Origin of the sequence: Bifidobacterium minimum (assembly GCF_000741645.1) — a bacterium.
GTDB classification, from domain to species: domain Bacteria; phylum Actinomycetota; class Actinomycetes; order Actinomycetales; family Bifidobacteriaceae; genus Bifidobacterium; species Bifidobacterium minimum.
Genome location: NZ_JGZD01000009.1, coordinates 632,321 through 689,991 on the forward strand (window position 1 = coordinate 632,321; position 57,671 = coordinate 689,991).

General features: G+C 64.4%; 43 protein-coding genes and 3 pseudogenes (2 of these 46 running past the window's edge). 10 read left to right on the forward strand and 36 right to left on the reverse strand.

Annotated features, from left to right (window positions below):
- A protein-coding gene (locus tag BMIN_RS06460) for a PAC2 family protein (RefSeq protein ID WP_022860667.1) crosses the window boundary here: on the forward strand, positions 1 to 670 show its 3' portion. It extends 164 nt beyond the left edge of the window; the window shows 670 of its 834 coding nt (coding positions 165–834); its start codon lies off the left edge, out of view; the stop codon is at positions 668 to 670.
- Between the two features lie 134 nt (positions 671 to 804).
- On the opposite strand, the gene uppP is transcribed toward BMIN_RS06460, so the two are convergent.
- Positions 805 to 1,668 (reverse strand): undecaprenyl-diphosphatase UppP, encoded by an 864-nt coding sequence (gene uppP, locus BMIN_RS06465; protein ID WP_022860668.1) that lies wholly within the window; start codon positions 1,666 to 1,668, stop codon positions 805 to 807.
- A gap of 295 nt (positions 1,669 to 1,963) precedes the next feature.
- On the opposite strand from uppP, the gene BMIN_RS06470 reads away from it, so the two are divergent.
- Entirely contained in the window at positions 1,964 to 2,758 is a 795-nt protein-coding gene (locus BMIN_RS06470; RefSeq protein WP_026647336.1) for a fructosamine kinase family protein, read from the forward strand.
- Positions 2,759 to 2,945: 187 nt separating this feature from the next.
- Here BMIN_RS06470 and dnaJ read toward each other — a convergent pair whose 3' ends face one another.
- Together dnaJ and hrcA are read right to left on the reverse strand one after the other, a co-directional pair.
- On the reverse strand, positions 2,946 to 4,094 hold the full coding sequence (dnaJ, locus tag BMIN_RS06475; RefSeq protein ID WP_022860670.1) for a molecular chaperone DnaJ: 1,149 nt from the start codon (positions 4,092 to 4,094) through the stop codon (positions 2,946 to 2,948).
- Positions 4,095 to 4,200: 106 nt separating this feature from the next.
- The gene (gene hrcA / locus BMIN_RS06480; RefSeq protein ID WP_022860671.1) at positions 4,201 to 5,262 is read right to left on the reverse strand and encodes a heat-inducible transcriptional repressor HrcA; all 1,062 of its coding nucleotides are present in this window, start codon (positions 5,260 to 5,262) and stop codon (positions 4,201 to 4,203) included.
- A 353-nt stretch (positions 5,263 to 5,615) separates the two neighbouring features.
- Between hrcA and tkt the strand changes: the two genes are divergently transcribed.
- Positions 5,616 to 7,718, forward strand: coding sequence for a transketolase (gene tkt / locus BMIN_RS06485; RefSeq protein WP_022860672.1), 2,103 nt, complete (start codon positions 5,616 to 5,618; stop codon positions 7,716 to 7,718).
- Between the two features lie 114 nt (positions 7,719 to 7,832).
- A complete protein-coding gene (gene tal / locus BMIN_RS06490) occupies positions 7,833 to 8,936 on the forward strand; it encodes a transaldolase (protein WP_022860673.1) in 1,104 nt (367 codons plus the stop codon).
- A gap of 363 nt (positions 8,937 to 9,299) precedes the next feature.
- On the opposite strand, the gene BMIN_RS06495 is transcribed toward tal, so the two are convergent.
- The 9 genes and pseudogenes from BMIN_RS06495 to uvrA all read right to left on the reverse strand — a co-directional run.
- Complete coding sequence (locus BMIN_RS06495) at positions 9,300 to 10,112, reverse strand: HAD family hydrolase (RefSeq protein ID WP_022860674.1); 813 nt, start codon at positions 10,110 to 10,112, stop codon at positions 9,300 to 9,302.
- 89 nt (positions 10,113 to 10,201) lie between these two features.
- Positions 10,202 to 10,450 carry a preprotein translocase subunit SecG gene (gene secG, locus BMIN_RS06500; protein WP_026647338.1) on the reverse strand — a complete coding sequence of 83 codons (249 nt, stop codon included), beginning with the start codon at positions 10,448 to 10,450 and terminating at the stop codon, positions 10,202 to 10,204.
- Positions 10,451 to 10,517: 67 nt separating this feature from the next.
- On the reverse strand, positions 10,518 to 11,327 hold the full coding sequence (gene tpiA / locus BMIN_RS06505) for a triose-phosphate isomerase (RefSeq protein WP_026647339.1): 810 nt from the start codon (positions 11,325 to 11,327) through the stop codon (positions 10,518 to 10,520).
- A 159-nt stretch (positions 11,328 to 11,486) separates the two neighbouring features.
- Positions 11,487 to 12,692 (reverse strand): phosphoglycerate kinase, encoded by a 1,206-nt coding sequence (locus tag BMIN_RS06510; RefSeq protein WP_022860677.1) that lies wholly within the window; start codon positions 12,690 to 12,692, stop codon positions 11,487 to 11,489.
- A gap of 137 nt (positions 12,693 to 12,829) precedes the next feature.
- Positions 12,830 to 13,777 (reverse strand): DNA-binding protein WhiA, encoded by a 948-nt coding sequence (whiA, locus tag BMIN_RS06515; RefSeq protein WP_026647340.1) that lies wholly within the window; start codon positions 13,775 to 13,777, stop codon positions 12,830 to 12,832.
- 144 nt (positions 13,778 to 13,921) lie between these two features.
- On the reverse strand, positions 13,922 to 14,845 hold the full coding sequence (gene rapZ, locus BMIN_RS06520; RefSeq protein ID WP_051126251.1) for an RNase adapter RapZ: 924 nt from the start codon (positions 14,843 to 14,845) through the stop codon (positions 13,922 to 13,924).
- Between the two features lie 134 nt (positions 14,846 to 14,979).
- On the reverse strand, positions 14,980 to 16,020 hold the full coding sequence (locus BMIN_RS06525; protein ID WP_022860680.1) for a shikimate dehydrogenase family protein: 1,041 nt from the start codon (positions 16,018 to 16,020) through the stop codon (positions 14,980 to 14,982).
- A gap of 158 nt (positions 16,021 to 16,178) precedes the next feature.
- A pseudogene (uvrC, locus tag BMIN_RS06530) lies at positions 16,179 to 18,314 on the reverse strand (excinuclease ABC subunit UvrC); the annotation flags it as partial.
- Between the two features lie 95 nt (positions 18,315 to 18,409).
- Positions 18,410 to 21,310 (reverse strand): annotated as a pseudogene (uvrA, locus tag BMIN_RS06535) (excinuclease ABC subunit UvrA); the annotation flags it as partial.
- 374 nt (positions 21,311 to 21,684) lie between these two features.
- Between uvrA and BMIN_RS06540 the strand changes: the two are divergent.
- The 4 genes from BMIN_RS06540 (at position 21,685) to BMIN_RS06555 (ending at position 27,482) form a co-directional block, all read left to right on the forward strand.
- A complete protein-coding gene (locus tag BMIN_RS06540) occupies positions 21,685 to 23,286 on the forward strand; it encodes an ABC-F family ATP-binding cassette domain-containing protein (RefSeq protein WP_022860683.1) in 1,602 nt (533 codons plus the stop codon).
- Between the two features lie 291 nt (positions 23,287 to 23,577).
- Complete coding sequence (locus tag BMIN_RS06545) at positions 23,578 to 25,569, forward strand: bifunctional ADP-dependent NAD(P)H-hydrate dehydratase/NAD(P)H-hydrate epimerase (protein WP_022860684.1); 1,992 nt, start codon at positions 23,578 to 23,580, stop codon at positions 25,567 to 25,569.
- 224 nt (positions 25,570 to 25,793) lie between these two features.
- On the forward strand, positions 25,794 to 26,447 hold the full coding sequence (locus BMIN_RS06550) for an HAD family hydrolase (RefSeq protein WP_033395342.1): 654 nt from the start codon (positions 25,794 to 25,796) through the stop codon (positions 26,445 to 26,447).
- 111 nt (positions 26,448 to 26,558) lie between these two features.
- A complete protein-coding gene (locus BMIN_RS06555) occupies positions 26,559 to 27,482 on the forward strand; it encodes a LysR family transcriptional regulator (protein WP_022860686.1) in 924 nt (307 codons plus the stop codon).
- A 27-nt stretch (positions 27,483 to 27,509) separates the two neighbouring features.
- On the opposite strand, the gene pyrE is transcribed toward BMIN_RS06555, so the two are convergent.
- From pyrE to BMIN_RS06630, 15 genes and pseudogenes are all read right to left on the reverse strand, one after another.
- Positions 27,510 to 28,253 (reverse strand): orotate phosphoribosyltransferase, encoded by a 744-nt coding sequence (gene pyrE / locus BMIN_RS06560; RefSeq protein ID WP_022860687.1) that lies wholly within the window; start codon positions 28,251 to 28,253, stop codon positions 27,510 to 27,512.
- Entirely contained in the window at positions 28,250 to 29,212 is a 963-nt protein-coding gene (locus tag BMIN_RS06565) for a dihydroorotate dehydrogenase (protein ID WP_051126256.1), read from the reverse strand. The genes pyrE and BMIN_RS06565 overlap by 4 nt, the downstream gene beginning before the upstream one ends.
- A gap of 139 nt (positions 29,213 to 29,351) precedes the next feature.
- On the reverse strand, positions 29,352 to 30,179 hold the full coding sequence (locus tag BMIN_RS06570) for a dihydroorotate dehydrogenase electron transfer subunit (RefSeq protein WP_022860689.1): 828 nt from the start codon (positions 30,177 to 30,179) through the stop codon (positions 29,352 to 29,354).
- Between the two features lie 70 nt (positions 30,180 to 30,249).
- The gene (gene pyrF / locus BMIN_RS06575) at positions 30,250 to 31,215 is read right to left on the reverse strand and encodes an orotidine-5'-phosphate decarboxylase (protein ID WP_022860690.1); all 966 of its coding nucleotides are present in this window, start codon (positions 31,213 to 31,215) and stop codon (positions 30,250 to 30,252) included.
- Positions 31,216 to 31,301: 86 nt separating this feature from the next.
- Complete coding sequence (locus BMIN_RS06580) at positions 31,302 to 32,744, reverse strand: dihydroorotase (protein ID WP_022860691.1); 1,443 nt, start codon at positions 32,742 to 32,744, stop codon at positions 31,302 to 31,304.
- A gap of 2 nt (positions 32,745 to 32,746) precedes the next feature.
- On the reverse strand, positions 32,747 to 33,166 hold the full coding sequence (locus BMIN_RS06585) for an aspartate carbamoyltransferase regulatory subunit (protein WP_022860692.1): 420 nt from the start codon (positions 33,164 to 33,166) through the stop codon (positions 32,747 to 32,749).
- Entirely contained in the window at positions 33,166 to 34,134 is a 969-nt protein-coding gene (pyrB, locus tag BMIN_RS06590) for an aspartate carbamoyltransferase (protein WP_026647345.1), read from the reverse strand. Before pyrB ends, BMIN_RS06585 begins: the two co-directional genes overlap by 1 nt.
- Positions 34,135 to 34,265: 131 nt before the next feature.
- The gene (locus BMIN_RS08100; protein ID WP_022860694.1) at positions 34,266 to 34,682 is read right to left on the reverse strand and encodes a hypothetical protein; all 417 of its coding nucleotides are present in this window, start codon (positions 34,680 to 34,682) and stop codon (positions 34,266 to 34,268) included.
- Positions 34,679 to 36,715: a ferrous iron transport protein B gene (gene feoB / locus BMIN_RS06600; RefSeq protein WP_022860695.1), complete on the reverse strand. Its 2,037-nt coding sequence runs from the start codon at positions 36,713 to 36,715 to the stop codon at positions 34,679 to 34,681. Before feoB ends, BMIN_RS08100 begins: the two co-directional genes overlap by 4 nt.
- Before the next feature lie 5 nt (positions 36,716 to 36,720).
- Positions 36,721 to 36,987, reverse strand: a complete 267-nt coding sequence (locus BMIN_RS06605; RefSeq protein WP_238565636.1) for a FeoA family protein — start codon at positions 36,985 to 36,987, stop codon at positions 36,721 to 36,723.
- 249 nt (positions 36,988 to 37,236) lie between these two features.
- Positions 37,237 to 40,377 carry a bifunctional [glutamine synthetase] adenylyltransferase/[glutamine synthetase]-adenylyl-L-tyrosine phosphorylase gene (locus tag BMIN_RS06610; protein ID WP_033395273.1) on the reverse strand — a complete coding sequence of 1,047 codons (3,141 nt, stop codon included), beginning with the start codon at positions 40,375 to 40,377 and terminating at the stop codon, positions 37,237 to 37,239.
- A 112-nt stretch (positions 40,378 to 40,489) separates the two neighbouring features.
- Positions 40,490 to 40,786 carry a hypothetical protein gene (locus tag BMIN_RS09000; RefSeq protein WP_022860697.1) on the reverse strand — a complete coding sequence of 99 codons (297 nt, stop codon included), beginning with the start codon at positions 40,784 to 40,786 and terminating at the stop codon, positions 40,490 to 40,492.
- A gap of 168 nt (positions 40,787 to 40,954) precedes the next feature.
- A complete protein-coding gene (locus BMIN_RS06620; RefSeq protein WP_026647348.1) occupies positions 40,955 to 41,824 on the reverse strand; it encodes an ABC transporter permease subunit in 870 nt (289 codons plus the stop codon).
- The gene (locus BMIN_RS06625) at positions 41,821 to 43,377 is read right to left on the reverse strand and encodes a sugar ABC transporter ATP-binding protein (RefSeq protein ID WP_022860699.1); all 1,557 of its coding nucleotides are present in this window, start codon (positions 43,375 to 43,377) and stop codon (positions 41,821 to 41,823) included. Before BMIN_RS06625 ends, BMIN_RS06620 begins: the two co-directional genes overlap by 4 nt.
- A gap of 70 nt (positions 43,378 to 43,447) precedes the next feature.
- Positions 43,448 to 43,813, reverse strand: a pseudogene (locus BMIN_RS06630) (substrate-binding domain-containing protein); the annotation flags it as partial.
- Between the two features lie 43 nt (positions 43,814 to 43,856).
- Between BMIN_RS06630 and BMIN_RS08630 the strand changes: the two are divergent.
- Positions 43,857 to 44,012 (forward strand): hypothetical protein, encoded by a 156-nt coding sequence (locus tag BMIN_RS08630; RefSeq protein ID WP_156097306.1) that lies wholly within the window; start codon positions 43,857 to 43,859, stop codon positions 44,010 to 44,012.
- Complete coding sequence (locus BMIN_RS08110) at positions 44,012 to 44,200, forward strand: hypothetical protein (protein ID WP_156097307.1); 189 nt, start codon at positions 44,012 to 44,014, stop codon at positions 44,198 to 44,200. Before BMIN_RS08630 ends, BMIN_RS08110 begins: the two co-directional genes overlap by 1 nt.
- Before the next feature lie 198 nt (positions 44,201 to 44,398).
- Here the strand turns inward: BMIN_RS08110 and metF are convergent, their stop codons facing one another.
- The 9 genes from metF to hemW form a co-directional block, all read right to left on the reverse strand.
- A complete protein-coding gene (gene metF / locus BMIN_RS06640) occupies positions 44,399 to 45,247 on the reverse strand; it encodes a methylenetetrahydrofolate reductase [NAD(P)H] (RefSeq protein ID WP_033507872.1) in 849 nt (282 codons plus the stop codon).
- Positions 45,247 to 47,553 carry a 5-methyltetrahydropteroyltriglutamate--homocysteine S-methyltransferase gene (gene metE, locus BMIN_RS06645; RefSeq protein WP_022860702.1) on the reverse strand — a complete coding sequence of 769 codons (2,307 nt, stop codon included), beginning with the start codon at positions 47,551 to 47,553 and terminating at the stop codon, positions 45,247 to 45,249. Before metE ends, metF begins: the two co-directional genes overlap by 1 nt.
- 117 nt (positions 47,554 to 47,670) lie before the next feature.
- Positions 47,671 to 48,228, reverse strand: a complete 558-nt coding sequence (locus tag BMIN_RS06650) for a SixA phosphatase family protein (RefSeq protein WP_022860703.1) — start codon at positions 48,226 to 48,228, stop codon at positions 47,671 to 47,673.
- Complete coding sequence (locus BMIN_RS06655; protein ID WP_026647349.1) at positions 48,218 to 49,387, reverse strand: tRNA (adenine-N1)-methyltransferase; 1,170 nt, start codon at positions 49,385 to 49,387, stop codon at positions 48,218 to 48,220. Before BMIN_RS06655 ends, BMIN_RS06650 begins: the two co-directional genes overlap by 11 nt.
- 43 nt (positions 49,388 to 49,430) lie before the next feature.
- On the reverse strand, positions 49,431 to 50,321 hold the full coding sequence (locus BMIN_RS06660) for an ABC transporter ATP-binding protein (RefSeq protein ID WP_022860705.1): 891 nt from the start codon (positions 50,319 to 50,321) through the stop codon (positions 49,431 to 49,433).
- 1 nt (position 50,322) lies between these two features.
- Positions 50,323 to 50,754 carry a membrane protein gene (locus BMIN_RS06665; protein WP_022860706.1) on the reverse strand — a complete coding sequence of 144 codons (432 nt, stop codon included), beginning with the start codon at positions 50,752 to 50,754 and terminating at the stop codon, positions 50,323 to 50,325.
- 71 nt (positions 50,755 to 50,825) lie between these two features.
- The gene (locus BMIN_RS06670; RefSeq protein WP_022860707.1) at positions 50,826 to 52,358 is read right to left on the reverse strand and encodes a glutamate synthase subunit beta; all 1,533 of its coding nucleotides are present in this window, start codon (positions 52,356 to 52,358) and stop codon (positions 50,826 to 50,828) included.
- 1 nt (position 52,359) lies between these two features.
- Positions 52,360 to 56,931: a glutamate synthase large subunit gene (gene gltB / locus BMIN_RS06675; protein ID WP_026647350.1), complete on the reverse strand. Its 4,572-nt coding sequence runs from the start codon at positions 56,929 to 56,931 to the stop codon at positions 52,360 to 52,362.
- A 184-nt stretch (positions 56,932 to 57,115) separates the two neighbouring features.
- Positions 57,116 to 57,671: the 3' portion of a radical SAM family heme chaperone HemW gene (hemW, locus tag BMIN_RS06680; RefSeq protein WP_022860709.1), read on the reverse strand. The gene runs 617 nt beyond the window's last position; only the last 556 of its 1,173 coding nucleotides appear in the window; the start codon falls outside the window, past its right edge — the gene reads right to left on this strand; the stop codon is at positions 57,116 to 57,118.

The following is a 57,671-nucleotide window of genomic DNA, read 5'->3' on the forward strand; positions in this document are numbered from 1 at the left end:
CGCACGCCCCATGATGTGCCATGTCACGGGTCGGGCCCGCATCGTATGGCCCCAGACGACCTTCTTCGAGGTGGCGTTGGATGACGGATACCGCCTCTACGCGCAGATCGCACCCGAGCCCAACTACCGCTGGATGGAGTACTGCCGGCAGAGCCTGAGGGTCGCGCAGGAGCTTGACGTCGACCACGTCGTCACACTGGGCGCCATGTTCGCCGAATGCCCCCATACTCGCCCTCTTCCCGTGGACGTGTCGGACTCCACCTGCCAGTGCGACATGGACCGTGAATACAACGGCCCGGTGGGGATCACGACGGTGCTTGACGAGATGGCCCGTGGAGAGGGCTTCGACACGTCGAGCATGTGGGTTTCGATTCCGCAATACGTGGGATCCGACGAATGCGCCCAGGGCACGCTGCAGCTGACGCAGGAGCTGTCCTGCGTCGTGGGGCGGGAGCTTGACACGACCGATCTGGACCGGCTGGCCCATCAGTGGCGGATGCGCGGCGACGTGCTGTCCTCGTCCGATGACGAGCTGGCGGCCTATGTGCGGCGTCTGGAGAACGAGTACGACAGAACCGCCCGCGCCGCCACACTGGCCGCCCGGAACTCGCCCCAGGCCGAGGAGATGGTCAGGGACGCGGAGAACTATCTCAAAGGTCTGGACCACTGAGATACTGAAGTCCTGGACCACTGAAATCCGGATCGCTGATCTGTTTGCGCCCGCGGAGTGGATCTGCTCGTAGGAGAATGGCCATCCTGAACCGGTGAGGGGCTTCTGGTCGGAAGTCGGAAGGGAACGTCCGGTCAGTCGATGGCGGGAAGGACGCCGGAGATCAGCAGCAGCGCCACCACAATGGCGAGGATGATCCGGTAGATCGCGAAGGCCTTGTACGAGAAGGTCGAGACGAATTTGAGGAATCCGATGATGACGACGTATCCCACGATGAAGCTCACCACGGTGGCGGCGATGGTCGCGGTCCACCCGGGGAACAGCGGATCCGATTTGTAATCGCGAAGGGCCTTTGCCCCCTCCAGGATTCCCGCGCCGAAGACGGCGGGTATGGCCATGAGGAAGCTCACCCTCACGGCGGCCTCACGCGTGTATCCCATGGCGCGCCCGAAGGTGATGGTTCCTCCCGAACGCGAGATGCCGGGGATCAGGGCCAGCATCTGGCCGATGCCGAAAAGGAGCGCCTCCTTCCACGTCATCGAGTTCATGGTTTTGATCTGGCGTGACCGGGCGTCGACGATCCACAGAAGGATGCCGAAAAGAAGCAGAACGGTGGCGGTGATCCAGAGATTGCGCAGAGTGGTCTCGATCGCCTTCTGGAACATCAGGCCCGCGATGACGATCGGCATGGTTCCGATGATGATGAACCATCCGGTTGACGCGTCCCTGTCACCCGCGCCGAATCGGTGGGCCGTGTCGGCGCCGTTGTCCCCGCGAAGGCACAGAAACCAGTGCGTCAGTATGCGGGCGATGTCATGGCGGAAATAGAGAATCACCGCGAGCTCGGTTCCCAGTTGGATGATCGCCGTGAAGGCGGCTCCGGGATCCGAGCCCAGCATCAGATCGCCGATGATGCGGATGTGGGCGCTGGACGAGACCGGAATGTATTCCGTCAACGCCTGCACCAGCCCTAGTATTATCGCCTGAAAGAAATTCATGGTCCCTCTTTTGCCTCGCTTGGATCATCACATCGCGCGGATGTCCGTCGTGCCCTGTGGGCGGGGGCCCGCACGGCCCGAACAACCATACGCCGTGCACCGGTCATGGTCGAGACGGAGGCGGGAGCATCCATGTCGTCGGGATGCGGAGATGGTCTGATGACATGGTTCTTGTCGCGCGTCGACCCGACAATGCAACCAGGGATTCAAGTCGCGCGTCCGAAGGCGTCTTCCCGGTGCCGCGGGCGTCGATGCGAGGATTCGGTCGATGCGAGGATTCAAAGGAGACATGGTCATGGCCACATATCGTAAGGAGCGGGCCTTCGCCCCGCATGGTTTCTTCGAGTGCGAGGGGCGTGGCCTCAGATGGCTCGCCCAGGCGATGCCGCTCGGAGGGCCCAGGGTCGTCGAGGTCTACGGATGGGGCCGGGATCATCTGGACATCGAGCGCGTCGACGCCTGCTCCCCCACGCCCAAGGCGGCCTATGATTTCGGCGCTTCGCTGGCTCGGATGCATGACATGGGCGCCGATGCCTTCGGTGCTGGTCCGGATGGGTACGACGGAACGTGCTATTTCGGTCCCCTCCAGGACCCCGTCCCCATGGACACGGGGGCCTGGAAGGACTGCGCCGCCTATCTGGCCGAGGGACGTCTCGAGCCCATGGTGTCCATGGGAGTGGAACGCGGGTCTCTGAATCAGTCCGATGTGGCTCTGACCCGTCAGGTCATAGCACGGCTGCCGGAGCTGCTGGGGGAAGCCGCCGATGACGTCCCATGCCGTGTCCACGGGGATCTGTGGAGCGGCAACGTTATGTGGACGCATGACGACGAGGGGCGGACGGAAGCCGTCCTCATCGATCCGGCGGCACACGGCGGCCACCGTGAGGAGGATCTCGCGATGCTGCATCTTTTCGGGATGACGTCGCTGGATTCGATTATGCGGGGATACCAGTCCGTCCATCCGCTGGCGTCCGGATGGGAACGGCGCAGAACGCTCTGGCAGCTGTATCCGATCGCCGGGCACTGCGTGTTCTTCGGCGGCGGCTACGTCAGCGAATACCGATCCATGTGCCGGTCCCTGCTGGATTAGTCGGACTAGCCGGATTAGCAGGACTAGTCGGGTTGGCCGCCTGACCGCAGGGGGTCGCGAACGGGCATGCGACGTGCGGCACGCCAACGAATGGGTGCCCGCGCTCGCGATGGGTGCCCGCGAATGCCCGCCGGGCGAGATGGATGCTCGACGCGGGATTCTCCGGGATCCTCTCTATGGGATTCTCTCAGCTCAGGGCGTCCCTGAGCTTGCTGAAGAACCCCTTGCGGTTCGGCGAGGCCGGCTGCGGTGTCTGGGGGGTTCCCGTGTCGTCCGTGTCGTGGCTTGCGGCGAAGTCCTCGATGAGCCGTCTTTCATGATCGTCGAGTCTGGTGGGTATCTCCACCGAGACATGGGCGATGAGATCGCCCCGGTCCGATTGCTGGCGGATCTTCGTGACACCCAGTCCCTTGAGGGTGACGGTGTCGTCGGGCTGGCATCCCGCAGGGACGTCGATTGTGCGGGGGCCGTCGAAGGTGTCGATGTCCACGCCGTGTCCGAGGACCGCCCAGCTCATGGGAATCCGCACCCAGCAGTGGAGGTCGTCCCCGTCGCGGGTGAAGCGCCTGTCCTTGGCGATGGTGATGTCGACGTAGAGGTCTCCCGCCGTGCCTCCTCCTTCTCCCACCTCGCCCTGACCGGCAAGACGCAGACGCGTCTGATCGGAGATCCCGGCGGGGATGGTGATTCCCACGTCGCGGTTCGTCCTGACGCGGCCATGCCCCTGGCATGCCGGGCATGGGTGCTCGATGATCGTCCCGTAGCCTTCGCACCGGTCGCAGGGCGCGGTCGTCATCATCTGCCCCAGAAGAGTCCGCACCACCTTTTGCCGGTATCCCGAGCCGTGGCAGTCCGGACACGTCGTGGGCCGCTCGCCGTTGGTCGTGCCCATGCCCGCGCAGTCGCCGCACAGCCCGTAGGTCGTTATGGTGACATGGGCCGTTCCTCCGAAAACCGCCGTCTTGAGATCGATGGACGCGTGGGCCAGCGCGTCCCGGCCGGACTGCCGACGCGGCCGGGGTCCCGAGGATCCACCGGCGAAGGGTCCGGATCCGGAGAAGAACTGGCTGAAGATGTCGCCCATATCCCCCATGCCGAATCCCGAGGCGCCCGCGGACGCGGAGGGGTCGTTGGGATCCACGCCGGCATCGTACATCCGCCGCCGCTCCGGGTTGGACAGGACCTCGTAGGCGTTGTTTACTTCTTTGAACTTGTCCTCGAACTCGGGTCCCGCGATATCCGGATGGTATCGCCTGCTCATCTTGCGATAGGCCTTTTTGATGTCGGCGTCGCTGGCCGATCGGTCTATCCCCAGAACCTCGTAATAATCTGTCACAGCCTGTCCTTCGTTCGTGTCATCCGGGTTTCGACCGGTCCCGTCCTATGTGGTGTCCGTATGGGATGTCGTGGCGGTCATATTGTGCCATGCATACCGGTCAGAGCTATTGCGGATGCTCCTGCGGAGTGATCAGCGCGGTGAGATACCTGGCCACGGCCCGCACCGCCGAGATCGTGGTCATGTAATTCATGTGGGTGGGGCCGATCGATCCGACGAAGGCCAGCGACTGATGATGCGCGCTCGTTTCTCCGTCCTCCCCGTCGTCGGCGGTGCGGCCGTATCCGCTTGTGACCACCGAGGCGTGGATGAGTCCCGGCGTCCCGGTCTCCGAGCCGATGGCGACCCCTACCCCGGTGTCGGTGTCCTCCTCGCTGAGCGTGTTCATAAGACGCATCAGGACGACCTGTTCCTCCAGTGCGTCGAGCAGCGGCGCCAGATCCGAGGCGTTGGGCTGGTGGGCGAGCCGCGAGGTGCCCGCCATATAGAGCTCGCCGGCACGCTCGTCGGTGGCGAGATCCTCCAGGGTGCGGCATAATCCATCAGTCAGAGACCCGCTGACGGAGGTCGCCCGCGACCGTATCCTTTCCGCGGCGTGGGAGAGCGTCAGCCCTGAGGCGACGGCGTTGGACAGCGCGCAGAAGCGGGTCAGCTCGTCATCGCCGGGCATGTCGTCGACGGTCATGATGTGCTGGGCCACTCGTCCGCTGTCCGTGATGATCACGGCGAGAAGAGCGTGTGAGGACACCGGGACGATCTCCACGTGACGGAGAGTGGATTTCGACAATGCGGGCGACGCGACGACCGCCACCTGGCCGGTGATGTTCGCCAGCAGGCGCGCTGATCGGCGAAGCGTGTCCTGCAGGCTGACGGAGCCGCGGAGGAAGCTGCTGATGCCGCGGCGCTGCGCCGCCGACAGGGGCATGATCGTGGCCAGCCTGTCCACGAAGTATCGGTACCCCTTCTCCGTGGGCACCCGTCCCGCCGATGTGTGCGGCTGGACGAGGTAGCCCTCGTCCTCAAGCGCGGCCATGTCATTGCGTATGGTCGCCGAGCTCACTCCCAGATCATGGTGCTTCGCCAGCGACGATGAGCCGACGGGCTCCTGCGAGTCGATGTAGTCCTCGACGACGGCACGTAGAACCGTCATCCGGCGTGAATGCGTCATACGTGCCTCCTCTCCGTCGGAGGGGAGCCGCCCTCGGCCGGTGGTTCCACAGGACCCGCGGCTCCCTTCGAATACTCCCATAGTATTAGCACTCGATTGCATGGAGTGCTAAGGGTTTCGTTCTGGGATGAGTCCATGCCCATCCGACGGAGGCGCATTCGCTCCGGGAAAGGGGCCGTGAGGGGTCGTCCGGGAGCCCTCGCACCGCATGGAACGCCTACCGCGAACACGCCTGACGGCCGCGGCTAAGTCTTCGACGGCGGCTAGCATGAATACGCAATGTGTGGGAGGTCATGGCACGGCAAAAGCCGAACGCGTGGCGCCCGAGGTATTGGAAGGAAAGTAGATCACCTATGACCGATTTCACCTGGTCTGAATTGGACGAGCGCGCCGTCAAAATGGCGAAGGTGCTCTCAGCCGACGCCGTTGAGAGGGCCGGTCACGGCCATCCCGGTTCCCCGGTATCGTTGGCTCCCATCGCCTACACCCTGTACCAGCGCTACATCAAGCATGACCCCAATGACCCGCATTGGGACGGGCGCGACCGTTTCATCCTTTCGGGTGGGCATGCGTCGCTCACGCAGTACGTTCAGCTGTACTTCTCCGGTTATGGGCTGACGCTCGACGACCTGAAATACTTCCGTGGCGGCGCCGACACCCGCACTCCGGGACATCCCGAGTACGGCCTCACGCCGGGAATCGAGATGACGACGGGGCCTCTGGGGCAGGGTCTGGCCTCCGCCGTCGGCTTCGCCTATGGCCAGCGCTTCGAGCGCGGACTTCTCGATCCCGACGCCCCCGAGGGAGCGTCCCCCTTCGACCACAAGGTGTGGGTCATCTGCGGCGAGGGCGACGTCGAGGAGGGCGTTTCCTCAGAGGCAAGCTCCCTGGCGGGGAACCAGAAGCTCGGCAACCTCACGGTCATCTTCGACGCCAACCACATCCAGATCGAGGGCGACACCAAGCTCACCTTCTCCGAGGACATCCTCAAGCGCTATGAGGCCTATGGATGGTACACCGACGAGGTCAGCTTCATACAGCCTGACGGCTCCTACAAGGAGGACGTCCAGGCCCTTGCAGCTGCGCTCGACAAGGCCGAGAAGGTCACCGACCGTCCGAAGTTCATCAAGGTCGACACCCTCATCGCATGGCCGACCCCCGGCAAGACCAACAACGAGGCGTCCCATGGCTCCAAGCTTGGCGCCGAGGCCGTCGCGGGGCTGAAGAAGATCCTCGGATTCGATCCCGAGGTCGACTTCCCCATCGACGAGGAGGCCCTTGCACATGCGCGCAAGGTCGCCGAACGCGGCCTCGAGGCCCACAAGGAATGGGACGAGAAGTTCGCCCAGTGGAGGAAGGCCAATCCCGACAAGGCCGCCCTGTACGACCGGCTGAAGGCCGGGGATCTTCCCGAGGGCTTCGACAAGGCCATCGACGACGTGGAATCCGGATTCGAGTCCGGCTCGAAGGTCGCCACGCGAAAGGCGTCCGGCGTGGTGCTCAACGCCATCGCCGCGGTGATGCCGGAGCTGTGGGGTGGATCCGCGGATCTTGGCGGCTCCAACAACACCAACATCAAGGGCGCGAAGTCATTCGGCCCCTCCGCGGACGCGACCCGCACGTGGCCCGAGACCTCGGAGTATGGTCGTCAGCTGCATTTCGGCGTGCGTGAGTTCGCCATGGGCGCGATCACCAACGGCATCATCCTCGGCTCCGACACGCGTCCGTTCAATGGAACCTTCTTCCAGTTCTCGGACTACGAGCGTCCCGCGGTGCGTCTTGCCGCATTGATGCAGATCCCCAACCTCTATGTGTGGACCCATGACTCGGTGGCCCTCGGGGAGGACGGTCCGACCCACCAGCCGATCGAGCACCTGACGGCGTTCCGCGCGGTGCCGCAGCTCGAGGTCGTTCGTCCCGCGGACGAATACGAGACCGCCGAGGCGTATCGTGCGTTCTTCGAGAAGAAGAACACCCTGCCCACGGCGATGATACTGACCCGTCAGGGCGTCCCCGCTCTCGCCGAAACCGCCGAGAAGGCGCGTGAAGGCGTGCGCAAGGGTGCCTATGTGCTCGTCGACGCCGAGGGAACCCCCGATGTCATCATCATCGCGACCGGTTCCGAGGTCCAGTGGGCCGTCGAGGCGGCCAGGACGCTGTCGGCCGACGGCGTGAAGGCCCGCGTGGTGTCCATGCCGTCGATGGAGTGGTTCGAGGAGCAGGACGCGGAGTACAAGGAGGAGGTCCTCCCCCGTTCCGTGAAGGCCCGCGTCTCCGTCGAGGCCGGTCTGGCGATGCCGTGGTACAAGTACATCGGTGACTACGGCAAGGCCGTGTCGATCGAGCAGTACGGGCTCCAGGGCGATGGCGCGCAGAACATGATCGATCTGGGAATCACGGCCGAGCATGTCGTCGAGGCTGCCAAGGCCTCCATCGAGGATGCGAAGGCGGCCTGAGCCACCCACCATGCCGGAGCAGTCCCGTCCCATGCGCCGCGACGTATCGGGACGGGACGTCCCGCATAGCAAGATTGTTCCATATCCATGGAAATATAAGGAGAAACAGCAACAATGACAGAAGCAACGCAGCGCACCAGTGATTCAGGCGTCTCCATCTGGCTGGACGACCTGTCCCGCACCCGCATTGAATCCGGCTCGCTTCAGGACCTCATTGCCAACAAGAACGTCGTTGGCGTCACCACCAATCCCTCCATCTTCCAGAAGGCCCTGAGCCAGGTCGGACCTTATGACGCCCAGCTCAAGGAGCTCGGCAAGGTCGACGTCGAGACCGCGGTCCGTGAGCTCACCACCACCGATGTGCGCAACGCCACCGATATCTTCCGTGAAGTCGCCGAGAAAACCGATTTCGTGGATGGCCGCGTCTCCATCGAGGTCGATCCCCGTCTTGCCCACAACACCGAAGAAACCAAGAAGCAGGCCGTGGAGCTGTGGGAGAAGGTCAACCGCCCCAACGCCATGATCAAGATTCCCGCGACTCTTGAGGGACTTCCCGCCATCACCGCGACGCTCTCCAAGGGCATCTCCGTGAACGTCACGCTGATCTTCTCGCTGGAGCGCTACGAGCAGGTTATCGATGCCTTCATCGAGGGAATCGCCCAGGCTTCCGCCAACGGCCATGACCTCAGCCACATCGGATCGGTCGCCTCCTTCTTCGTGTCTCGCGTGGACACCGCGGTCGACAAGCTGCTTGAAGCCAATGGCTCCGATGAGGCCAAGGCGCTTGAGGGCAAGGCCGCGGTGGCCAACGCCCGTCTGGCCTATGAGCTTTTCGAGAAGAAGTTCGCTTCGGATCCCCGCTGGGCCGCGCTTGAGGCCAAGGGCGCCAAGAAGCAGCGTCCCCTGTGGGCCTCCACCGGCACCAAGAACGCCGCGTACTCGGATTGCAAGTACGTCGACGAGCTTGTCGCTCCTTTCGTCGTGAACACCATGCCCGAGAAGACCCTCAACGCCCTCGCCGATCACGGCAATGGCGCGCCGTCAATCAAGGGAACCTACGCGGAGAGCAAGGCCGTCATGGACAAGCTCGCCGAACTCGGCATCAACATCAAGGATGTCACCGACAAGCTTGAGGCCGATGGCGTCGCCGCGTTCATCAAGTCTTGGGATTCGGTGCTTTCCGACACTCAGGCCGGAATCGATCGCGTCAACGGCTGATAGGTCAATGGCCATGGAGGCACTCCGACGTGCGAACCGCCGCATGTGACGTCTTACACGAATAACGTCATATGGTGATAACGGAATAGCGTCGAATAACGGAATAACGTTATGGAGCCTCCCGTTTGGGGTCCCCACCGCGTGTAGCACGGTGGGACCCCAAACCATATGGTTCCACGGGCAGTAAGGGCTCACTGGTAGTAAAGGCTCGGGGACGGCACGTGTCAGTGGATCGTACGAGGGCGTCCGCCGGATTGATGGCCGGTGGCGGACGTCAACGGCTGCGGGAACGCATCAGCCGAGTTCTTCAGTCAGATCCCGTCAACCCGAGCCGCGTCGGTCAACCGGGTCGGTCGAACCTGATCAGTCAAACCGGGGGGTGATCCACCAGGCGACGCCGTCGTCGTTGTTGGAAGGACAGACGTCGTCGGCCGCCGTGAGAACGGAGGGAGCGGCGTTGGCCACGGCCACGCCGCATCCGGCGGCCCGAAGCATCGCGATATCGATGAGATCGTCTCCGAAGGCCGCCGTATCGTTCTGCTCGACGGAGAAATGACGGCAGAGCGTACGGAACGAATCGGCCTTGTTCGCCCGTGGGTTCATCAGCATCCACATCGTGCCTTCGGAGATCCCGACGGAAAAATCAGGCGGAATCAACGAGCGTAGGCGGGTGATGTGCCGCTGTTCGGGGAAGATGATGATCTTGTCGGCTGATCCTTCGGGAACGTCCGTGAAGTCCGTGTATCGGAAGATCTGAGTCTTCCAGTACACGGACATATCGAAATTCGTGTACCGTACGTCGTTCATCACCAGACCGATCCGCAGGTCGGGAATCTCGTCGAGGAGCATCCTGCAGACCTCGCATCCCCGCGTCGAGGGAAAGCCCACGCTGATGACGTGTCCGTCGGCGGGCGTCGCCCCCGAGATCAGCAGTTCGCTTGTCGAATCCCGTGGGCTGAGATCGATCAGCGCCCCGTTGAGATATACGCAGGCGTCGGGCCGGAGCAGCTCGACCAAGGAATATCCCGTGCTGACGGGACGCGCGGTGGATACGGCGAAGAGAACCCCATGATCCTTCAGCCGACGAACCGCCTCGACGGAATCGCGGGTGATGAATCGTTCCTCGAAGGTGGGAGCGTCATGCAGAAGGGTGCCGTCCAAATCGGCGACCACCATCCGCGGCGGATTTGCCCCCGCTCGAGAATCCACCGCGGATCGAGGAGCGCATGATGGCTTCCTGGAACGAACCATGGCGTTCGGAATGGTCACACCAGATTGAATTTGGTCATCAGCCCGAGGGCGATGATGATGGCGACCCAGATAAGGGCGATGATTACCGTCCAACGATTCAGATTCTTTTCCGCGACGCCTGAGGTGCCGGCGTTCTGCGTCAGACCACCGCCGAACATATCGGAGAGACCGCCACCCTTGCCTTTGTGCATGAGGATGAGAAGGGTGAGCAGGACGCTGGCGAGCACCAGAACGATCTGCAGAACAAGTTTGACTACTGCGATAGCGGACACGAAGGAACCTCCAACTCGATGGTACCTGTTAACAATAGCGCAGGATATGGTCCGACTCTTACCTGTGGCCCGTACGATGGGTGTATTTCTCGGTGAGGCGGGCTATCGACGTGAACTCGTCGACGTCCAGAGACGCCCCACCGACGAGAAAGCCGTCGATATCGGGCTGTTCGATGAGCTGGGCGACATCGCGCGACGTGACCGACCCGCCGTAGAGAACCCGAACCGAGGACGCCACGGTCTCGTCGAAGGTCGACCGGACGTGGTCGCGTATGGCCCGCGCGGCATCCTGGGCGGATTGCGGCGTCGCAACCATTCCCGTGCCTATGGCCCAAACCGGCTCGTACGCGATGAGCATGTGGGATGTCTGCTCGTCCGAAAGGTCGCGCGTGACGTCGCTGACCTGTCCGACGGCGAAGTCGAGGGCGATTCCCTGACGACGCTCCTCGAAGCTTTCGCCGACGCAGAGGATCGGATGCATCCCGGCTGCCAGAACCGCGCGGACCTGATCGACGATGTTCGCGTCATCCTCCGGATGATATTTGCGTCGTTCCGAATGCCCGACCAGAACGTAGGTGCATCCCAGTCGCGCGAGCATATCCGCCGAGATGTCCCCCGTGAAGGCTCCCTGGGTGGTCACGGACACGGATTGTGCCCCGTACGTGAGGGGCAGCCGATCCGCTTCGACGAGGACCTGGACGCTTCGAAGGGACGTGAAGGACGGAAGAAGGGCGATCTCGCAGCGACGGTTGTCGAAATGCACGTCGCGAAGAGTCCACGCGAGTTTCTGTATGAAGTATGTGGCCTCGAGATGATCGAAGTTCATCTTCCAGTTCCCCACGACTACGGGCATGCGTGTCGGTGGCATCACTCCCCCATCGTCATGGCGCATCATTCCACCATCCTATCCGGCGTCACGGATGCCCGATCGACTTCGTGACGGCACCGACCCACCCTACGTCGGAAAGGACACGGTACCCGACGCCGCCGTCGATGGAGCCGTGCCCTTTCCGCGGGAAGTCGTCGCTCAGTTCAGAACCTCGAGACCCGGAAGGGTCTTGCCCTCGAGGAACTCAAGGGAGGCGCCGCCACCGGTGGAGATATGTGAGAAGCCGTCCTCGGGGAAGCCCAGATTACGGACCGCCGATGCGGAGTCGCCGCCGCCGACGATCGTGAAGGCACCCTTCGCCGTGGCATCGACAAGGGCCTGGGCGACGGCCCGGGTTCCCTCGGCGAACTGTGGGACCTCGAACACGCCCATGGGGCCGTTCCACACCACGGTTTTGGAATCCACGATCGCATCATGGAAAAGCCTGGCGGACTCCGGACCGATGTCCAGCCCCATCCTGTCCTCGGGAATCGCGTCCGCGGGAACCACCTGCGGATCGATGGGGGTGTCGCCCGCGGGGAATCCCGCGTTCACGACGATGTCGGTGGGAAGGATCAACTCGACTCCGCGCTGCTTCGCGGTGTCGATATAGCCCTTGACCTTCTCCAGCTGGTCCTCCTCCAGAAGGGAGGATCCCACCGCGTATCCCTTGGCCTTGAGGAAGGTGAAGACCATGCCGCCGCCGATGACCAGACGGTTCGCCTTGTCCAGCAGATTCTCGATGACGCCCAGCTTGTCCGACACCTTCGAGCCGCCCAAGACGACGGTCAGAGGACGCTCGGGATTCACCGTCGCGTGCGACAGCGCCTTGACCTCCTTCTCGACCAGAAGGCCCGCGGCCGAGGGGAGGTCGGCGGCGACGTCGTAGTTCGATCCCTGGGCGCGGTGCACGACGCCGAATCCATCGGACACGAAGACGTCGCCAAGGGCGGCGATCCTCTTCGCGTACGCTGCGCGCTCCTGCGCGTCCTTGCTGGTCTCCTCGGGGTTGAAGCGAACGTTCTGCAGAAGGACCACATCGCCATCCGACATGGCCGACACCTTCGCCTTGGCGTCATCGCCATAGGTGTCCGCGGCGAGCGGAACGGCCACGCCAAGCAGCTCCCCCAGACGGGCGGCCACCGGTGCGAGCGAGAGCTCGGGAACGACCTTGCCCTTCGGACGACCGAGATGGGCCATAAGAATCACCTTGGCCCCCTCATCGCGCAGCGCGTTGATGGTGGGCAGAGCGGCCTTGATGCGTCCGTCGTCCGTGATGGTCGCACCATCGAGAGGGACGTTGAAATCGGCGCGAACCAGAACGCGCTTCCCCTTGAGATCTCCAAGATCCTTGAGTGTCTTCATGACTATGACTATCCTTTCCTACACCGTGTCGGACACATCGTGGCCAGCCACGGGAAGAGCATGGCGCACGATCACACGCCACTAGCGATGATACAGGCATCGACGAACAACAAGGGCCCTCGCGAAGACCGAACGGGTCAATCCCTGCTCTGGCTTTTCGACACCTTGTCGGCGAGCTGGAGAAGCCTTCTGATGCGGCCGGCTATGGCGTCCTTGGTGATGGGCGGAGTGGCTTTTCGGCCCAGCTCCTCAAGGCTCGCCTCGGGATGATCGAGTCGGAGCTGGCCCGCCGCCCGAAGGTTGTCGGGAACGTCGTCGCCGAGGACCTCGAACGCATGGTTGACCTTGGAGATGGCCTCGGCCGCGGCCTTGGCGCTTCGCCTCATATTGGCGTCATCGAAATTCGCCAGTCGGTTCGTCTTGGTCCGCGGTTCGGCGTCGGATCTCTTTCCCGTCCATTCGCGCGCGGACCGAGGTGCTCCCATAAGGTTGAGCATGCGCTCGATGGCATCGGGATCCCGCATGGTGACGCGCTCCGAGCTGCGGACCTGACGAATCTTGGCCGAGGTGATCCCCAGACGCCGCGCGGCATCCTCCAGGGCGAGTGCGGCCTCCCGCGAGGGACAGACGACCTCAAGGAACCCGGCCTCCCCAGGTTCGGATATGAATCCCCGGGCAAGGAAGGCGCCTCTCCATGCGGCCTTCACCTGCGCGATGTTCCCGGTGATGATCTCCGAGGGAAGACCCTTGACCAGATGCATGCGCCGGTCGAGCAGGCCGGCCTGCAGCGCCAGGGCGGTCGCGCCGCGCTCCACCAGAACGTCATATCGGCGGACCTGACCCATGGGCGTGGAGCGCATGACCTGCGTGACGATGGCCTGACGGTGGAAATGCGTGGATATGGTCCGCTGCAGCCACCGTGAGGCGTCGATGGAATCCAGCTGAGCGCGCACCACCGCCTGGTTGTTCACGGGCCTGAGCCCCCCGCCAAAGCGCATCATCGCGGCCGCCTGCGCCATAACAGCCACGGGGAGGTCGTTGTCTATCGCGGCGAGTTCGCTTTTGACATCATCAAGTAGTGCCAAGAGCACCCTCCTGTTTCCATGCTTCCCTGAATCGGATGACCGGGTGTTCCCGTTCATGCCACGGCATTCTGTGATACCGAAGGTTGTGGACAACTCCATCGTCGTCGTCCATCCTCACGGCCGTCTTCGTTGGTCGTCATCATCTTAACCGTGGTCGCGTCGACGCAGCTCCCGAGCCGATACGGTGACGGACAATCCCTGAGACCGCAGTCGTGACGCCAGCGCCTCGCCGATGGCCACCGACCGGTGCTGGCCCCCGGTGCAGCCCACGGCTATCGTGACGAAGTGCTTGTCCTCGCGCGAATATCCGTCGATGGCCACCAGAATCGTCCGCTCGTACGCGTCCAGAAACTCCGTGGCGCCCTGGCTCGACAGAACATAATCCCTCACCGGGCCGTCCCTGCCGGTCAGATCCCGCAGCGCGGGAACCCAGAAGGGGTTGGGGAGGAAGCGCACATCGGCCACGAAATCGGCGTCGAGCGGGATTCCGTATTTGAATCCGAAGCTGAAGATGTGGACCGCGACCGTGGACGGGCCCGATCCCAGCATGGCCTCGTAGAGTTTGGTCGAGAGCTGGTGGATGCTCAGGGCGGACGTATCGATGACGGTGTCGGCATGCTTCTTGAGACTCGTCAGCAGCTCGCGCTCCTCACGGATGCCGTCGATCAGCCGGTTGCCGTGCTGGAGCGGATGCGGTCGCCGGACGGATTCGTAACGCTTGATGAGGACGGCGTCCGAGGCGTCGAGGAAAAGGATTCTGGTCTTGACATCCAGATCGTCCAGATGGCTGAGCACGGCTGACAGATCGTTGAAGTAGCTGCGCGACCGAACGTCGATTACGGCGGCGAGGCGATGGACCTTGGATCCGGAGGATGTCATCATGTCGACGAGCGGGATCAGGAGCTTCGGAGGAAGATTGTCCACCACATACCAGCCCATATCCTCGACGCAATTCGCGGCGCGCGAGCGCCCCGCCCCGCTCATGCCCGTGATGAGGAGGACCTCGAATCCCTTGTCATCGGCGTTGCGGTCGGCATCGGCAGCGTGATCGTGGTCGGCATCGTGCAGGAGCCCATTCGATTGGTGCGCTCCGGCGGACGGGGAAACCGGCGATGCGGGGACGCTGCCGGAGGGGACGCTGCCGGCGGAAAGGGCCGCGGGCAGCGCGGGTCCTCCGGATGGTGACATAGTGTTCCGATCCTTCATGAGCTTCTTCCCCTGTCGTCGGATCTGTCGTCGGATACGGTCGTCCGACCGTCCATCGCCGATTCCCGTCCGTTCAGCACCGCGTTCCTCAGCGCCCTGTCCATCACCTCGCCGATTCGATCCATTCCGAACGAGTCGATTCTGGCCAGACCGTCCGCCGTCGATCCCACCATAAGACGCACCTGCGCCACAGCCTGATGCACGAGCATATGCTCGCCGCCGATGGGTGTGCCGCCGTGCCTGTCCCATTCCCGCAGGAGCAGACTCGGCATGGGGTCGTATGCCACGTCGAGAAGCGTGCCGTCAAGACGGGGAGCCCTGTCCCGCAGGCTCAGGGCCAGGGAATCGGCCGCGTGCGCGGGGAGGGTGCTGATCACGATCTCGGAGTCCACGAGGCGGTCAAGGACTGCGGGGACGTCATCCAGGGATATGGCGTCAAACGCGTGGATGGAGGGAAGCGCGTCGCAGAGGTCCAGGATGGCGGTGTTCCGTCCCGGATGGCGGGCGATGACGACGATCCGGCCATGGTCCGTGAGCTCGGAGCAGGCCGCCACGGCCGACAGCGCGGTGTTCCCGTTGCCGATGATGGCGATTCGCGTCGGATCCGCGTCGGATGGCAGGCGGAGCCGTCCGGAGGTCTCCCGGCCTCCGGACGAGGAAGCGTCCCGGCCGCCGCATGGAGCGTTGAGAATCGCCTGACGGATGCCTTCGACGTCCGTGTTGTACAGCCGGGGGCGGTTCCGTCCCGAGGAGTCGAGGATGGCGGTGTTCGCGACGGCCAGCCGCGTCGACCATTCATCCATGCACTCACCCAATGGGATCACCGTCCGCTTCAGCGGCATCGTCAGACTCAGTCCCGTCCACGTGGAATCCAGCGACCGAAGGAACCCGGCGAGATCGTCCTCGCCGACCTCCGCCCAGGTGTAGAGCCAATCGTCAAGTCCAAGGGCGTGATAGGCGGCGTTGTGAAGCACTGGTGACAGCGAATGGGAAATCGGTCGCCCCAAAACCGCGCATCGATGATCGACTCCCGTCATGTCGCCTCCCTCGTTTCCTCCATCGTAGAGCCTTCCCTGGTCGATGGTGCCTTTCCGGCGGATACCGCTCCTCCGATCGTCTTCTCTCCGATCGTCTTCTCCGCGATCGTCTTCTTCCTGACCGACGGCGTGCCGTCCCCATCCGGACCCGATGCGGCGAGGGCCTGATGAATCGCCTCCGCACGCGACCGTCCGATTCCGTCGACGGCCAACAGCTCCTCGACGGAGGCCGCCCGGATCGCGCGCACCGATCCGAAGGCCTTCAGAAGACGCCGCTGCATGCCCGGTCCGATCCCGTCGATCCCGTCAAGCGCGGATCGGAGGGATCCCCGGCGCCGGACGTTCCGATGATAGGTGATGGCGAAACGGTGCGACTCGTCACGCAGACGCTGGAGAAGATACAGTCCCTGCGACTGGCGTGGGAGGATCAGCGGATAGTCCTCGTCGGGAAGCCATACCTCCTCGAGGCGCTTGGACAATCCGCAGACGGCCACGTCGTCGACGCCGCGGTCGTGGATCGCCTGCGCGGCGGCCCGTGCCTGCGGGCGCGCGCCGTCCACCACGACGAGATTGGGCTTGTACGCGAAGCGATGCCGTTGCGCCGACGCCACGCCATCGGTGCTCTCGCCGGTATCCCCCGCGACGTTGCCATGGCGGAAGCGGCGCGACAGCGTCTCGTACAGCGCGTCGAGGTCGTCCAGACGTCCCTCCCCGTTCCTTCCGTGGATCTCGAACCGGCGGTACAGGGACGGCTTGGCGATGGCGTCCTCGAAAACGACCATCGAGGCCACCTGATATGAGCCGTCGGTGGCGTTCGAGATGTCGTAGCATTCGATGCGCAGCGGGGCGTGGTCGAGGTTCAGTGCGGCTGCGACCTGGTTCATCGCCTCCGTGCGCGCACCCAGATCGCTGATCCTGCTCAGTTTGCTCCGTTGGAGCGCCTGCCCGGCGTTCTCATGGGCACGGTCCATCAGAGCCTTCTTGTCCCCGCGGCTCGCCACGCGCACGGTGACCGATCCGTGCCGCAGGTCTGACAGCCACGCCTCCAATTCGCCCGTCCTTGACGGCTGTATCGGGACGATGACCTCACGGGGTATGGGGGAAATGGGGGCCATCAGATCGGCGCGTCCCGTCTGCCCCTGTATCTGGTTGCGCTCGCGAGTGGCCTTGGCCCGCTCGACGCCGTCCACGGCCGTGGCCTTCTGCGTCGCCGCCACGGCGTCGCGTCTTTCGGTGACCAGAATCGACGAATCGGGATTCCTCGCGTCATCGGCGGAGATGTCCGTATAGACCTGCCAGAGCATGTCGTGCATCAGATCCTCGTCGCTGATGTCCTCGACGCGTTCCACGCTCCAGTTGCGTTCCCCGCGGATCGTTCCGGCGCGGACGAAGAACGCGTGGACCGAGGCCTCCAGCTCGTCGGATGCGAAGCCGAATACGTCGGCGTCGACGTCGCTGTCGAAGGTGACGGCGTTCTTCTCGATCACCGTGCGGAGCATCGTGATCTCGTCCCGGAGCCGCGCGGCGCGTTCGAAGTCGAGATCGGCGCTCGCCCGTTCCATCTCGTGGGCGAGCTGGGCGAGATAGCCGTGGCTGAGGTTTCCGTTGAGCACGCCGACCAGCGTGGCCACCATGGCCCTATGGTCGGCGGGATCGATCCGGGACACGCAGGGCGCCGAGCATTTCCCGATGGACGCCAGAAGGCATGGTCGGCCGGAGGCCCGTGCGCGCCGGAACACCGAATCCGAACACGTGCGCACCGGGTAGGCCCGCAGAAGGGCATCGAGGCTTCTGCGCAATTCCCACACCTTGGCGTACGGGCCGAAATAGCGTGTGCCGCGCCGCTTCCTGCTTCTGGTGATCCACACCCGGGGAACGGGCTCCTCGATCGATGCCGCGAGGTATGGGTAGGTCTTGTCGTCACGGAACACCACGTTGAAGCGCGGATCGAACTCCTTGATCCACGTGTACTCCAACGTCAGGGCCTCAAGCTCGGTGCCCACCACCGTCCATTCCAGCGATCTTGCGGTCAGCACCATGGTCTGCGTCCGGGGATGCAGCTGGGACAGCGGCTGGAAATAGTTCGTCAGCCGCTGGCGCAGGCTTTTCGCCTTGCCCACGTAGATGACCCGGCCCTCACCGTCACGCCATTTGTACACGCCGGGCCGGGCGGGGATGTCGCCGGTTCTGGGGCGGAAAAGGTCGCGTGAGTCGCCCAGAAGCGGCGCCCCGTTGGCGTTGGTGCCGGTGGTCCTCCACGCGGGGCTCGGGGTCGGGTCGGGTGGATTCGTCATCGGGCGGTCGCCTTGCCGGTCCGGTGACGGACGGCCTGATGCGCGCCCGTTCTCCGTCCCTTCCCGGAATCGGATGCTACGGAAACGGACTTCTCCAGAAGCGGCCTGAGGAACCGTCCCGTCCAGCTGTTATCGCATCGCGCCACCTGTTCCGGGGTTCCTTCGGCGACGACGGTCCCTCCTCCGTCCCCGCCCTCCGGACCGAGGTCGATCAGCCAATCGGCGGATTTGACGACATCGAGGTTGTGCTCGATCACGATGACGGTGTTGCCCTTGTCGACAAGGCTTTGGAGGACGAGAAGGAGTTTGCGCACATCCTCGAAATGAAGACCCGTGGTGGGCTCATCGAGAATGTACACGGTTTTCCCCGTCGACCGGCGCTGCAGCTCCGTGGCGAGTTTGACGCGCTGCGATTCACCGCCGGAGAGGGTGGTCGCAGGCTGCCCCAGCCTGATGTAGCCCAGCCCCACGCGGACCAGGGTGTCGAGATAGCGTGAGATCGAGGGATAGGACTTGAAGAAGCCGGCCGCCTCCTCGATGGGCATGTCCAGCACGTCCGCGACGGTCTTCCCGTTGTACGTGACCTCCAGCGTCTCCCGGTTGTACCGCTTCCCGTGACAGGCCTCGCATTCGACATACACGTCCGGCAGGAAGTTCATCTCGATTTTGATGGTCCCGTCGCCATGGCAGCTTTCGCAACGGCCTCCCTTGACGTTGAACGAGAACCTACCGGGTCCGTATCCGCGGACCTGCGCCTCGGGCGTCTTGGCGAAAAGCGTTCTGATCTTGTCCCATACGCCGGTGTAGGTCGCGGGATTGGAGCGCGGCGTGCGGCCGATGGGGTTCTGGTTGACGTGGATCACCTTGTCGCATTGGTCCACGCCCTCGACGCGCGTGTGCTTGCCGGGCACGATGCGGGCCCCGTTGAGCCTGTCGGCGAGAACCGGATAGAGGATGGTGTTCACCAGAGTCGACTTGCCCGATCCGGAGACCCCCGTCACGCATGTGAAGACGCCGAGGGGGACGTCGACCGTGATGTCCTGCAGGTTGTTCTCCCGCGCGCCGATCACCCGCAGCCGGGATTTCGCATGGACCCGGCGCCTGCGGTCGGGCACCTCGATGGCCCGACGTCCCGCGAGATAGTCGCCCGTAATCGACCGTGACGCCTCGGATATGTGCGCGGGAGGGCCGGAATATATGACTTCTCCGCCATGCTCCCCCGCCCCGGGGCCTATGTCGACCAGCCAGTCGGCCTTTTCGATGGTCTCCTGATCGTGCTCGACCACGATCAGGGTGTTCCCCAGGTCGCGTAGACGGTGAAGCGTCGCTATCAGGCGTTCGTTGTCGCGTTGGTGCAGTCCGATGGAGGGCTCGTCCAGCACGTACATCACCCCCACCAGTCCCGATCCGATCTGCGTGGCCAGCCGGATGCGCTGGGCCTCTCCGCCGGAGAGCGTCTTCGCCGCGCGGGATAGCGTGAGATAGCTGAGTCCCACGTCGTTGAGGAACCCCAGACGGGCTCGGATCTCCTTGAGGACCTCCCCGGCGATGGTGGCGGCGGCGCCCTCAAGCCGCAGTCCGTTCACCCATGACAGGCTTTTGCGGATCGGCATGTCGCACACGTCGGCGATGGATCTTTCGCCGACGGTGACGGCGAGGACCTCGGGACGCAGACGGCGGCCGCCGCAGGTCTGGCAGGGGACCTCGCGCATGTACGACTCGTAGTACTGCTTCATCTGGTCCGAGTCCGTCTCGTCGTGGCGACGCATCAGGGTGCGCACCACCCCTTCGAATCCGGTCGAGTACTCCCTCAGCCGCCCCCATCGGTTGCGGTAGGAGACCTTGACGGTGAAATCGTGGCCGTACATGATCGCCTGACGGACCTCGGCGGGAAGATCCTCCCAGGGGGTGTCGAGATCGAAGTCCATGTCGGAGGCCAGACCCTCAAGCACATGCCTGTAGTACTCCCCTGTTCCCTTGCCGATCCCCCAGGGTTCGATGGCGCCGTCGTTGAGGCTTTTCGAAGGATCGGGTATGACGAGCTCGGGGTCGATCTCGAGCTTGTACCCGATGCCGGTGCACTCCGGGCAGGCGCCGTATGGAGCGTTGAAGGAGAAGGTCCGAGGCTCGATCTCGTCGAGTTCGAGAGGATGCCCGTTGGGGCAGGAGCGGTGCTCGGAAAAGGGGCGCCTCCGATCGGCGTCCTTTGGATCGAGGTCGACGAGGTCGGCGACCATCAGACCCGAGGACAGGCGCAGGGCCGTCTCCACCGAATCCGTGAGCCTCTGCCGGATGCCCTCGCGGATCACCAGCCTGTCGACCACGACCTCGATCGTGTGTTTGCGCTGCTTGGTCAGGGTGATGTCATCCGCGAGTTCGCGCATCTTCCCGTCGATGATGGCGCGGGCGTACCCGTCGCCGCGCAGCTGGTCGAGAAGATCGGCGAACTCCCCCTTGCGTCCGCGGACCACGGGTGCGAGGATCTGGAACCGGGTCCCCTCTTTCATGGTCAGCAGTTCGTCGACCATCTGCTCCGGGCTTTGCGCGGCGATGAGGGCTCCGCATTCCGGGCAGTGGGGAATTCCAGTCCGCGCGAAGAGCAGACGCAGGTAGTCGTATATCTCGGTGATCGTCCCGACCGTCGAGCGTGGATTGCGGTTCGTCGTCTTCTGGTCGATGGACACGGCGGGACTGAGGCCCTCGATCAGATCGACGGCGGGCTTGTCCATCTGCCCGAGGAACTGTCGCGCGTAGGCGCTCAGGGACTCGACGTACCGACGCTGTCCCTCGGCGAAAAGGGTGTCGAACGCCAGGGAGGACTTTCCCGATCCCGACAATCCCGTGAACACCACCATGCGGTTGCGGGGAATGGCGAGATCGACGTTTTTGAGATTGTGCTCGCGCGCGCCCTGGATGATGATCTTCCGATCGTGGTCGATATGGGAGAGATCCGCCACGAGGGTCCCGTTGCTGCTGTTGAAGGCCATGGAGGGCATGTCGTCGCCCGTGCCTCCGGGGAGCCCGTGTTCCGAGGTCGCGGCATGGGTGGGATGCGTGGCCGTGGGAGCCGTCTGTGTGGGAGTCGTCTGTGTGGTCGCCGTCTGTGTGGTCATGTGGCTGTCTGTTGTTCCTTGGTCAGCTGTTCCGCGCGTGGTCATGGGCATGCTCCCCAGACTATCGCACATCATGAATTATTCGAACACCTGTTCGACGTCAGGGAACGGATGGGGATGATTGGCGGGGGTCGCTATGATGGTCCGTTGGTCTGCCAATGCGCGGTGATGGACATGAGGCGCGGTGCGTGGCGGGGAGAACGACGTGAACGGCGCGGGCATGGAACGCGATGGCGATGAGGAACGGTGGTTGACGGATGGCGATTGAGGGCAAGGGGCTGGAGATCCGCATCGGGGCGCGGACGCTTCTGCATCCCACGGATTTCCATGTGTCCGCGGGCGACAAAATCGGTCTGGTGGGGCGCAACGGGGCGGGCAAGACCACCCTGACCCGGGTCGTTACCGGGGATATGCTTCCATCGGCCGGATCCGTGAGGGTGTCGGGGAAACTGGGCTACCTCCCGCAGGACACGCATGCCTCCGACCCCCGGCAGACGGCTCTTGACCGCATGATGAGCGCCCGCGACATCGCCTCCATCATCACTCGCCTGCGCAAGGCCGAGACCGGCATGTCCGATCCCGATCCCGACGTCATGACCGCGGCCATGGGGCGTTACGACAGGGCGATGCAGGATTTCGAGAAGGCCGGAGGCTATGCGGCCCAGTCGGAGGCCATAGCGATGGCCACCAGTCTGGGGCTCCCCCAGGAGGTGATGCAGCGGGCGCTGGGCACGTTGTCGGGTGGCCAGCGCCGCCGCGTGGAGCTCGCGCGGATCCTGTTCTCGGACGCGGACACTCTGATACTCGACGAGCCGACCAACCATTTGGACGCCGACTCCATCGAATGGCTGCGAGGATATCTCAGACGCTTCAACGGCGGTTTTCTGGTCATCTCCCACTCGACCGAGCTTCTTGACGAGGTCGTCAACAAGATCTGGCATCTCGATGCGCAGCGCGGTCAGATCGACATGTATTCATTGGGGTGGAAGGCCTATCTGCATCAAAGGGTCGTCGACGAGGAACGGCGCCGCCGCGAGCGCGAGGTGGCCGAGAAGAAGGCCGACCGGCTGATGCGTCAGGGCATCAGACTGCATGCGAAGGCCACGAAGGCCGTGGCCGCCCAGAACATGATCCGCCGTGCGCAGCGTCTGCTCGACGGCACCAGCGAGGCCGAGCGCGGGGAGAAGGTCGCCGACATCCGGTTCCCTGAGCCCGCGCCCTGCGGGAAGACCCCGATCATGGCCACCGACCTGTCGAAGGCCTATGGGTCGACGATCGTCTTCGCGGGCATCAATCTGGCGATCGACAAGGGATCGCGCGTCGTCATCCTCGGCGAGAACGGCGCGGGAAAGACGACGACGCTGCGGATACTCGCAGGAGAGGAGGACCCCGACACCGGCGAGGTCGTGTATGGCCACGGATGCAAAATAGGGTATTTCGCACAGGAGCACGACACCCTGGATCTTGACTCCACCGTTCTGGAGAATCTGGCGCATGTGGCCCCCGATCTCGATGACACCCACGTGCGGTCGATACTCGGCAGCTTCCTGTTCTCCGGCGACGACGCCCTCAAGCCCGCGCGGGTCCTCTCCGGAGGCGAGAAGACGCGTCTGGCGCTCGCCACGCTGGTGACGTCGCGCGCGAACGTGCTTCTGCTTGACGAGCCGACCAACAATCTCGATCCGGCGTCGCGTGACGAGATTCTCAAGGCCATTTCGAAGTACGAGGGCGCGATCGTTCTGGTCACGCACGACGAGGGGGCCGTCGAGGCGCTGAATCCCGAGCGGGTCCTGCTCATGCCCGACGGTGATGAGGATCTGTGGAACGACGAGTACCTCGATCTGGTTGCCGAGGAATAGAACGGTGAGGCACTGCCGTTTCTGACGGGTTCTTCTGACGGTTTTTCCTGACGGGTCGACGACGACGGGTTGAGACGGCATGGTGGCGCCGGCATGGTGAAGACGACGTGGTGAAGACGACGTGGTGAAGACGACGTGGTGGCCGTGTTGGCGGCGTCGTGGGAGCCGCGTCGCGGGAACGGCACGGCATCACGCCGCATATCCGCATCCATGGGGAGACGTCTCGGGTTGCGCGTCGATCCGAAGGCTATGACAATCGAAGACGGATGATCCGACGGCGGAAGGTGCGGCATGAGGGATGACATGGCGATGAGTGGCCTGCGCGGCATGCGTGCGGATAATGGGACGAGCGACGATGATCCCAGGACAAGGATGCTGCGCACGATGGCGTTCACGTCATCCGACGTCCGTGCTGCGGAGAGGCCCCTGCTCGACCGTTCGGTTCCGTTGATGAGGATGGCCTCGCGGGCGCTCGCGGATGTCTGCCGATCCGTCGTCAACGCGCGCGGCTCCGAGGTTGAGCGGTCCTCCATCGTCATCCTCGCGGGTGCCGGGAACAACGGTGGGGACGGGTTGTACGCCGGTTCTCTTCTGGCCCGGTCCGGCGCCGGCGTCACGGTGCTGGCCGTGGGGACGGCGCTGCATGACGCGGCCGCACGGTCGTTGATGAGGGCTGGCGGTCGTGTTCTCGTCGTGGATCCGCGCTGCCGGATCCCCGGCTTCGATACCGGCTTCGATGATGCCGAACTCCGCCTCAGGCTCACGGCATCGGCCGATCTTCTTCTCCATGCGGATGTGGTGATGGACGCGATGACGGGCATCGGATCGAAGGGCGCGCTGACGGGCACGGCATCCGTCATGGCGGATCTCCTCGCCGAAATCCTCCATGACGGTCGGAGATGCGCCGACGGCAATGACGACAATGACGGCAATGGAGAAGGGGCCCATGACAGGCCCACGGTCGTCGCCGTGGACGTTCCCTCGGGGCTCGGCGTCGATTCGGGGACGGTTCCCGGTGCGAGCATAACGGCCGATGTCACGGTGACGTTCGGGGCCCTGAAGCCGTGTCTCGTCGTTCCCCCGGTCTGCTATCGACGCGGCGGGCTTGTGGTGGTGGATCTGGGTCTCGATCTGGATCCCGGCAGGGCCGTCGTCCGCAGGATGGACGCGTCATGCGCGTCGTCGCGTCTTGTCGTCCCCGGGGCCGGCGACATGAAATACTCGCGTGGCGTCGTCGGGCTGATCACCGGTTCCCAGCGCTATCCGGGGGCCGGCGTGCTGTCCGTGTCCGCGGCGGCCCGGTCGGGGTGCGGAATGGTGCGGTATCTGGGTCCACGCCGAGCGCAGGATCTGGTGCTGCAGGCCATGCCGGAGGTCGTTGTCGGCAAGGGGCACGTTCAGGCGTGGACGGTCGGATGCGGAGTGGATCCCGATGACCATGATGACGATTCTCCGGCATCGGCGGTCGGGGCGCTTCTTCGCCACTATCAGACGGATGACGGCGGCTCCGTGTCGACGACGGGGGTAGAGCCGATGCCACCAGTTTCGATGCCGCCCGTGTGCGTGGACGCGGGCGCATTGGATCTTCTTCCGGACCATGTTCTCCCGCAGGTCGTCATCACCCCCCATGCCGGTGAGCTTGCCCGCCTGCTGACCCGCATGGGCCATCCGCGAACGGTGGACGCCGTTCTGGACGATCCGTGGGGGAACGCCGTTCTGGTCCATCGGATCACCGGCGCGACGGTTCTGCTCAAAGGCGCCATGACCCTGGTGGTGGGCGACGATGGACAGGGGGATGGTTTACATCCGGATGGAGCGCATCCGGATGGAGCGCGCACGATGGTGTCGGGGGCGGGGCCCGCGTGGCTGTCGACGGCGGGATCCGGCGACGTTCTGGCGGGTCTTATCGGATCCCTTCTCGCCCAGTGGCGGGCCTCCCGTGAGAGCGCCGACGACGCTACGGCCGAGGAACGGTCATCCGCGGGCAAGGATCGGGGCTGTCCCGCCGTCACCGAGATCGCGGCGGCGGGCGCCTACATCCACGGTCTTTCGGGACGGATGGCAAGCGGATGCGATGTATGCGCCGACGCCGAACCGCTTATCATGCGCGTGGCTCCCGTGGGGGGCGTCACCCGGGACTCCTCCACGTCCTCCGATCGGGTGCCTTGGAACCGGGCCCGATCCATCGGCCATCCCATCGTGGCGTCCGACCTGATCGAGCAATTGCAGTTCGTCCTCGCGTCGCTTCTGCGCCGCCATGAGGACGATGACGCGAGACGATGACGCGATATGGCGGTCATGCCGGTAGGATGGACGCCGCCCGTGATTCCTTCCCGCCGCGTCATCCGCTGTTCCCATTCGTCATGTCATCCACCATCGCCACGTCATACGGAGGTCTTTTCCACATGATCGACACCGCGTTGATCGACACCACGTCCGCCGCCGACACTACGTCCGTCGCCGACACCACGTCCGCCACGGCATCGGCATCCGTGCCCGGGTCCACGATGGCATATCCGGAATCGCGCGTGACGCCGTCCTCCCCGCCCACGGACGTCGTCTTCGATTTCTGCGGGGTTCTTCTCGATTGGAGATGCGACGCGTGTCTGCGCGGACACTGGCCGGACGATCTGGTCGATCGGATATGCGCCGACGACGATCCGTACGGCTTCTTCGAGTATGAGGGACGCATGGACCAGGGGCAGGACTACGCGCGGGTTCTGAAGGACTACGAAACCGAATTCGGCGCCGATATGGCGCGGGTATTCGCGTACTACATCGAGCATTACGCCGACTCGTTGCCCCGCCTGATACCGGGCATGGAGCAGCTGCTGCGGGATCTGCGCGAGCGGGGCATCGGCGTGTGGGGACTGACCAACTGGGCCAGGGAGACGTTCCCCGTCGCCTTCGAGAAGTTCCCCGTGCTCGCGGAGCTGCTGCGGGGGACCGTCGTGTCCGGCCGTGAGCGCGTGTACAAACCCCAGCGGGCCATCTACGATCTGACTGTCTCGCGGTTCCGTCTCGACCCGGCCCGCTGCCTGTTCCTCGACGACACTCCCCGCAACGTCGAGGGAGCCCGTGCCTGCGGGATGATGGCATGCGTATTCACCGACGCGTCGGCGGCCCGTCGTGAGATGCGTCTGCTGGGCGTCGACGTGTGAGGCGTCGCCCGTGGATGTCGGCGAGCGGGGACGCCGCCGGCGGGACGGGGACCCCGATGGTGGAATGGACGTTTCGCTGCGGGCGTCGCGCATATAGCCTAATCTTGGCCTATGACATTGCTGCAGCTCAAATACATCGTGAAGATCGTGGAATGCGGATCCATGAACGAGGCGTCGCATGAGTTGTACATATCCCAGCCCGCGTTGAGCTCATCCGTCAAGGAATTGGAGAACGAGCTCGGAATCGAGATATTCACGCGGTCCTCCCAGGGCATCACGCTGACGGTCGATGGCGCGGAGTTCATGTCCTATGCCAGGCAGGTTCTTGATCAGGCCGCGCTTCTGGAGGATCGGTACAAGAGCTCCCGTCCCCGCAAGCAGCTGTGCAGCGTGTCCACGCAGCACTACATGTTCGCCGTCGAAGCGTTCGTCGAGATGATCGGCTCCACCCATTCGGACGAGTACGAGTTCACCATCCGCGAGACGAGGACGCAGGACATCATCTCCCAGGTGGCGTCCATGCTTTCGGAGATCGGCATCATCTACCTCTCCGATTTCAATAAGGATGTGCTGGGCAAGCTTCTCCGGGAGAAGCATCTGGAGTTCCACCCACTGTTCAGGGCGGGTCTGCATGTGTTCATCTCACGCGACAATCCCCTTGCCGGCCGTCGTCAGGTGACGATGGACGATCTGCGGCCCTATCCGTTCATCAAATACGAGCAGGGCGAGAAGGGCAGCTTCTACTTCGCGGAGGAGGCCGTGTGGCCGGAGTACTCCCCCAAGCAGATCACCGTCACCGACAGGGCGACGATCCTCAACTTCATCATCGGGCTCAACGGCTACACGGTCTGCACGGGCATAGACAACGGCGACCTCAACAACGAGAAGATCGTCACCGTGCCCCTGCAGTCCGACGAGACGATGCTCGTGGGATGGATCAGCCATGAACGTTCACGCCTGTCCTCCTCGGCGCAGATGTACGTGGAGAAGCTCCGCGAGGTTCTGACGGCCCATGGGTATGATCTGATCGACTGACGGGTCGACGTTCAGCTTCTTCCGACGTCATCGCCCCTCGGCGCCGTATCGGGAAAGATACTCGTCCGCGCGTCGGATCAGATTCTCACCGACCACGGGATTCCCCCGGGAGTCGGTTATCGAGGCCGCCGCCGCGAAAAGCTCGCGGACGTTGGCGATGGGCAGCACGGGGAATCCGAACTCGTCCTCGACACTGCGCACCGCGGACCGTCCCGATTCGTCCGCACGTTCCATGCGGTCGACGGACAGCACAAGGCCGGCGATCCTCACGTCGGCCGCGGCCCTGAGCTTGGGGATGACCTCTCGCACCGCCGTTCCCGCGGTCATCACGTCATCGACGAGGAGGACGTTCATGCCGTCGCGCAGCGGCATGCCGACGAAGTCGCCGCCGTCCCCGTGGTCCTTGCGCTCCTTGCGGTCGAAGGTGTATCCCACGCCGTGCAGGGGTCCGTTCAGGGCCATCGCCGTCGACACCGCCAGGGGGATGCCCTTGTACGCCGGTCCGAAGATCGTGTCGATGTCCCCATGTATCTCGCCGGATTCCCGCGCGGCCAGCACGCGCTGGGCATAGAACTCGCCGAGTCGCGCGACGAGGGAGCCGGTGTCGAATGCCCCGGCGTTGATGAAGTACGGCGAGCGGCGTCCCGACTTCAGCGTGAAGTCGCCGAACCGCAACGCCCCCGCGTCAAGAAGGAAACGGGTGAAGCGCGCATGCGCCGTTTCCGCGCTGCCATAGTCGTTCGCAGCCGTGGTCGTGGTCGTATCGGTCATCTCCAGGTTCCTCCATTCGCCAGTCGACGCGCCAGTTCGGGCCGTGAGTCGAGCAGATCGTCGAGTTCGCGCGCCACCCTCAGCGGCGCAGTGGGATCGTACAGGGCAGCCGCCCCCACCTCCACGGCATTGGCGCCTGCATACAGATACTCCAGAGCCTTCTCCCCCGAATCGATTCCGCCTATGCCGATCAGCGGGATCGTGGGAAGCGCCTGACGCACGCGCCAGACGAATCCCAGGGCGATGGGGAATATGCAGGGGCCTGACACGCCTCCGGTACGGTTCGCCAGAATGGGCTCGCCCGTTCGAATGTCGATTCGCATGCCGACGATGGTGTTGATCAGGCTCAGCGCGTCCGCCCCCGAATCGACGGCCGCCCTGGCGATGGGAACGATGTCGGTCACGTTCGGGGAGAGCTTGACGGTCATCGGCTTGTCGGTGAGCCCGCGGAGCCGGACGATCAGACGTCCCAGCGCCACGGCATCGCTTCCCACGCTCATCCCGCCGTGACTGACGTTGGGGCAGCTCACGTTGATCTCCAGCATGTCCGCGGGAGAATCGTTCATCTTCGCGACGACCTCGGCGTAGTCGTCATCGCTGTGTCCCGCCACGTTGGTCACCACCGTGGCCCCCAGCTCCTTGAGCTTGGGCAGTTCGTCCACAAGATAATGGTCCACGCCGGGGTTCTGCAGACCGACGGAATTAACCGTTCCCGCTGGCGTCTCGGCGGTACGGGGAGACGGATTCCCCTCCCATGGAACGGGCGAGACCCCTTTGGTGCTGATGGCGCCCATCTGGCTCACGTCGTAGAACCATCGGCAGGCGGCCAGCTGGAACGTTCCCGACGCCGTCCCCACCGGGTTCTTCCACGGGACGCCCGCCACGATGGTGGGATGCCTCCACTGATGCGGTTCCAGAACATTCATCGATCGATCCGATTCCCGATCGTGCCCCCTCATGCCACGGCTCCTTCCGTCGTCGTCCATGTCGTCTCTCATGCCGTTCGTCCCGTTCGTTCTGTTCGTCCCGTCGTCCGCCACGTTGCCTTCCTCACCGTCCGCCTCCTATGCCATCTATGCCGTCGAGGTGGCCCCCCATTCAGGCCTCGATCCCCCACCCGAGCTGCTCGGTGGTGAAAACCGGGCCATCCGAACACACCTTGAGACGCCCCTGTGCCGTGTCGACGGTGCACACCACGCATGTGCCATAGCCGCAGCCCATTCTGGACTCCAGACTGAACTGGGCCGCTATGGAATGCCGTCTTGCCCAGGCGGCGACGGCCTTCATCATCGGCGTGGGGCCGCAGGACAGGATTACGGGCGGCAGCCCGTCATCGTCGAGGGAATCCTCAAGCCGGTCGAGCAAAGTGATGACGTTTCCCTCCGCGTTGGTGATGCTGGTGGCGCGTCCGACGAACGGGGAGACTATGGGATCGGCGAAGCGCGCGTCGCGATAGCCGAACACCGAGGTGACGCTCACGTCGTCGCGGCCGCTGAGATGCTGGGCCGCATAGATCAGCGGCGGGACTCCCAGCCCTCCGCCCACAAGAAGATAATGGGCGCCTGCGCGCAGGTCATAGGATTTCCCGAGCGGCCCCATCACGTCGATCCCGTCTCCGGCGCGCAGATGGGAGAATTCCTCGGTCCCCTTCCCCACGACCGCGTATATGACCGACACCTCGTCTCCATCGGTGGAGCACACGCCCAGAGGTCGGGGCATCAGACGGAGGGGATTGGACGAGTAGAGGGTGACGAACTGCGCGGGCTTCGCGTGCCGAGCGATGTAGTCGTCGCGGAAGGTCAGCCGGTAGACGCCCTGCGTGAGGCGTTCGGAGGAGACGACCTCGGCATGCCGGCGTCCGGGGAACCGTCCGGCGTCCGTGGCACGGCTGGTGACGTCGTATGCACTGGCGGTTGTGTGTGGCATGGTTCGATGGTCCTCTCCCTAGATTTCGTGGTGTCTGCTGCGTGTCGTCGTCCGCGTCATTCGACCATCGTCATGCGAGCGCGGCCCTGATCTCGTCCCGCATCGAGATGGCCGCTTCGCGGGCGCAGCGGGATACGACGGCGAGGATCTCCTCCACGCCCATGGACGGGTCGAGCGTCTGCCCGTGCCGCCACGCTCCGATGATCCCCCGGGATGAGTTGACGATCGCCCCCGATCCCCGATCATCGAACATGGGGGCGATGTCATGGGCCGTGCCGCCCTGGGCGCCGTATCCCGGCACAAGGAAGAACGTGTGGGGCATGCGGCGGCGCAGGCGGGCGCCTTCGTCGCTGTGCGTGGCGCCGACGACGGCGCCCAGACGCGAGTATCCGTGATCCCCTATGGTGTCGCTCCCCCAGTCGGACACGAGGTCGGCGACGTGTTCGTACAGACGATGTCCGTCCTGGAGAAGGCATTCCTGGACGTCGTCGCTGGAGGGGTTCGACGTGCGCACCAGAGCGAATGCGTCCTTGTCGTGGTCGCGTGCGGCCGTGACGAAGGGGATGATGCCGTCCGATCCCAGATAGGGATTGACGGTCACCGCATCCTCATGCCACACGTCGATGGCGTCGCCGCCCGGACTGACGGGCAGCCCGGACAGATGCGCGGCGTACGCCTGGGCCGTGGATCCGATGTCCCCGCGTTTGACGTCACCGATGACGTACAACCCTCTGCTCCTCGCATAGCCGCAGGTCATGGCGTAGGCATCGAGACCCGCGGGACCCAGAGCCTCGTACATGGCGATCTGCGGCTTGACCGCGGGAACCACGTCCGCGATCGCGTCGATGATGGCCCGGTTGAACTCCATGTATGCCACGGCCAGTCTTTCGGTCGGAAGCTCCGACGCGTCGACCTCCCGGGCGACCTCCGGCTCAAGCGCCGTGACAAGGCAGTCGGGAACGACGTGGGGTGTGGGGTCGAGTCCGACCACGCTCGGGTTGTCCGCGGCCTCTATCGCGTCGATAAGACGATCCATGTGCTGCCGTTTCCTCTCTTGGTGTCGTTCTGGCGGTGTCGTGCCGGCGGTGTCGTGCCGGGTGGTTCGGGGTCAGTCGTTCGGGGTCAATGGGTGAGCGCGCAGTACACCAGACGCGATCCGATGATGGTGGCCATCGCCCGTCCGGTGACGGTCCATCCGTCGAAGGGGGTGTTGCGGGCTCTGGACCGGAAGCGTGCGGCATCGATGGTCCAGGGGTGCGAGACGTCCAGAATCGTGAGATCAACGGCCTCGGGATGCTCGACGTGGGAGAGGTCGAGCACGCGATGCGTGGCGCAGGGACTTGAGGTGGTGAGCAGCGCCGCCACATCGGTGGACGCATGACCCATCAGATGATTGGGTGCGAGGGACATGAGCTCGATCAGCCGCGCGTCGTCGATGTATCCTCCCCCGACGAGCACCGTGCGGCAGACTCCATAGGCGGTCTCCAGCCCGATCACCCCGTTGGGCGCGTCGAGCATGCCCCCGCCCTTCTGCTCCACGGTGTGCGGCGCATGGTCGGTGGCGATCATGTCCACCGTCCCATCGGCGACGGCGGCGATGGTTGCCTGACGGTCCGCGGCCGATCTGAGGGGAGGGTTCATCTTGGCCAATGGGCCGTATTTCTCCACGTCCTCATCGCACAGGGCCAGATAGTGTGGTGCGGTCTCGCAGGTTATGGGAACGCCCTGGGACTTGGCCTCGCGGATGAGGTCGAAGGATCTCGCCGTGCTCACGTGCTGAAGATGGATATGGGCTCCGGTGCGCCGGGCCGCGTCGATGTCGCGTTCGATGATGGACGTCTCTGTCTCGGGGGGTATCCCCTCGAATCCCAGCCGTCGACTGACCTCGCCGTCGGTCATGACGCCGGAGTCATGATGCTCGCAATGATCCGATATGGGGATCCCCGCGGCCAGGGCATTCGCCATCGTCGCGTCGAGGAGGGCGTCCGGAACCGTCGCCCCATCGTCGCTGATCGCCCTGATGGGATGATCGAGCGCGGCCGCGCCGTCCCGTGCGTCCCGCGTGGCGGAAGAGGGCGGGACCAGATACCGCGACCAGTCGGAAAGCCGTGTCGGCTCCCTCCCCTGGCGTCCCAGGGACGCGCACACGGTCAGGTCGTAGCGCACGGGAAGAGGATGATGGGTCCTCTCGTAGGTTTCGAGGTAATCCAGCACGGTGTCGCACCCCTGGCTGCGCACCTCGTCAGCGCCGGTCATGCCGTCTCGGACGGTGGTGCCATCCGCCGCGGGGAGGGTGTTGGGCATGACCAGGACACGGGTGTATCCGCCGGCGGCCGCGGCGCGGGCCCCAGTCTCCATCGTCTCCTTGTCGGTCTGTCCGGGATCGCGGAAATGCACGTGGGGATCGGCGAGTCCGGGAGCCACCGTGAGATCCGAGGCGTCGATCACCGAGTCCCGGCCCATGGGGGTGTCGAGCATCGCGCGCTCGGCGTCCACGCCGGGCAGAACGAGGTCGATGCGCTCGCCGGTGTTCCACACGCGGATGTCCGTCAGAGTTATGCCCATGGTCAGAGCTTCGCCTCCTCGTCGCAGTAGTCGCACCGGTACTCCTGACGTTCGGAGTGCGCCAGATGGAAGCGCTGATGGATTCCGGGCTCCGTCGTCGTCACGCATCGGGGATTCACGCAGGTGATCACGTCGACGACGTGCTCGGGAGACTTCGGCTTGGATTTGCGCACGATTCTGCCTCCGCGCACGATGTCGACCGTCGCCTGACGCGCCACGAAGCCCAGCACGTCCAGATCGATGTCCGCGTCATCCTCGATTTTGATGATGTCCTTGCTTCCGAAGCGGCGGCTGGACGCGTTCATGATCAGAGCCAGACGCGTGGTCGAGGGATTGATGCGCAGATACCGCAGAACCGTCAGTGCCGTTCCCGCCGGCACGTGGTCGATGATCACGCCATCGCGGATGCTGGTGACCTCCATCAGATTCCCACCTTTCCCGACAGTGGACGCGCGGGTTCGTACCCGGCGAGATCGTCGCCCACCACCATGCTCTCCAACGCCATGCGCACGAGCATGCCGTTGCGCACCTGATCGAAGTACGCCGCGCGTGGATCGGAGTCGACCTCGACGGCTATCTCGTTGACGCGGGGAAGGGGATGGAGCACGGCCATGTCCGGCTTCGACATCGCGAGCTTCGCCTCGTCGAGGATGTAGGTGTCGCGCAGGCGCAGGTAGTCGTCCTCGTTGAAGAAGCGCTCCTTCTGGACCCTCGTCATGTAGAGGACGTCGAGATCGCCGATAACCGCCGTGAGATCCCGCACCTCCGTGTATGAGCATGAGGGCGTCGCGTCGATGCGGTCGAGAACGTACTGGGGCGTCGTGAGCTCCTCCGGGCTGATGAGGACGAAGTGCACGTCTCCGAACCGGCACAGCGTCTCGATGAGGGAGTGCACCGTGCGACCGAAGGTCAGATCGCCGCATAGGCCGACGGTGAGGTCGGTGATCCTTCCGAAGCGGGACCGCAGCGTCGCGAGATCCGCCAGAGTCTGGGTGGGATGCATGTGTCCGCCGTCCCCGGCGTTGATGACCGGAACCCGTGACGCCTCGGCGGCCACCAGGGCCGCCCCCTCCTTGGGGTGTCTGATCGCCACCACGTCGGCGTAGTTCGACACCGTCTTGAGGGTGTCGCTGATGGACTCGCCCTTGGTCACCGAGGCCAGCTGGGCGCCGGCGAAGCCGATGACCTTCCCTCCCAGACGAAGCATCGCGGTTTCGAAGCTCAGGCGCGTGCGGGTGCTGGGCTCGTAGAACAGCGTCGCCAGGACACGGCCATCGCATGTGTGGGACACCTCGGCGCGGTGGGCGTCGATGTATCCCGCCCTGTCAAGGATGTCCTGGATGTCAGTGGTGGACATGTCGTCGAGCGTGACGATGCTATGCCCTTCCAGAGAGCTTGTGGAACGGGGTGTCACGCGAGGGGACTCGCTAGGGATTTCAGCGGACATTGCGCACCTTTCCGAATAAGGTGGCCGTTGCGTTGCGACCTAGCCAACTTTAGGCCGATACGATGACAACGCAGTCAGCTCGCGCGGCGCAGCGACGAGACGGCCTTCCGCAGCAGCGCGAGGACGGATCGGAACCACCGGCGCGTGACGTCCGAGGACCGGGATGACGGAGGGCTCAGAGGACATCCCGCGCATATGAGCGACCCCGGGTCGGGCGAGCAGGATCCCCATGAGCATGGAGCCGATGCGTCATCCGTGGTCGGCGGCGTCGGCGATCGTCCCGTGTCGGCCGTATGCCGCGCGACCATCGCCACGAAGTCGCGTGGCAGACCGAGCCGGCGGGCGCAGGCGTCGATTCCGAAGCCGGAGGACAGCATCCGCGCTATCGCGTCGACGACGGAACCGTCAGCCGTAGGCCGCGTCGCCGATGTGTGCCGGAAGCCCCTCCTTCTCGACGTCGATTTCATCACGCCATCTCCCGTTCCCGTCATAGCACCAGACGGAGGAGCTGGAAGGCGGCCATCGCGAGAGCGTAGGCGACGACGAGACCCAGAACGACGGTGGCGCCCATGACGCGCGTTCCGAACTGTCGTCTCAGTTCGGCCACCGTGGCCAGACAGGGCGTGTACGCCAGGACGAACAGGAGGAATGCGATGGCCGTCGCGCGTCCATGGCCGTCGGATGAGGCGTCGAACGACCGTCTGATGGACTCGCCCAGGGTTCCCCCGCTCTGATCGGTCTGCGACGAGGAGTCGTCCTCGTCGATGTTGTAGGACTGCGACATCGAGCCCACGACGACCTCCTTCGCGACGAATCCGGTGATCAGCGCGGCCGAGGCGTGCCAGTCGTCGAATCCCGCGGGGGCGAATACGGGGGCCACGGCGTCGGCGACCGTGCCATAGAGGGAATCGTGCACGTCCTCGACGTCCCCGAAGGACCCGGCGCCTGCCGTGGCGGGAATGCCCTGCAGAAGCCACATGAGGACGATCACCGTCACGATGATGCCGCTCGCCCCACGGATGAAGCCCCATAGGCGCGTTCCGACGGATCGCAGCGTCGTGACGGCTTTGGGCATCTGATAGGAGGGCAGGCTCATGGCGAAGGGCTCGGGACGCAGCCCGTGGAACACCGTGTGCCGGAGCGCCACCCCCACGAGGAGGATGAGAAGTATGGACGCCACGTACATGAGGAAGATGACCAGACCCGCGTTCCGTTGGAAGAAGGCGTATGCGAGGACCATATACACCGAGAGGCGGGCCGAGCAGGACGTGAACGGTATGAGCATCCCGACGAGGATCCTCTGCCGCGAGTCCTCGAGGGACCGGGTGGCCGCCAGGGCGGGGAGGTTGCATCCGAATCCCACGACGATGGGGAGGAACGCCTTGCCGTCCAGTCCCAGAGCCCGCATGGCCCTGTCCATGACGAAGGCCGCCCTGGCGAGATAGCCGGAATCCTCGAGTATGGAGAGAAGAAGGAACATGATGCCCATCGGCGGGATGAACGTCGCCACCGATATCACCCCATCGAGGACGCCGTCGACGATAAGCGAGTGCGGCCATCCGGACAGAGCCTGAGGTCCGCCCAGCGAGAACAGGCCTTCCACCCCGGCGGTGAGCCAGGCCCGCAGCGTCACGTCGATCCAGTCCTGGATGGGACCGGCCACGGTGGTCGTCGCCTCGAAAACGATGTACATCACGACGAGAAAGGCGGGAATGCCGAACCAGGGGCTCAGCAGAAGCGCGTCGATGCGGTCGGATGCGGTGACGCGAGGCGGTCGTGTCGATGATGTACGCGAGAGTATGCCCGCGACCCAATCGAATCGTCGGTCGGCGTTCGACCGTACCCATGAGGACAGTCCCTCCTCGGAGGGGACGTGGCCGTCGGCCTGCGTGACGGAACTCCTTGCCAGCCCCCGCTCGATGGCGTCCTCCAGCTCGGGCAGGCCCGCACCGGTGCGTCCATCCACCTCCACGACGTCGACGCCCCCCAGAGCCTTCGACAGTGCGGACGGATCGATTCCGCATGACCGGCGGCGCGCCAGATCGTTCATGGTGAGGGCCACGACCAGAGGGACTCCGATCTCGCGCACCATGGACAGCAGATACAGCGATCGCGACATGCTTGTCGCATCGAGGACGGCGACCATGAGGTCCGGGCGCGGCGCGCCGTCGAGTCCCAGAACCGCCTTCGACGTGACCTTCTCGTCGGGCGACATCGGAAGCAGTGAGTATGTGCCGGGGGTGTCGATGACGTTCCAGTGTCCGTCATGGCGGGCGAGCGTGCCGTATTCGAGAAGAACGGTGGTCCCGGGCGCGTTCATCACTCGCGCGTGCATGCCGAGCATGGCGTTGAACAGTGATGATTTACCCACGTTGGGATTGCCTACGAGGACGATCCGCCTTTCCGCCGCATGGCCGTTCCGTGCGGGGGCATCGTCCCGGCGGGCGGATGGGGAGCCTGCGGACTGCGACGGAGGCTCGACGGCGGATGGCCGTGACTCGCAATAGGGGCATTCTCTGGACATGTCGCTCAGATTCGGGCCGCGCCGCGGACGATGATGGTGCGGGCGGTGGCCGAATCCAGCGCGATCCGCTCGGAGCCTCTGGCCAGCACGCGTCCCCCGAACGCGCAGCGCTGGATGACGCGCACATGCTGACCGGGACGCAGACCCAGTTCCGATAGCCTGAACCGGTGGCCGTCGTCAAGACGCACCGAGTCGATGACATGGTCCTCGTGAAGCGGGCAGGAGGATACGCTCATGGTCGTCATGGGATGAGGCGATGCGATATTTATCACAAAAAATCATTATGCGAGTGATTGACCGTAAAAACAAGACTTGCTTTCCATGTTTTCCGGACTTTCCATGTTTTTAGGACGGAGAATCGTCCGCTTTCGCAGAATCCGCGCAACGATGACGGTATCGGCGGCGGTATCGGCGACGGGGTCGCCGGCGTGACGGTATCGTCCGATGCAGGCGTTCGTCCATCATGTCACCGTCCGTCCGATGCCGGCATCCGTCCGCCGCGTCACCATTAGCCCGTCACGTCACCGTCCGTCCGCCGCATAGAAAAGACGTTTGGTGACATCGCGGCATCGGCGCATCGCCGACATGACGTCATTGTCGAACTGTTGTCCGTGATGGGGTGGGTATCCCATGCATACGGCCACGCCCGCCAGCGAGTAGCGGTCGTCGGGAAGGATGTCCGCCTGCGTCGCCCTGCCGGTCCACAGATAATTGGCGTTTCTCGCCGCGGTGCACAGTCTCCACGCGTTCGCCAGAATGTCGGCGTCGGATCCGTCGACGAGCCCGAGATCGGTCAGGGCGTGCAATGCCGTGAGCGTCGATCCCGTGCGCAGCGTGGGCTCGTGCCCCGCATGGAGGAGCTGGAGGAGCTGCACGGTCCATTCGACGTCCGAAAGCCCGCCCAGTCCCAGCTTGAGATGCCGGTCGCGCCGGACCCCGCGTGGAAGGCGCTCCCCCTCCATCCGCGCCTTGAGCCTGCGGATCTCGGCGATGCCCTCATCGTGGGGCGCCTCGCGGGGAAAGCGCAGCGGATCGGCCACGTTCTCGAGGAACTCGCGGGAAAGGTCGCGGTCGCCTCCGGCATGCCGTGCCCTGATCAGGGCCTGATGCTCCCATATGCTCGACCATGACGAGTAGTATTCGGCGCATGACGCCAGGGATCTGACCACAGGACCGTTCCGCCCCTCCGGACGCAGCGAGAGGTCGAGATCGATTTTCGGCTCGGTTGTTGCGGATCCCTGCAGTATGGTCCGCAGATCATCGGCCACCGTGCGGGCGTATCGGGCCGCGTCGGCGTCGTCCACTCCGGCGGCCGGACGGTAGATGATGATTGCGTCCGCGTCGGAACTGAAATTGAGTTCCCTCCCGCCATAGCGGCCCATGCCGATGACGCTAACGGAGGCGAGATCGACTCCCGTGGGACGGGACGCGCTTCTGGACGCCCATATCAAGGCGGAGTCGATGATGGAATCCGTCACGTCGGTCAGCGCGGTGAGGCAGTCCTCGTCGCTCATCACGCCGCCTATCCATGCCAGTCCTATGCGTTCGATCTCGCGTCGGCGCATCATGCGAAGAGACAGGGCGACGTCGGCCGGGTCGTCGGGAGATCGGTCGATCGCCGCGTGGCACTGAACGTCGAGGCTTTCGCGGGATCGGGGTCTGAGAAGGCTGTCGCTGCCCAGCCACGTGATGGATTCGGCGGACTTGTTGAGCGCGTCGCCCAGAAAACGGGAGTCGGCCAGAATATGGCACAGCCGCTGGGCTGCCGACGGCGAATCCCTGAGAAAGCCGAGATATTCGTCCTCCGACCCGAAGTGCTCCGCCAGACGGCGCCAGTTGAGAAGCCCCATGTCGGGGTTCTGACCCTGTCCAAGCCATTCAAGGACCGCGGGAAGAAGGATGCGGTTGATCTTCGCGGCCCGGGACAGGCCCATGGTCAGCGCGTCCATATGCCTCATGGCGGCGGCGGGATCCTCGAATCCGATGGACCGCAGCCTGTCGTGGGCGGCGTCCTCGCTCAGGGCGAAGGCATCGGAGTCGGTCTGCGCGCTGATGGGCAGCATGGGGCGGTAGTAGATCTCCATGTGCAGGTGGCGCACCTCGCGGCGCGTATGGTCGAATCGTTCGAGCAGGTGCTCGGGAAGAAGGCCCAGAGCCCGTGACAGCCTCCGCAGATCGTCGTTGTGGTTGAGCTGGTCATCGGTCACGTTGCGCTTGCGGTCGAGTCCACCGCGGTTGCCCGGTCCCAGATCGGGGAAGAGGTGGGTGCGTTTGAGCATCCACATCTGCTGACGATGCTCGAGAACGCGTTCGAAACGATAGTCGTCGGACAGCTGTCGCGCCTGGCGCCGGGACACATAGCCCCCTTCGGCGAGGGCTCCGAGCGCGGACATGGTGTCGGGCACGCGGAGCGACTCGTCGGCCCTGCCGTGGACCAACTGGAGCATCTGGACGGTGAACTCCACGTCGCGCAGTCCTCCCCTGCCCAGTTTGATCTCGCGGTCCTTGAGATCGTCGGGAATCAGATTCTCGACGCGCCTGCGCATGGCCTGGCAGTCGTTGACGAAGTTCGGCCGCATGGACGCCGACCAGACCAGCGGCCGCGTGCGCTCGACATAGCCATCTCCCAGAGCCCGGTCCCCGGCCACGCAACGCGCCTTGAGCAATGCCTGGAATTCCCAGCTGTCGGCCCATTTCCGGTAGTAGTCAAGGTGCGAGTCGAGCCGGCGCACGAGCGGGCCGTCCTTGCCTTCGGGGCGCAGGGCCGTGTCGATCTGCCATAGCGCGGGCTCGTCGACTCCGGGGATGATGGATTGGCACACCCGCTGCAGCGTCAGGGCGATTCTGGCTCCCGTACGCAGAACGCGCTGGATGTCCGCGTCGTCGTCGTGCGTGGGTTCCACCACATAGATCAGATCCACGTCCGAGACGTAGTTGAGCTCACGTGCGCCGAGCTTTCCCATCCCGATGACGGCGAAGCGGCACAGGGATGATTCGTCCGTGACGTGGCGGGCGATGGCGAGCGCGGCGTCCAGCGTCGCGTCGGCCAGATCGGAGAGGTCGTGGCTGATGAGGGGCTGAACGGCAGCCGGATCGTCGCTGAGAAGGTCTTGTGCCATGATGGCGGCCAGCTGACGGTGGTATTCGGCGCGCAGCCGTTGCGTGGCCGGACCCAGATCACACCGTGACACCGGGGCCTGCGATGCGGGATCGGCGTCGACGGAATCCATGAGGGCGCGTCGGCGTGATTCCCCATCCGACCGCGAGGACGGGGATGACGGGGATGACGGGGATGACGGGGATGACGGGGAGGGATCGCGTGATGCCTCGAGGCAGGAGCGGACGAGTTCGGGACGGGTCGCCATCAGCGTCCCCATGGCGACGCTCGCCCCTAGAACGCGGAACAGTCCCTCGATCTCCGACGCGGACGCATCCGTCAGGCAGGAGTTCGTCCGCGGTGATTCCATCATGGCCGTGAACCGGTCGAGGGCCATGTCGGGGTCGCATGTCCGGGACAGGACCCTGAGCAGTCCCGGGAGCGTGAGGTGGCCGTCGGCGCGGTCGCACAGGTGACGGAGGGCGTCCTGCGCGTCGCCGGGATGACGGAATCCGGCTCGGAGGAGGTCCCTGGTGCCGATCGACGGCGATGATGGGTCTGGCATGATTACAATCTAGCGCGCGCAGGAGGCATGTCGGCCCATGCGTCCGTATGGATCACGGCCATGCCGCCATGTCCGTGGGATACGTGTTATCGCCGTGGATCGTGATCGCGGGTTATGGCCGTGACGACGGCCCGTCGTCGACGTCTCCACGATCAGCGCCGGATGGGTCGGATACTGATCCGGATGCTGATGCGTCGGATGGGTCGGACGCCGTGGAACGGATCATCCGGAACCCGCAGTATCCCGTGTAGGCGACGACGATGGCGAGGCATAGGGAGAAGATCGCCGTCGGCCAGGTGAGAAGCGATCCGTCGGCGTGGGCCTGCGTCAGGGATTGGACGAGCCAGATCAGGCTTGCCAATGAGGTGAGTGCGTAGAGTCTGCCGTGGGCGTGGTCCGAGAGTTTCATGGGATGCCTTCTCATGTGATGGTGCGTGCGGTGTGCGGTGTGCGGTGTGCAAGGTGCAGTGCGGGGTGCGGTGCGGTGTTGCGTGATCGGACCGCGGTGCGGTGCGGGTGCGCCGCGTCGGCCACCCATGATGTTCGTGGGCGGCCGACGCGGCAGGACGGTCCGGGGTCAGCTCTTCTTGCGCTTGGACATGATGTCCACGGCGACCGCGAGGAGGAGGACGAGCCCCTTGATGGTTTTGACGATCGCGGTGTCGACGCCCATGATGGACAGACCCTGGTTGATCACGCCCATGACGAAGGCGCCGACGATGGCCCCCGGGATGGTTCCGATTCCACCGGTGACAGCCGTTCCGCCGATGAAGCAGGCGGCGATGGCGTCCATCTCGAACTCCATGCCGGCCTGAGCGGTGGCCGAGGCCAGACGGGACAGCATGCACACGGCGGCGACCGCGGAGAGGAAGCCCATATGGATGAACAGGGTGAAGTCCACCCTGCGCGTGTTGATTCCGGAGAGGATGGCCGCCTTCCTGTTGCCGCCCACGGCATAGACGTGGCGTCCGAACACCGTGCGCGTGAGGATGAAGTTGTAGATGAGGACAAGCACGGCCACGATCACCAGCATGATCGGGATCCCGCCCTGGTCGGCATTGCCGGATGAGGCCAGAAGATACGTGACGAAGAGGATGACGGCCGCGGCGATGGCGATGGCCAGCATCCAGTTGACGCCCTGACGTTCCATCAGCAGCGCGCACACGCCGCCGATGAAGGCCACCAGCGAGCCCACCGACAGGTCGATATGCGTGGCGATGATCACCATCACCATGCCGATGGCCAGGATGATCACGTACGCGTTCTGCTGAATGAGCGAGACGAAGCTGTTCGGCTTGAGCAGAACCCCCTTCGTCAGAATCTCGAACGCCACCACGATCACCAGCAGGGCGCCCACGATCCCGTATTGTCTGGCGTTGTTCGCCACCGCGCCGAGAACGCTGGTGGTTTTCCTCTCCACGTGGCTGGTTGTTATTGCAGCACTCATGATGCCACCACTTCCTTTTCCTTCGTCATGCCCTTCATCAGGTACTCCTGGGTGAATCCTTTTCTGTCGACGTCGTCGGTGACGACTCCCTGGCTGACCGTGTAGATGCGGTCGCAGATGCCGATGAGCTCGGGAAGCTCGGAGGAGATGACGATGACGGCCTTCCCCTGGTCGGCCAGATGGTCGATGATCTCGTAGATCTCGTACTTCGCCCCCACGTCGATGCCTCGTGTCGGCTCGTCGAGGATCAGGACGTCGGGATCGGAGAGAACCCACTTCGCGAGGACGACCTTCTGCTGGTTTCCTCCGGACAGCGTCGATACGCCGACGTCGATGTCACGGCATTTGATGTTGAACCCCGTTCGGAACCGCTCGACCTCCTTGCGCTCGATGTTGTCGTCCATGACCCCGTTCCTGCTCATCCGCTTGAGAGCGGCCATGGACGCGTTCTCCCGGATGTTCTGGAGAAGATTGAGACCGTACCCCTTGCGGTCCTCGGTGGCGTACGCGAGTCCGGCGTCGATCGCCGACTGGACGGTCGGCAGGCTGACCTTCCTCCCCTTGACGTAGACCTCTCCGCTGATGGAGGACCCGTAGGAACGGCCGAAGACGCTCATGGACATCTCGGTCCTTCCCGCGCCCATCAATCCCGCCAGTCCGACGATCTCGCCGGAACGCACGGATATGTTGGCATGGTCCACGATGATCCGTCCGGGGTCGAGGGGATGGTACACCGTCCAGTCCTTGATGCGCAGGTACTCCTCGCCGGGGGTATTCGGCGTGTGCTCGGGATACAGGTTCGTGAGCTCCCGCCCCACCATCTTGCGGATGAGCTCATCCTGATCGAGCGGGGTCTCCTTCGTGATGTACATCTCCCCCACGGTTGATCCGTCGCGGATGATCGTCACGTTGTCGGCGATCGCCGCCACCTCGTTGAGCTTGTGCGTGATGATGATGCTGGTCACCCCCTGGTCGTCGCGCAGATGGCGGACGAGGTCGAGAAGATGGGCCGAATCCTCGTCGTTGAGGGCCGCGGTGGGCTCGTCGAGGATGAGGAGCTTCACGTTCTTCGACAGGGCCTTCGCGATCTCCACGAGCTGCTGCTTGCCCACTCCCAGATCCATGACCCTGGTGTCGGGATCCTCGGGGAGGCCGACCCTGTCGAGGAGCTTCATGGCCTCCGCTCGGGTCTGGTTCCAGTCGATGACGCCGTGCGAGCTTCTTTCGTTGCCGATGAAGATGTTCTCGGCGACGGAGAGGAACGGGCTCAGCGCAAGCTCCTGGTGGATGATCACGATGCCGTCCATCTCGGAGTCGGCGATCGTGCGATAGCGGCATTCCTTCCCGTTGAATGTGATCGTCCCCGAATAGGTCCCAAACGGATAGACTCCTGACAGGACGTTCATCAGCGTCGATTTTCCGGCGCCGTTCTCCCCGCAGATGGCGTGGATCTCGGCCTTCTCCACCGATAGATTGACATCGCTCAGGGCCTTGACCGGCCCGAATGTCTTGGTGATGTTCTCCATCGTCAATATGACGTTATTGTCTGACATATCATCACTCCTGTTGGGTATCGCCAGACCGGGGCGGAACCGGATGTCGCCGCCCCGCCCCGGATCGGCGTTACTTGGCATCCGTCCCCTCGGTGAGCTTGTCGAAGCGGTCCTGGGTGATGTACTTGGCGGTCACCAGGTCGGAGAGGTTGTCCTTGGTGATGCTCTGGGGATCGAGCAGCTTCGACGGCACGTCGATGGTGTTGTTGTTGAACTTGCCGTTGAGTCCGCTCACCGTCTTGCCTTCGGCGATCTCCACGATCATCTCGTAGACGGCGTCGGCGAGTTCGTTGACGTTCTTGAAGACGGTCTGCCCCTGCATTCCCTTGGCGATGTTCGCTACGGCGATCTCCATCGCGTCCTGTCCGGTGATGTACGGCCATGTGGAGCTTCCCGGAACCATGTCCGGACGCTTCGATTGGATGGCGTTGATGACCCGCAACGTCACCCGCAACGTCACCCGCAACGTCAGGAGAACAATGACCATCGCCATACTCGTGGCCTCCACCGTGGTGTTCTTCGTCCTAGGGACGGTTATGGGGGTTCTGCCCATGAGACAGAACGACATGACCGACAGACAGGTGCGATTTCAGCAGGTGGGCGGCATCATGCAGTCGGACTCATTCTCGTGCTGATGGCCGCGCAGCAGGACGCGGCGTCCTGGGCGGCCATCGGAGCCATGATCCTCGGCGTGGTCGTGGGAAGGATACCCCCTGTGAACAAGGCGATTCTGGTGCGCTTCCCGGATCTGCGCCCGCGCAGGACGAACGGTGCGAAAGCCCATGGCGCGAATCATGGAGCAAAGGGCTCCAAGCGCCCGTGATGCGACCCGCCTGGGGCCAAGCCGATCCACGTCGCACTAATCCACGCCGTAGGCCAATCCGGCGACCATGACCTCCCGCCATGGTCACCCACCATGGTCACCCGGCGACGGATTGGCCATCGGACGGACGGCGAATCCCCTCAGACCCCATCTTCAATCGGTCTCCAATCGGATTCCGTCTCCAATCGGACCTCGGTCTCAGTCGGAGGCGAAAAGACCCGATACGTTCCGCCAGATCCGACGGGTCGTGGAGGGTCGGTTCATCGTATACAGATGGATGCCCGCCACGCCGTTGGCGATCAGATCGGCGATCTGCTCCGACGCGTAGACGATGCCCGCGCTTCTGAGGCAGTCGGGCGCGTCCCCCCATCTGTCCAGAAGCGCCTCGACCTTTGGCGGGATATGCGAGCCCCCACGCGACGCCATGCTTCTGACGGACTTCTCGCTGATGATCGGCATGATGCCCGCGCAGATCGGCACGGTGATGCCATGTGCGGCGCATACGTCCATGAAACGGTAGAAATCCTCGTTGTCGTAGAACAGCTGGGTGATCAGCTGGCTGACTCCCGCCGAGACCTTGATCGCGAGATTTGACACATCCTCCTCCAGGGATGGGGAATCGGCGTGCCCTTCGGGGTAGCATGCGCCGACCAGCGTCATATCGGGACGGCGCCTGTGGATGTAGGCAGCCAGATCGCTGGCGTGAGGGAAGACCCCCGTCGGCGTGTGGCTTTCCACGGGATCCCCGCGAAGGGCCAGGATGGCGTTCACCCCGGCCTCGTCGAACGCCGTCAGCGTCTCGTCCACGCTGGCCTCATCCGCATACAACGAGGTCAGATGCGCCACGACGGGAATATGGTATTCATGCGCTATCGTCGACGCGATCCGTGCGGTGGCCGACCTGTCCGCCTGCGATCCATGCCCGTAGGTCACCGAGATGAAATCGGGGCTGAGCCCCTCAAGGCCGTCCAGCGTGTCGTAGATCGTCCTGACGGGACCGTTGCGCCGGGGTGGGAAGACCTCGAGCGAAAAACCCGGAGCATGCATCAGCGTTCCAGTTCGGCCCGGATGGCGCGCGCGGCCTCGACCATGTTCTCGAGGCTCGGCCACGTCTCGGCGTCGCCACGGGTTTTGAGTCCGCAGTCGGGATTGATCCACACCTTGTCGGCGTCGATCTTCGCCAGAATCTCCCTGATGCGTCGCGTGATCTCCTCGACGCCGGGGATGCGGGGGGAATGGATGTCGTAGACGCCGGGACCCGCCTCGGTTTCGAAATGCGCGTCATGGATGGCGTCAAGGACGACGAGATCACCGCGCGACGCCTCGAAGGAGATGACGTCCGCGTCCATATCGTCGATGTCCTTGATGATGTCGTTGAACTCCGAATAGCACATATGCGTGTGGATCTGTGTGGTCGGCTTGACGCCGGAATGAACCAGCCGGAAGGCCGGCACCGCCCAGTCCAGATATTGCGTGTGCCAGTCGCTTCTACGCAGGGGAAGCTTCTCGCGAAGCGCCGCCTCGTCGATCTGGATGATTCTGATCCCGGCCTTTTCGAGGTCGAGGACCTCGTCGCGTATCGCCAGAGCCAGCTGACGCGTCTGAAGCTCATGGGAGACGTCCTCGCGGGGCCAGGACCAGTTGAGTATGGTGACCGGACCGGTGAGCATGCCCTTGACGATGGAAGACGTGCGGCTTTGGGCGTAGGCGCTCCACTTGACCGTGATGGGCCTTGCGCGGGACACGTCCGACCAGACGATGGGAGGCTTCACGCAGCGCGTCCCATAGGACTGGACCCAGGCGTTGCGGGTGAACAGGAATCCATGAAGGTTCTGTCCGAAATACTCGACCATGTCGTTGCGCTCGAACTCGCCGTGGACGAGAACGTCCAGACCGATGGATTCCTGCCGGGCGATGACGTCGTCGATCTTGCCCCGGATGAAATCGTCATACGCCGCCTGATCTATCTCTCCCTTGCGCAGTCTTGCACGTTCCGCGCGGACCTCTCGCGTCTGCGGGAAGGACCCGATGGTCGTCGTCGGCAGAAGAGGCAGTCCCAGCTCCTCGCGCTGAAGCCTCTGCCGTTCGCTTCTGTCCGGGAGCCTGACCAGATCGTCGTCGGTCAGATCGGCGAGGCGGCGGGCCACCGCGGGATCCGCCGCGACGCGGCTTCCGTCGAACAACGACTGGTTGTCATGAAGAACAGACGATCCGCGACGCGCGTCATCGGAGGCATCGACGAGATCGGCGATCTGACGCAGCTCGACGAGCTTCTCCTGGGCGAACGCGAAATGGCGGAGCACATCCTCCCCCAAGGCGTCCTCGCCCTGCGTCGTGTAGGGGACGTGCAGCAGGGAGCATGCGGTGGACACCGCGACGTGATCGGTCACCGTGCGCAGCGCGTCGATCAGGCCCAGACTGTCGGCGTAGTTGTTTCGCCAGATGTTGCGGCCATTGACCACTCCGGCGACGATGGTGGTGGTCTGCGGGACGCCGTGACGCTCGATCGCGGTGAGGTTCCCCTCCCGTCCTTCGACGAAGTCAAGTCCGATGCCGTCGAATCCGAGCAGCGCCAGCTTCTCGTAGATATCCCCCACATGGCCGAAATAGGTGTTGAGGAGGACCTTGACGCCCGCGTGGGGGGTTCCGAGAATCGTCGTGTACAGGGCGGTGACCAGTGATTCGTCGCCCTTCTCCTTGTCCAGCGAGAGATAGGGCTCATCGAACTGAACCCACGACGCCCCGAGCTCCGCGAACCGCTGGAGCACGGATGCGTAGACGCCCGACACGGCGTTGATCAGCCCCCGGTCGATGGACAGCTCCTCGGCCTGCGGGGTCCGCGCGAGCTTGAGGAAGGTATAGGGACCGATGAGGACGGGCTTGGTGAGGATCCCCAGCGCCCTGGCCTCCTGGAACTCGTCGAACTGCTTCGTCGACGCCAGATGGATGTCCGTGGAGTAATCGATTTCGGGAACGATGTAGTGGTAGTTCGTCGTGAACCACTTCTTCATGGGCAGGGCGGTGACGTCCCCGCGTTCGCCCTGGTATCCGCGGGCTATGGCGAAAAGGGTGTCCTCGGGATCATCGAACGACAACGACCGGTACCGCTGCGGAACGGCATTGAGCATGATGGCGGTGTCGAGCATCTGGTCGTAGTAGCTGAAGTCGTTGCTGGGTATGAGGTCGATGCCCTGCCGGGACTGGAGCTTCCAGTGGCGCGCGCGAAGATCGGCCGCGGTGCTTCTGACCTCCTGAAGGGAGAGGTTCCCCTTCCAGTATCCTTCGATGGCTTTTTTGAGTTCTCTGTCGCGACCGATGCGGGGAAAACCGGATACGGAAGTAAGAACGGGCATGACGCTTCCTTCAATCGATATTCTTGGGTAACGGCTATAAGGTTAGCAATAAAAGCCGAAGACCGTCATTAGATGCATTGTGATGTCGTTATAGGATGGGTTTATAGCGGGTTTTGGTCAGCGCAGATCCTTCGGGCGGATAACCGCCTCCAGTCGGGCGCCATGCGTCTGCCATCGGTCGAATGGCCCGTCCGCGGTCAGGATCGCGACGCTTCCGACCGACATCCCCAATCCCAGAAGCCCCTCCGAGGCCGGATCCGAGTCCTGCGAGGACAGCCATTGCGAGGCCACCGAAACCGTGGGCTCGTGCGCCAGAAGAAGCAGGATCCTCGTGTCGTCGGATGTGTGCGACAATTCGTCGACGACGGCCTGGATCCCCCCGTCGTACAGGTGCTTGCGGTAGTCCACACGGGGATGGTCGCCGAACACGCCCAGCATGCGGTCCAGTGTCTGGCGGGCCCGCACGGCTCCGGAGCAGGCGATGCGGTCGGGCATCAGTCCCATGTCCACAAGCCCCCTGGCCATGCGCTTGGCCTGCTTGCGTCCCTTGTCCGTGAGGGCGCGTTCCGAGTCCGGTTCGTTCCCGCCGGGCTCGGCCTTCGCATGCCGCATCACGATCAGCACATGGCCACGCGTTTTGCATCGCCTGGCCACCGAGGATATGTCAACGCCCATCGCGCGTCGTCCCTTCCCTGTCGGCCGTCGCAGCGGCGTCACCGGCGGGATCGTTCGTCCCGGACGCCAGATACGCGGTCTGTCTGTCAAGATCGCGCAGAACCTTGCGAAGTTTGCGGTCGGAGATGTCGCGAAGCTCGAGTTCCTCCAGACGGCTTCGACGTTCCGCGGGGCTGAGCGAGTCGATGTCCCGACTGGTGTCCTTGGCGGCCCGCGCATGGCGGCGAAGCGCGGCCGACCCCGGGGCCATGGACCGGGACATGATGAGGAATCCCGTATGACCGATCATCTCGTGTTCGGGTCTGACGGCCAGCCCCTCGGCCTTCCATCCCCGCTCGATGGTCTCCCCGATCTCCGGCTCCGTCCAATGATCGGAGCCGCGAAGGGATTCGGCCATGCGCGACATCTGCGACGTGGTGGTCACATAGGCGACGAGGACGCCCCCCGGAGCCATGACTCGCCAGGCGTGCTCCAGACGGTTCCATGGATCGAGCATGTCGAGGACGACGCGGTCGAAATGATGCTCGGGCATGGCCGCCGTCGCGGAATCGAAATCGGAGACGCGGACCTCCCACCATGGCGGCTCGTGTCCCATGAACAGCGTGACGTTGGACCTGGCCACATTGGCGAACTCCGAACGCATCTCGACGCTGACCAGTTCCCCGGAGGCCCCCACCGCCTGGACCAGGGCCAGACTCATCGCGCCGGACCCCGCGCCCGACTCCAGAACGCGCATCCCCGGACGGATGTCGCCGATGGCGAGCACCTGGGCGATGTCCTTCGGATACATGATCTGCGCGCCGCGTGGCATGGACAGGACGTAGTCGACAAGACGGGGACGCATGACCATATAGGGCCATCCGCCGATGGAACGGGAGCCCTTCCACGGCTTGGGGGCATCAGGGGATGCGTCCAAGCCGGCCTTCGCGGCGTCCGGTGCGGCGTCCGGTGTGGCGTCCGGCGTCTGATTCGGACGCGGGCCGCTGACGGAGATGACGACGACTCCGGGATCCCGACCGATGATGTCGTCATGCCGGATGAAACCGTGGTCGGTCTGGCTCGCGGCCCCGCGCACGAGCTGCTCGGTGTATCTGCGCCCACGCCTGTCGGTGAGCTGCACCTTCTCGCCCGCCCGGAACGGACCGCGCACCGTCGGGATCGACGACCATCCCGGGCCATGCTCCACGTGAATTCCCTTCGTCTCACTCACTGGCGTACGCCGCCCATCGGCCGTTGGTGCTCACGACGGTCAGCGGCAGACCGAAGACCCTCGACAGCCTTTGCGAGGTCAGACCCTCGTTCAGAGAGCCGGCATAGACTATCGTGCCGGGCGCGGGATCGGCCTCCAGAGACGATTCCCTAGCGTCACCACCTGCGTCGGCGTCGGCGTCATCGTCGTCCCTGCCCGCGTCGTCCCTGCCCATAATCGCGATATGGTCGAATCCCCGGGGTATCTCCTCCAGCCGGTGGGTGACGAGGACCACGGCCCGCGATCCCCCGTCCATGCCGATCCGAGAAAGGGCCTGAAGCGCGATCTCGCGGCCACCGAGGTCAAGGCCCGTGGTCGGCTCATCCAGAATCAGCAGATCCGGATCGGCCATCAGCGCCCGACAGACGAGGACGCGCGTCCTCTCCCCCTCGGACAGACGGAAGAGACGCTTGCCCTCCACATAGGAGACTCCGAATCTTGACAGAAGCGTCCGTGCCTTCGCCACGTCATCCGGAGTGAACGTCTCCCGCCAGCGTCCGGTAGTCGCCGTGAGGGCGGTGAGGACGACGTCAAGCGGATCCTCATCCGGAGGGAATGACCGGGACAACTCCGCGGAGCTCAGGCCTATCCGATGGCGATAGGAGAACACGTCGACCTTGCCGAGGGCGTTGCCCAGTATGGAGACGGTCCCCTCGGTGGGATGAAGGCGGGTTGCCATCATACGGACGATGGTGGATTTCCCTATCCCGTTGGGCCCGAAGAGGATCCACTTCTCCCCCGGCATCACCGTCAGATCGACGTCCCGGATGATGGTCCTCCCCTGACGTCGCAGGCTCACACCACGAATCTCCACCGCGGCGGCGGAGCGCATATCGGACGGCATATCAGACGGCCGTTCCGTTGTCGTCCAGCCGCGGGTTCGAGGAGGGATCCCTCGATACGAAGAACAGGGAGAGGATGCCTATGGCGAAGGCCACGGCCACGACGATGAGGAGCCACAGGGGATGCGAGGGAAGCCACATGGCCACGAGGAACGCGACGGCGGACAGGGCGATAAGCGACCAGCACACCACGCGCGCCCACCATGCAGCCGACCTGTGGCTGGCGGTCGGAGGTTCGTCCTCCCATTGTTCCGAGTCCGAGGCCGAAGGGACCCATGGACCTGCGGATCCCTCGGCAAGACGCCGTGAGCGCTCCTGAAGATCGTATTCGTTGACGCGTCCGGATCCACGTGGCGCGACCGGTGCGGACGATCGAGGCGATCCACTGCGGCGTTCCCGACGGGCCCGGGCTCGTCGTTCCTCACGATTGGGCATAACACTCCTCCTTCATTGGACGAGAACCATCCTAGGATGGACAGGCGGATGGCGTGGGCACCCGCCTGTCGTCATCGCGGAAGCATCATCGGACGCTGCGTGGGGACAATCGGTGAGGGGAGCTCGGTGGAGCCCGTCAGGAAGCGGTCCACCGCGGCGGCGCAGCTGCGGCCCTCGGAGATCGCCCAGACGACCAGGCTCTGGCCCCGGCCCGCGTCGCCGCAGGCGAAGACGCCGTCCTGAGAGGTCGTGAAACCCTTGTCGCGGGAGATGTTGCCCCTCTGATCGAGCTCGACGGGAAGCTGATCGAGAAGCGTTGCGGTGTCCGGATGGAGGAATCCAACGGAGATCAGGACCAGATCCGCCGGTATCACCCTCTCCGTCCCCGGCTGACGAGTGAAGGGACCATTCTCACCGGGCGCGACGTTGGCTATCCTCAGTCCGGTGACATGGCCGTTCCCGTCGGCGAGGAATCCCTCGGCCCTGGTCGACGGCTCGACGTTCACCCGATCGTCGTCGCCGTCGTTGCCGACGAAGCGTACGGAATCGGTGTCATAGACGTAGGTGCCGCCCTCCTCCATCGACGAGGTCTTCTGATACGTCCGGGCGTAGGTCGGCCACGGCTGGCCGTCCGGACGTTCATTGGGCTCCTTCGACATGATCTGGAGCACGGTGACGTCCTTGGCTCCTTGCCGCAGGGATGTCCCGAGGCAGTCCGATCCTGTGTCCCCGCCGCCGATGATGACCACGTGCTTGTCCTTGGCGGTGATGTCCTTCTCTGGCGTGACGCCGTAGACGCGTCGCGTCGCATCCGGCAGGAAGTCCATGGCGAAATGAATGCCCTTGAGCTCGCGTCCGGGAATCGACATGTCCCGCGGGACGGTCGATCCGATCGCCACCACGACGGCGTCGTATCTGGAGCGGAGTTCGTCCCAGCCGATGTCCTTTCCGATCTCGACTCCGGTGACGAAGCGCGTGCCTTCGGACTCCATCTGCTCGACGCGCTTGTCGAGCAGGCGCTTGTCGAGCTTGAAGTTCGGGATGCCGTAGCGCATCAGCCCGCCTATCGCGTCGGAGCGCTCGTAGACCACGACCGTGTGCCCCGCGCGGGTAAGCTGCTGGGCGCAGGCCATCCCCGCCGGACCCGAGCCTACGATGGCCACGGTCATGTCGGTCAGACGCTCGGGCGCCATGGGCGTGACGAGATCGAGGTCCCATGCCTGATCGATGATGGTCAGCTCGTCGTTCTTGATCATCGTCGGAGGCTGGTGGATCCCCAGCACGCATGCCTGCTCGCAGGGGGCGGGGCAGATGCGGCCCGTGACCTCGGGGAAGTTGTTCGTCATGGACAGCCGATGATAGGCGTCCTCCCACTTGCCCTGACGGACGAGGTCATTGAACTCGGGAATGATGTTGCCCAGCGGGCATCCGGTCATGCAGAAGGGCGTGCCGCAGTCCATGCAGCGGGCGGCCTGCTCCGTCGTCCACGGCTGTAGCCCATCCTGCGCGTGGACGTCGAACCAGTCCTTGATGCGTTCCTCGACGGGACGCTCCTCAAGCTCGCGTCGGGTGCGGACCTTAAGAAATCCTCGTGGGTCGCCCATCTCAGTGCGCTCCTTCCATGACCTGCTCGTACACGTTCTCCCAAGCCCCGGGGGCGTTGAAGTCGACATGGTTCCGCTGCGCCTCGACCATGGCTCGGGACATGGCCAGATAGGCCCGTGGCGCGATGGAGGTGAACCGCCGTGCGGAGGCGTCCCAATCCTCGAGGAGGCTCCGGGCGAAGGCCGATCCCGTCTCCTTCTGGTGACGCTCCACAAGGCCGCGGACGATGGATGATTCCTCGTCGTCCAAGGGCTGGAGACGCAGCGCGTGGGACTTCATGGCGCCGGGATTGATCAGGCGCGTGTCCAGATCGAGCACGTAGGCATGTCCTCCGGAGAATCCCGCGCCGAAGTTCCTTCCCGTCGACCCCAGAACGACGACGGTTCCCCCGGTCATGTACTCGCAGCCGTGGTCCCCGACGCCCTCGACGACGAACGTCGCTCCTCCGTTGCGCACCGCGAACCGTTCGCCGGCCCGTCCGGCGATGAGCATCTCCCCCGAGGTCGCGCCGAAGCCGGTCACGTTGCCGGCGATGACGTTCGTGTGCGGATCGTACCGGATGTCCTGCGGCGGTCGCACGATAAGCCGTCCACCGGAAAGGCCCTTGCCCGCGTAGTCGTTGACCTCTCCGATCACGCGCAGCGTCTCGCCCCGAGGGATGAAGGCCCCCAGCGACTGTCCGCCGGATCCGCGCAGCGTCATGTCGATGGTGTCGTCGGGAAGGCCAGCCGCGCCATAGCGCCGGGTTATCTCGTAGCCCAGCATCGTTCCCACGGTGCGGTTCACGTTGCGGATGGGGACGTCGACGCGCACCGGCTCCCGGTCGTCCAGAGCGGGTCGGGCGAATTCGATGAGCCGGTTGTCGAGGGCCTTGTCGAGCTCGTGGTTCTGCTCGATGGTCTGATGGAGCACCGTTCCCGGAGTCGGACCAGACTGCGCCAGCACGGCGCTGAGGTCTATCCCGTCGGACTTCCACGCGCCCACGGCCTTGTTCTGGTCGAGGCACTCGACGTGGCCGACCGCCTCCTCCAGCGTGTGGAAGCCGAGTTGCGCGAGAAGCTCGCGGACCTCCTGGGCGATGAACATGAAGAAGTTCACCACGTCCTCGGGGCGTCCCGTGAACCGTGCCCTGAGCTCGGGATCCTGGGTGGCGATGCCCTGGGGACAGGTGTTCTTATGGCATGCGCGCATCATCACGCAGCCCTCGACCATCAGCGCGGTCGTGGCGAATCCGAACTCCTCGGCCCCGAGAAGGGCCGCGACGACGACATCGCGTCCGGTTTTGAGCTCGCCGTCGCACTGGACGACGATGCGGGAGCGCAGACCGTTGAGGACCAGCGTCTGCTGCGTCTCCGACAGTCCTATCTCCCACGGGGTGCCCGCATGCTTGATGGCGTTCAGCGGCGCCGCCCCGGTGCCGCCGTCATGGCCGGAGATCAGCACCACGTCGGCATGGCATTTGGCCACGCCCGCGGCGATGGTCCCCACGCCGAACTCCGATACGAGCTTGACGTGGATGCGCGCGCGGGGATTGGCCATCTTCGCGTCGTTGATGAGCTGCTTGAGGTCCTCGATGGAATAGATGTCGTGGTGTGGCGGCGGCGAGATCAGCTCGACGCCGGGGGTGGCGTGGCGCACGGTGGCGATCCACGGCGGCACCTTGGCGCCGGGCAGATGGCCGCCCTCGCCGGGCTTGGCTCCCTGGGCGAGCTTGATCTGCAGGTCGGTGGCGTGGACGAGATAGTCGCTGGTCACGCCGAACCGGGCGGACGCTATCTGCTTGATGCGGCTGTACCGACGGGGGTCCGCGATTCTGTCGTCCGATTCGCCGCCCTCGCCGGAATTCGACCGCGCGCCGATCGAGTTCATGGCGATGGCCAGGGTCTCATGCGCCTCCTGAGAGATCGAGCCGTAGCTCATCGCTCCCGTGGAGAAACGCTTGACGATCTCGCTGGCCGGTTCGACCTCGGAGATGTCGATGGGGCTTCTCGTCGACTTCAGCTCCATCAGGCCGCGAAGCGTCATCAGACGGTTGGAGGTGTCGTTGACATGGGCGGAGTACCTCTTGAACATGTCGTAGTCGCCGCGTCGCGTGGATTGCTGGAGAAGGAAGATGGCCTCCGGGTCGTTGAGGTGGTCCTCCCCCGTTCTTCTCCACTTGTAGTCGCCGCCGGTGCGCAGGTTCCTATGCGGACGCGCATTCCACTGGTTCGGATAGGCCACTCGATGGCGGACGGCGACCTCCTCGGCGATCTCGTCGAGTCCTATTCCGCCGACCCTCGACGTGGTCCCGGTGAAATAGGCGTCGATAACGTCGCTGTTGAGGCCGATCGCCTCGAAAAGCTGGGCGCCGCGGTAGCTCATGATGGTGGACACGCCCATTTTGCTCATGATCTTCAGCACGCCGGTCGACAGGGCCGTGGCGAGGTGACGGACCGCCGTGGGCGCGTCGACCGTGAGATAGCCCTTCTGCGCGAGATCCTCCACGGATTCGAAGGCCAGATAGGGGTTCACACATGCCGCGCCGTAGGCGATCAGCAGAGCGACGTGGTGGATCTCCCTCACGTCGCCGGCCTCGACCGCCAGGGACACCTGGGTTCGGGTATGACGGCGGAGAAGGTGATGGTGGACGGCGCTGGTCAGAAGCAGCGAGGGGATCGGCCCCCAGGTGTGGTTCGACTCGCGGTCCGACAGAACGATGAAGTTCGACCCGTCGGCGATGGCGGCGTCGATTTCGTCGAATATGTCATCGAGCCGGGATTTCAGGGCCGCGCCCCCGCCCGCCACCTGATAGAGCCCGCGGACGATGAACGGCTTGTAGTAGCCGCCCAGCACCGTGGCCCGATCGAGGCGCTTGAGCTGCGCCATCTCGTCGGAGTTGATGACGGGCAGCGGAATGATGATCTTCTTGGCGTGCTGTTCGACGTCCTCGAGAAGATTGGGCTCGGGGCCGATCGCGGACTCCAGGGACGTGACGATCTCCTCGCGCTCCCAGTCCAGAGGGGGGTTGGTGACCTGCGCGAACTTCTGCGTGAAATAGTCGAACAGCATCCGGCTGCGCGATGACAGAACGGCCATGGGGGCGTCGTTGCCCATGGATCCCAGAGGCTCCTTGCCGGTGTTCGCCATCGGAGCCAGAAGTATCTTCAGATCCTCCTCGGTGTATCCGAAGGCGCGCTGCCGGCGCTGCACCGACTGCCCCGAATGGCGGACGTGCTCGCGCACGGGAAGACCGCTCATCTCGACCGAGTTGCCCTCGATCCAGGATCTGTAGGGATGCTGCGACGCCAGGGTTCTTTTGATCTCCTCGTCCGGGATGATCCGACCCTGCTCCGTGTCGACGAGGAACATGCGACCCGGCTCCAGCCGCCCCTTGGAGACGATCGAGTCGGTCGGGGTCTCGGGAAGAACCCCCGCCTCGGACGCCAGAACGACGTATCCCTTGTCCGTGACCTGCCAGCGTCCCGGTCGGAAGCCGTTGCGGTCCAGGACGGCGCCCACCTGGACGCCATCCGTGAACACGATGTCGGCGGGGCCGTCCCATGGTTCGATCAGCGTGTTGTTGTACTCGTAGAACGCCCTGACGTCGGGATCGAGGTCGTGGTTCTTCTCCCAGGCGGGCGGGACCATCATCGAGATGGCGTGGGGAAGGCTGCGCCCCGCCAGGTGGAGGAGCTCGAGGCATTCGTCGAACGTTCCCGAATCCGAATATCCGGGAGTCGCGATGGGAAGCAGCGGCTTGAACTCACCGAGAAGCTTGCTGCTGAGTCGTCCCTCGCGGGCGGAAAGCCAGTTGCGGTTGCCCTGGATCGTGTTGATCTCTCCGTTGTGGGCTATGAGTCGGAACGGCTGCGCCAGAGGCCAGCTGGGGAAGGTGTTGGTGGAGAAGCGCGAGTGGACGATGGCGATGGTGGTAGCCATCCGCGGATCGGAGAGATCCGGGAAGAACGGCGTCAGCTGCATCGTCGTCAGCATGCCCTTGTACGTGATCGTCAGAGCGGACAGGGAGGCGAAATACGTGCCTACCTCATGCTCGACGCGCTTGCGCACGCGGAACGTCCGGCGGTCGAGGTCCACGCCGCGAAGGTCGCGGTCCTTCGACGCCACGACCAGGGTGCGGAACGACGGCATGGACGCCAGCGCCTGCAGTCCCAGCCCGTCGGGATCGATCGGTACGTCGCGCCAGGCGAGGACCTCAAGTCCCTCCTCCCGGGCGATGTCGCCGATGGCCTGCTGCTCGCGCCCCGCATGGGCGATGTCGCGGTCGAGAAAGGCGATTCCCGCGGCGTAGGCCCCGGGTTCGGGGAGATCGGCGTCCACGACGGCCCTCATGAAGGCGTCGGGCATCGCCATGAGGATTCCCGCGCCGTCGCCGGTGTTCTCCTCGGCCCCCACGGCGCCTCGGTGGTTGAGATTGACCAGCACCTCGATGGCGGCGTCGATGATGGCTCGCTCGGGCCTGCGGTTGAGCGTCGTCACCATGCCGACGCCACAGGCGTCATGCTCCTGCGAAGGATCGTACATTCCCTCGGCGGGATGAACAGTCAGATCAAGGGGAGCCGGGAATGCCACCACAATCACCTCATCTCCTGGGACGGGCCGGAACCCGTCGTCGTTAACCGTGCCATCACACGATACCGCCCGCACAAGTCTTTCTCCTCGGTCGTGTCCATATGCCGTACATCGGGGCGCGGGAACGCCGACCTTATGGTTTCGGCGTATTCGTCGGGTACCTTCCCCTCCGCGTCCGCGCGCGTCAGGGCTCCAGCGAGTCGAGAATCCGGCCGATGACGGCGTCGTTGAGAAGCCTTCCCCGTCGCGTGGGGACCAGACGCTCGTCCTCCATCAGCGTCAGTCCCTCGTCGTGCAGCTCCTGGATGAGACCCGATGGCACAGGTCGTCCCGCCATGCGCTCCACGCTGCGGATATCGAGCCCTTCGCGCAGTCTCATCCCGAGCATCACGGTCTCCTCGACCCGCTCTCGTGAGGTGAGGCTTTCCTGGCCGGACCAGGGGATCCGTCGTGAGGTGACGGCCATGCCCCATGCCCGGGGGTGGACGATGTCCCATGAGCGTAGATCGTGGTCCGAGTGGCGATAATGCGAATGCGCGCCGGGGCCGATGCCCGCCCAGTCGTCGTTGCGCCAGTACGCGAGGTTGTGCCGGCTCTCATAGCCGGGATACGACCAGTTCGAGATCTCGTACCAGCGCAGCCCCGCATCGGCGAGCATGTCGTCGGCGATCTCGTATTTGCGGGCCTCGTCGTCGTCGTCGGTCCGGGCCAGAACCCCCCGTGCCATTCGTCGTCCCATG

Excerpts from the sequence above, each read along its gene's own strand:
- uppP (WP_022860668.1), bottom strand. The coding sequence starts at position 1,668 with ATGAATTTCTTTCAGGCGATAATACTAGGGCTGGTGCAGGCGTTGACG.
- BMIN_RS06470 (WP_026647336.1), top strand. The coding sequence starts at position 1,964 with ATGGCCACATATCGTAAGGAGCGGGCCTTCGCCCCGCATGGTTTCTTC.
- hrcA (WP_022860671.1), bottom strand. The coding sequence starts at position 5,262 with ATGACGCATTCACGCCGGATGACGGTTCTACGTGCCGTCGTCGAGGAC.
- tkt (WP_022860672.1), top strand. The coding sequence starts at position 5,616 with ATGACCGATTTCACCTGGTCTGAATTGGACGAGCGCGCCGTCAAAATG.
- tal (WP_022860673.1), top strand. The coding sequence starts at position 7,833 with ATGACAGAAGCAACGCAGCGCACCAGTGATTCAGGCGTCTCCATCTGG.
- BMIN_RS06495 (WP_022860674.1), bottom strand. The coding sequence starts at position 10,112 with ATGGTGGTCGCCGATTTGGACGGCACCCTTCTGCATGACGCTCCCACC.
- tpiA (WP_026647339.1), bottom strand. The coding sequence starts at position 11,327 with ATGCCACCGACACGCATGCCCGTAGTCGTGGGGAACTGGAAGATGAAC.
- BMIN_RS06510 (WP_022860677.1), bottom strand. The coding sequence starts at position 12,692 with ATGAAGACACTCAAGGATCTTGGAGATCTCAAGGGGAAGCGCGTTCTG.
- BMIN_RS06525 (WP_022860680.1), bottom strand. The coding sequence starts at position 16,020 with ATGACGGGAGTCGATCATCGATGCGCGGTTTTGGGGCGACCGATTTCC.
- BMIN_RS06540 (WP_022860683.1), top strand. The coding sequence starts at position 21,685 with ATGGCGATTGAGGGCAAGGGGCTGGAGATCCGCATCGGGGCGCGGACG.
- BMIN_RS06545 (WP_022860684.1), top strand. The coding sequence starts at position 23,578 with ATGAGGGATGACATGGCGATGAGTGGCCTGCGCGGCATGCGTGCGGAT.
- BMIN_RS06550 (WP_033395342.1), top strand. The coding sequence starts at position 25,794 with ATGGCATATCCGGAATCGCGCGTGACGCCGTCCTCCCCGCCCACGGAC.
- BMIN_RS06555 (WP_022860686.1), top strand. The coding sequence starts at position 26,559 with ATGACATTGCTGCAGCTCAAATACATCGTGAAGATCGTGGAATGCGGA.
- pyrE (WP_022860687.1), bottom strand. The coding sequence starts at position 28,253 with ATGACCGATACGACCACGACCACGGCTGCGAACGACTATGGCAGCGCG.
- BMIN_RS06565 (WP_051126256.1), bottom strand. The coding sequence starts at position 29,212 with ATGAGGGGGCACGATCGGGAATCGGATCGATCGATGAATGTTCTGGAA.
- BMIN_RS06570 (WP_022860689.1), bottom strand. The coding sequence starts at position 30,179 with ATGCCACACACAACCGCCAGTGCATACGACGTCACCAGCCGTGCCACG.
- pyrF (WP_022860690.1), bottom strand. The coding sequence starts at position 31,215 with ATGGATCGTCTTATCGACGCGATAGAGGCCGCGGACAACCCGAGCGTG.
- BMIN_RS06580 (WP_022860691.1), bottom strand. The coding sequence starts at position 32,744 with ATGGGCATAACTCTGACGGACATCCGCGTGTGGAACACCGGCGAGCGC.
- BMIN_RS06585 (WP_022860692.1), bottom strand. The coding sequence starts at position 33,166 with ATGGAGGTCACCAGCATCCGCGATGGCGTGATCATCGACCACGTGCCG.
- BMIN_RS08100 (WP_022860694.1), bottom strand. The coding sequence starts at position 34,682 with ATGACGGGAACGGGAGATGGCGTGATGAAATCGACGTCGAGAAGGAGG.
- feoB (WP_022860695.1), bottom strand. The coding sequence starts at position 36,715 with ATGTCCAGAGAATGCCCCTATTGCGAGTCACGGCCATCCGCCGTCGAG.
- BMIN_RS06610 (WP_033395273.1), bottom strand. The coding sequence starts at position 40,377 with ATGCCAGACCCATCATCGCCGTCGATCGGCACCAGGGACCTCCTCCGA.
- BMIN_RS09000 (WP_022860697.1), bottom strand. The coding sequence starts at position 40,786 with ATGAAACTCTCGGACCACGCCCACGGCAGACTCTACGCACTCACCTCA.
- BMIN_RS06620 (WP_026647348.1), bottom strand. The coding sequence starts at position 41,824 with ATGAGTGCTGCAATAACAACCAGCCACGTGGAGAGGAAAACCACCAGC.
- BMIN_RS06625 (WP_022860699.1), bottom strand. The coding sequence starts at position 43,377 with ATGTCAGACAATAACGTCATATTGACGATGGAGAACATCACCAAGACA.
- BMIN_RS08630 (WP_156097306.1), top strand. The coding sequence starts at position 43,857 with ATGACCATCGCCATACTCGTGGCCTCCACCGTGGTGTTCTTCGTCCTA.
- BMIN_RS08110 (WP_156097307.1), top strand. The coding sequence starts at position 44,012 with ATGGCCGCGCAGCAGGACGCGGCGTCCTGGGCGGCCATCGGAGCCATG.
- metF (WP_033507872.1), bottom strand. The coding sequence starts at position 45,247 with ATGCATGCTCCGGGTTTTTCGCTCGAGGTCTTCCCACCCCGGCGCAAC.
- metE (WP_022860702.1), bottom strand. The coding sequence starts at position 47,553 with ATGCCCGTTCTTACTTCCGTATCCGGTTTTCCCCGCATCGGTCGCGAC.
- BMIN_RS06650 (WP_022860703.1), bottom strand. The coding sequence starts at position 48,228 with ATGGGCGTTGACATATCCTCGGTGGCCAGGCGATGCAAAACGCGTGGC.
- BMIN_RS06660 (WP_022860705.1), bottom strand. The coding sequence starts at position 50,321 with ATGCCGTCCGATATGCGCTCCGCCGCCGCGGTGGAGATTCGTGGTGTG.
- BMIN_RS06665 (WP_022860706.1), bottom strand. The coding sequence starts at position 50,754 with ATGCCCAATCGTGAGGAACGACGAGCCCGGGCCCGTCGGGAACGCCGC.
- BMIN_RS06670 (WP_022860707.1), bottom strand. The coding sequence starts at position 52,358 with ATGGGCGACCCACGAGGATTTCTTAAGGTCCGCACCCGACGCGAGCTT.